This window comes from Amycolatopsis sp. NPDC058278 (assembly GCF_042881395.1).
Taxonomy (GTDB): domain Bacteria; phylum Actinomycetota; class Actinomycetes; order Mycobacteriales; family Pseudonocardiaceae; genus Amycolatopsis.
Genome location: NZ_JBHVXZ010000010.1, coordinates 56849 through 111365, shown reverse-complemented (window position 1 = coordinate 111365; position 54517 = coordinate 56849). Strand labels below are relative to the sequence as shown.

Genomic DNA, 54517 nt, shown 5'->3' with positions numbered 1-54517 from the left:
CCTCCCGGCGGCCAATGGTCACATCGACGCGACGTACCCGGCGAACTCCATCACGCTGCTGGTCCTGCCGGCGGCCGGGTGCTCGGCGAGCCTGCACGTCAACGGCGGCTGGGACACCGGCCACGTCGCGACGGTGACCGTCACCAACGACCGGCGCACGGCGATCACCGGCTGGCGGGTCAGCTGGACCTGGCCCGGCGGCCAGCAGGTCACCAACTCGTGGAACACCACCCTGAAGCAGAACGCCGCGAGCGTGGTCGCCACCGACGCCGGGTGGAACGGCCCGATCACCGCGGGCGGCAGCACCACCTTCGGATTCCAGGCCACCGGCGGGACACCGCCGCCGGCCCTGACCTGCACCCCCACCTGAGCAAACCCGGGCGGCGGCGCCGGGCCGGCAGCAGCGGCCCGGCGCCGGGCTCAGCCGGTGAATTCGCTGACGCCGAGGGCGAAGTCCCCGTGGCCGACCCCGTTGCCGGCGAGGCCCACCGTGACCACGCCCATTCCTTCCAGCCAGTGCGCCATTTTCAGGCCGCCGACGTCCAGCGGGCGCAACCCGAGGCTCTGGACGAAGGCCGCCACGTCCGCCTTGGCCCGCGCGTCGTCGCCGGCGATGAAGACGTCGGGCCGGCCTTTCTCCAGGACCCCGCGGAAGATGGTGTTGAACGCCTTGACCACGCCGGCGCCGGCCGGGGCCACCTTGGCGACTTCCTGCGCGATCGAGGTTTCCCCGCGGTGGGCCAGTCCGTCGAACGCGGCGTTGAAGGGGTTGCTGATGTCGACGACGACCTTGCCCGCGAGGGCGTCTCCGTACTCGGCGACGACCGGAACGACCCCGTCGTACAACAGGGCCGTGATGACGATGTCCCCGGCCGGAACGGCGCCCCACGTGCCCGCCGTCGTGCCGCCGCCCAGGGTCTTGGCCAGGTCGTCGGCCTTGGCCTGATCGCGGCCCATGACCTCGACGGTGTTGCCGCCCGCCACCGCGAGCGTGCCGATGGTGCGGGCCATGTTCCCCGTACCGATGAGGGTGATGCTGCTCATGAGATGTGCTCTCTTCCTGTTTCGAGGTGTCTTTCCGGCTCGTTCACGGCTTGCGGCCGGCCAGCCCGACGACGCGGTCCAGCAGGGGCGCGTCCGGCGGGACGGGCACCGCCGCGCCCCAGGAGGCCCGGACCGGCTCCGGCAGGGCCGGCAGGAACTCGGTCAGGTACTCCCAGACGGCCTGCAGGGTGGGTTCGGGCAGCTCGAAGGGCTGGCCGGTGGCCGTGGCCAGGTCCCAGCCGTGCACCACCACCTCGGTGAGCGCGATCCGGCCCCACGCCTCGTTGGTCAACTCGATCCCCACGTCGGTGGTGCCCCGCCAGGCGCTGGGCTCCTGCCACGCCGTGGCCAGCGCGCGCACGTGCCTGCCGATCAGCTCGCGGGACGAGTCGCCCGGTTCGTCGGCAGCCTCGCGGCAAGCCGGCGCGCCGAGCCGGAGGGCCGAGGTGTTCACGTGGCCAGTTGGTCATCGGTGATGCCGTTCAGCACATCGATCATGCACCGGCAGGCCGGCGTGTCGCGGTTCAGATGGCGGTGGTGCCGCCGTCGGCGACCAGTTCCAGGCCGTTGACGTAGCTGGAGTCGTCGGAGGCGAGGAACAGGGCGACGGTGGCGATTTCTTCGGGGCGGCCCATCTCTCCGCGGGGGATCAGGGATTCGAACGCGGACTTGGTGGCCTCGTCGAACAGTTCTTCCTGCTTGGCCGTGGCGACCTGGCCGGGGGTCAGGACGTTGACCCGGATCTTGCGGTCGCGCAGTTCGTTGAGCCAGACGCGGGCCCAGGCCTGCTGGACGGCCTTGCTCCCGGCGTAGAGGCTCCAGCCGGGGAAGGCACCGAGAGAGGCGTTGGATCCGGTCATGAAGACCGACGCGCCGTCGTTGAGCAGCGGCAGGGCCTTCTGCACGGTGAACAGGGTGCCGCGTGCGTTGAGCCAGAACGCGCGGTTGAACTGGTCCTCGGTGATCTCGCCGAGGACGGCCGGTTCGCCCATCCCGGCGCTGGCCCACACCACGTCGATCGAGCCCTTTTCCCGCTTGACGGTGTCGTACAAGCGGTCCAGGTCGGCCAGTTCGGCCGCGTCACCCTGGACGGCGGTGACGTTGCGGCCGATCAGCTCGACGGCGTCGTCCAGCGCGTCCTGCCGCCGGGCCTGGATGAAGACGTGCGCTCCTTCCTCGACGAAGCGCTGGGCACCGGCCAGTGCCATGCCGGTCGATCCGCCGGTGATCACCGCGACCTTGCCATCGAGCTTTCCCACGATCACTCCTCCTGGGGTTGGGGTGTTTCGGAACGGTCCGCGAGTTATGTACACCGACCTGTTTGCTTAACGTACCCGACGACCGAGCAGAGCGCAAAGCTATGTACACCGATACGTACCCAACGGGGCTACACTGCGGACATGACGGAGTTGGAGAAGGGCCCCCTGGGCCGGCGCCGCGGCCGGGGCGCACGCGAGCGCATCCTCAGCGCGTCCCGGCAGCTGTTCCGCGAACAGGGCATCAACCGCACCGGCATGGATCAGCTCTGCGCCGCGGCGCAGGTGTCCAAGCGCACGGCCTACCAGCACTTCCCCGGCAAGGACGAACTCGTCACCGAATACCTGCGCCGATTCGATCCCGACGTCATGCCCGGGGTGTTCGACCGCACCGACCTCACGCCCCGCGAACGGCTCCTCGCCGCCTTCGAGATGCCCGCGTCCACGCCCCTGTGCCCCTACATCGCGGCGGCCGTCGAACTCCACGACCCCCGGCACCCCGCGTCCCGGTACGCACGCGACTACAAGATCGCCATCGCCGCGCGGCTCACCGAAACCGCCCGCGAAGCCGGCGCCACCGACCCCGAGCAACTCGGCGAGCAACTGGCGCTGCTCATCGACGGCGCCTCGGCCCGCACCCGGGTCCTCGACAGCGATTCCTTCCCCACCGCCGCCGCCATCGCCGCGGTCCTCATCGACAACGCCATCCCGGCGGGAGGCGAATGACAGCCCGCGTTGGTTCGCCGGGCTGCGGCGTTCGAGGGTGAGGGCGTCCCGCCCGCTGCCGGACAGCCGCGTCAGCAGGCCGGCGACCAGGGCGATCCGGTCGGGAATGGTATCGACGAGCACGTGGTCGTGACGCGCGTGGGCGCCGGCGCCGCTGCCGCCGAGCCCGTCGAGCACCGGCACGCCGAGCGGGGCGAGGAAGTTCGCGTCGCTGCCGCCGCCGACCGGCTCGAGCGGACCGCGCAGTTCGCCGAGCACGCGGTCGATCCGATCGGCTGACGTTGCGCGCCGTGCCGCCTTCGATGGTGCCGACGTTGACGGTGGTTCCGGCGCCGGCATCCGCCGCCGCGGCGAGCCGCCCGACGAGTTCGGCGAGGGCGTGCACGGCGCCGGCTCCCTCGGCGAGCCGCCGGGAATTCACAAGATCAGGTGAACGCGCCAACCGGGAGGTAACGCGCACCGAACCCCCACGATGAGAGATGTGGATAGCCGCGCAGTCACGGGCTTGCGCCGCACGGCGCCCCGGCGGCCGGCGGAACGGGATCGAGCATGAGCACAGTCGTCAACCCGCACGAAGAGCCGGCCCGCGCCCAACCGGTGCAGACGTTCGTCGCAGCGGGAGAGCTGCTCGACACGACGGCGATCGACGACATCGCCGACCGGGTTCGCGGCACTCCCGCGGCGGCGATCACGGTCGACCTGTCGGCGGTCACCTACCTCAGCATGGAAGCCGCTGCGCGGCTGGTCGTCCTGGCTCGGTTGTGCGCCGAGGAAGGACGGTCGCTGCGGGTCGTGCCGTCCGGGCAGGCGCGGCGGAAGTTGGTCACGATGGGCCTGGACGCCGCACTCCCCCTCGCCCCTTGATCAGCGATCCCGCTCCCGGCGCCGGAGGATCGTGTCGTGGACGGTGCGGGCGACGAAGGCCTGGTACTCCTCGCGCGGCTTGCCGTCCACGCGCACATAACGCACGTAGGCCTCGACACTGGTGATGACGCAGAGCGCCTCGACGAGGTCGTCGAAGGGCACGTCGGTCCGCAGCCAGTCGCGTTCGCCGACCACCCGGAGCACCTTCTCGACCTGCCCTCGCATGGACACGAGCCGCTCGGCCAAGGTGTCCCGGACCTCGCCGTCGCCGTGAGCCGCGGCGGTCACCGCGGTCCAGACCCCGGCGACGGGCTCGTTGATCGCCAGCATCATCTCCCCGACGTAGGCCGCGAACGCTTCCGGGGCACGGAGTTCGAGCATGTTCTTGCCGCGCTCGGTGTCGAAGAAGTCGATCTCGCCTTCGACCCCGAAGGAGGCCACCGCGACCGCGGCCCACAGCAGTGCCGCCTTCGGCCCGTTGGCACGCACCGTCTCGACCGAGACCCCAGCCCGCTTCGCGATCCGCGCGAAGGTCGCGCCGTGGTACCCGCGCTCGCCGAACTCCTGGATGGCGGACTCGACCACCCGGCGCCTGGTCTCCGCGGCCTGGCGCTGCCGAAGCTCGGACCGGTAAGAGCGCGCGCCGCGGTCAGTGTCCGGCATATTGACTACGGTCCCATGCAGATGAATACTGCTTCATAGTCCCCAATTCTATCTCCCCGGCGACAGAGGGAGGGCGTCATGCCCTCGATCATGATCGCGACCATGCCCGTCCACGGGCACGTCACCCCGCTGCTCGCCGTCGCGCGGCACTTCGCCGGGCGAGGAGACCGGGTGCGCTTCCTCACCGGTTCCCGCTTCGCCGACGTCGTCACGGCGACCGGCGCCGAGCACCTGCCCTTGCCGGCCGAGGCCGACTTCGACGACCGGCAGGACTGGAACCAGACCTTCCCCGAGCGCGCCGCGCTCAGCGGCACCCGGGCGATCGCCCACGACCTCGAGCACGTCTTCGTCCGGCCCGGCCGCACGCAGCACGACGCCGTCATGGCCGCGCACGCCGCCGAACCGGCCGACGCACTCCTGGCCGACCCGGCCTTCGTCGGCGGCGCGTTCCTCCTCGGCCACCCGCTCGGCGTCCGGCCGCCGATCGTGATGTGCGGCATCTGCCCGCTGATGATCGCCAGCCGGGACACCGCCCCCTTCGGCACGGGGCTCACGCCGCTGCGCGGCCCGCTCGGCCGGCTGCGCAACACCGCGCTCGCCCTGCTCACCGCCAAGGTCCTCTTCCCGGCCGTCGAGCGGACCGCCGACCGGATGTTCCACCGGCTGCACGGCCGCCCGATCCCGTTCGCCGTCCTCGACTGGCCCCGCCACGCCGACGCGATCGTGCAGTTCACCGTGCCCGAGTTCGAGTACCCGCGCTCCGACGCCCCCGCCACCTTGCACTTCGCCGGGCCGATCTCGGCTTCCGGTTCGCGGGCCCCGCTTCCGCCGTGGTGGCCGGAACTCGACGGCTCCAGGCCCGTCGTCCACCTGACCCAGGGCACGATCGGCAACAGCGATTACGGTCAGCTCATCGCGCCGGCACTCGACGGCCTCGCCGACGAGGACGTGCTGATCGCCGTGGCCACCGGCGGGCGCCCGCTCGATTCCCTGCCGCCGCTGCCCGCGAACGCCCGGGCCGCCGAGTTCCTGCCGTATGACGAGCTGCTCCCGAAGACCGACGTCTACGTCACCAACGGCGGGTACGGCGGCGTGCAGTACGCGCTGCGCTACGGCGTGCCGATCGTGGCCACCGGCCGCCAGGAGGACAAACCCGAAGTCATCGCCCGGGTGGCCTGGACCGGCGTCGGACGCCGCATCAGAACCCGGACCCCGGCGCCGCCGGCCATCCGTCGCGCCGTCCGCGCCGTCCTCGACGACCACCGCTACCGCGACGCCGCACGCCGCATCGCCGGACGCATGGCCGGCACCCGCGGTGTCCGCGAGCTCGCCGAAATCGTCGACGCGCTGGTGGCCGAACGAACGGCGACTGAATGACACGACCGCCTGCCTCGGCTGGTGCGGCTCAGGCCACGACGGCGATGAGGGTCGCCAGGGCGGGTGCGCCCTGGCCGATCAAGCCCTTGATCCGCGCCCGGCGGGGGTCGAAGGCGATCAGGGCCGCGCTCGCCACGAGCATGGACGCGCCGGCGGCCAGGACGAGGGCCCGGCCGGCAGCAACGGCGCCCACGTGCACCGCGGCCAGGCCGGCGAGCACCTGCAGGGCCAGGAGAGCGTTGTAGCAGCCCTGGTGGAACGCCCAGGGGCGGACCGCGCCGAGGTCCGCCGCGCGCACCTCGAACATGGCGTGCACACGAGGGTGCTCGAAGCGGACGGATTCCATCGTGAAGATCCACAGGTGCGTGAGCGCCGCGACGAGCGCGAGTGCTTGCGCGGGGATGTTCATCGGGGTGGCGCCGGCCGCAGTGTCGTGTCCGGGCGTAGCGCGCCGGTCTCGTCCAGCTGGGCGAGCAGGGCCGGCACCCCGGCGGTGAGCATCCTGGCCCGGACCGAGCCGAGCAGCTTGGCCATGGCGAACCCGCCGATTCCGGTGAACCCGGTGTGGTGGTAGGTGAAGCGGGTTCCCCCGGGGGTCGGCTCCAGCCGGTACAGGACGTGACTGGGTGGCTCGCCCTCCGCACCGACCCAGGTGTAGCGCAGCAGTTCCCGCTCCCGGACCTCCAGCACTTCGCAGTCGACGATCCCCCGCCAGCCGGGCATCGGCTTGGCGACGAACCGGAACCGGTTGCCGGCCACGGGCCGGAAGCCGACGGCGTGCGCGCCTTTCCCGGTCGAGGTCCAGTACGGGATCAGGTCCGGGTCGGTCATCGCCCGCCAGACCTTCAGGGGCGAGTGCGGGTAGTCGCGGACGATGTGGATCTCGGACACGGTGGCCTCCTCAGCCAGTAGCTTCAGTAGCTATAAAATTACTGTAGCAGAACTTTTTGCGTCACTGAAGTAGGATGATCTCGTGACGACGACGGAACCCGGCCGGCCGGCCGGCGAAGGGTTGCGCGAGCGCAAGAAGCGCGCGATGCGCCAGCAGCTGTCCGACGCCGCCGCGCGGATGTTCGTCGAGCACGGCTTCGACGCCGTCCGGGTAGCCGACATCGGCGAGGCGTGCGGAGTGTCCGAGAAGACCGTCTTCAACTACTTCCCGAGCAAAGAAGCGCTGCTCCTGGACCGGCTGGAAGCGACAGCCGGCGCGTTGCGCACGCACCTGTCGGACCCGGCGCTCCCCCCGGTCACCGCGATGCTGACGGTGCTCGACCAAGAACTGCGTGGCCTCGTCGCGGGTCTTGCCGCCGACCCCGACCGCGCACTGGCGCAGTACCGGAAGTTCGGCGATCTGATCCGCGACACACCTTCGCTGCGGGCGTACCAGAGCGACACCGCCGACCGGTTCGTCGACATCGCCGCCGAAGTGCTCGCCGCCCGGACCGGACTGCGCCCCGACGACCCCGAACCCCAGATCGTCGCGGCCGCCCTCCTCGGTCTGTGGCGGGTCCAGTTCCGCGCCCTGCGAACCCACCTGCGACCCGGCCACCCCCTACCGGACGCGATCGACGCCGTGACCCGGGAGGTCCGCCGCGCCGCCCGGCTGGTCGAGCACGGACTGGCCGACTTCCCCGAGCCCGCGCCGAAGCACGACTGACGCCTCGAAGCACCGGCCGGGACGACAAGGCGGTGCGACGGCACGCCGCCTTCCGGTCATCCCGAGGGCGACGTCAACACCCGGGCCGCCTGGGCGGTGAGACGTCGAGTGCGCCGACCGCTTCCGCCAGTTCGCACCCGATCTCCAACTGGGCCCAAAGGGTGCGAAGTGCGGCGGGCAGGTCCGAGGGCGAGGCCGTGTGAGACCTCCTGGTCGCCATGTCGAGGTCACGCAATTCGGCGTCGCGCAGGTCGCCGAGCGGGCCGGGGTGGAGACCCGGAGCCGCCGAGGCGAGATTCCCGGCGACCGTGGTCGCCAGGGTCGCGCGTGCCTCCACGGCTTCCGCCTGCGCCAAGCCCAGCCGCCGCACCACGATCAACGCCAGCGGAACTCCGAACAACGCCGCCGTCAACGACGAGAACACGTTGGTGATGAACGGCTGCTCGCCCAGAACCCGGCCTGATCCCCCCACCACCCCAACCCGAGCAGCACGACGCCGACACCCCACAGCGCCGGCCATGACACGCGCAGCCCGTCAGGGGTTTCTCGCCACACCCGGCCGGAGGAGTGCTCGATGTCGGCGAACGACCCCGCCCGAGGAGACTCGCGATGAAGCTCGGTTTCGTGATTCCCATCGTCGGACCCGCCGTCAGCGGCGCCCCCGCCCTGAGCGCGTTCTGCCGCGGGCTCGAGGACCTCGGCTACGACACGCTGTGGGTCGGCGATCGCCTGATCACGCCGGTCGACGTGGACAGCAGCTACCTGGCCCACGGGCCGCAGATGACCCGCTCCCTCGATCCGGTCCTGCTGTGGACCGTCGCGGCCGCGGCCACCAGCCGGAACCGCCTGAACGCCAGCACGCTCAGCACGTTCTACTACGAGCCGCCGCACCTGGCCCGGCTGCTGACCACGCTCGACGTGCTCAGCGACGGCCGCCTCGGCGTGGGTGTGGGACTGGGGTGGATGAAGCAGGAGTACGACGTCGCCCGCAACGCCGACTGGCGCCGGCGCGGCAAGATGCTCGATGACACGCTGGCGTTCCTGCGCGCGTGGTGGACGACCGACCCCGTGTCGTGGGACAGCGAGTTCTTCACCCTGCCCCCGGTCCACGCCGGCCTGCGGCCGATCCAGCCGGGCGGCCCGCCCATCTGGATCGGCGGTGCCAGCGAGGCCGCGATGCGCCGGGTCGGCCGCAGCGGGGTCGGCTGGCTCGGGGTCGAGGGACCGGCACCCGCCGCGTCGGCCGGCAGCCGCGACGAGGGCGCCGACCACCTCTGGTCGATCGCCCGCCGAGCGGCGGAGGACGCCGGCCGCGACCCCGACGCACTGAAGACGGCCATGCGGATCAACCTCGAACCGGGCACTTCCGCCGGCTCACTCGCGGACAAGCTGCGGCGGTACGCCGAGTCCGGTGTCGACGAGGCGTACTTCGACCCCTTCGTGGTTTTCACCGGCCTTGACGAGATGCTCGACTTCGCCGGCCAGGTGATCGCGCGGACCGGCCGGGGGTGACCGGCGTCGACCGCGAGCCGCGCGACCGCACGGCCGATGTTGCCGCTTCCGATGAATCCCACTGTCGTCATGTCTTCCGCTTCCTCCAGCAGTGTCGGCCGGGCTCGTGGTGAACCGACCCTTCAGCCGGCCGGAAAGTAATGGCCGTTGTCCAGATCGGCGAACAGGCCGGGCTGAACGGGTTCCCAGCCGAGAGTCCGGCGGGTGATGAGGCCGGACACCGGGAGGTCGAGCGTGACCACGGCGGTGAGGAACCCGAAGTATCCCGGCAGCACCAGCTCGTCCGCGGGAATGCTCACGGCGGGCACGCCGAGACGGCGGCCGATGGCCTCCGCGATCTCGCGGAACGGAATGCCCTCGCCCTCGACCGCGTGCCAGGCCCGGCCGGCCGGGCCCTTTTCCAGCGCCAGGCGGAACACGGCGGCGGCATCGCGGGCGTGCACGGTGTTCCACCGGTTCGCGCCGTCCCCGGGGTAGCCGGCGAAGCCCTTCTCCTTCGCCACGGCGATCAACGTGGTGAGGAAGCCCGCATCGGTCGTGCTGTGCATGATGGTGGGCAGCCGCACGACCGAAGAGCGCACTCCCCGCTCGGCGAGGCCGGCCACGGCGGTTTCCACGACGTTGCGAGCCCGCAGGGTGCCCCGGTGCTCGTCGCCGGCGGGCAGCGCCGGGTCCTCCTCGGTGGCCGGCCGGTCCAGGTTCCGCCCGTTCCCGGGCGAGCCGATGCTCCCGGCCGCGACCAGCGGCTTCCCCGTTCCCGCGAGGGCGTCGCCGTAGGCGTGCACGATCGGGAGTTCCGCGGCGGCCACGGCGTCCATCCCGCCGGCCGGAAGCAGGTCCTGCCGGTGCGCGACGTGGATGACGCCGTCGGAATCGGCGGCCGCCTCCTTGAGCCCGTCGAGGTCCTCCAGGCTGCCGCGACGCACCTTCGCACCGAGTGCGGCCAACGCCGCCGCGGAGGCGTCCGACCGGGCCAGGCCGGTGACCTCGTGCCCGGCGGCGATGAGCTCGGGGACGAGGTGCGAGCCGGCGTGGCCGGTCCCGCCGGTGATGAAAACGCGCATGCTGCTGATGCTCCTTGTCAAACGGTTGTGCTGGTGCGGGACGCTCAGTCGAGGACGGTGACGCCGAGCGCGACGTCGAATCCCGCGCCGCTGCGGGCCAGGCCCATCAGCAGCAGGCCGGCACCCTCCAGCCAGTGCGCCATCGCCAGGCCACCGACGTCCAGCGGGCGCAGCCCGAGGCTCTCGATGAACGCCGACACGCTCGCCTTGGCGCCCGCGTCGTCGCCGGCGACGAGCACGTCCAGCGGGCCACCCCGGGTCAGGACGTGCCCGAAGACGGTGTTGAACGCCTTGACCACGTGCGCGCTCGCCGGGGCGGCCTTGGCGATCTCCTGCGCACCGGAACTGCCCTCGGCGGTGACCAAGACGGTGTCGTCGGGGCCGGCGAACGTGTTGGAGATGTCGATGATGACCTTGCCGGCCAGCGCGTCCCCGTACTGAGCGACGACCGGTACGCCGCCGGCGTGCGGCACGGCGAGGATGACGAGGTCGCCGGCGGGTGCGGTGCCGAACGTCCCGGCCGTGGCGCCGCCGCCGAGCGCGGCGGCCAGTTCGCCGGCCTTGGCCGCGTCACGGCCGATGACCTCGACGGTGTTGCCGCCCTCGACCGCGCGGGCCGCGATGGCCCGGGCCATGCCGCCGAGGCCGATGATGCTGATGCTGCTCATGGTGTGCTGCTTTCTGCAGATCGGACCGGACATTCGGTCCCGTCCTGGTGAATCGCCGAATGGTCGACGGCGTCCGACTTCCGAGGCTGCCACCGGCCCGAGTGCGCGTCCAAGACCTCTTTCAGCTGCTGCGATACCCTGAAGGCATCGCCGGACCGGGAGGTTCCATGGATCTCGACCTGCGCAAGCTGCGCTACTTCGTCGCCGTCGCCGACAAGCTCCACTTCGGCCGCGCCGCCGAGGAACTGCACATCGCCCAGCCGGTGCTCAGCCGGCAGATCCGCGCACTGGAACGGGATCTCGGCGCCGCGCTGCTGACCAGGGACAGCCACGGCGTCACGCTGACCGACGCCGGACGGCAACTGCTGGCCGACGCCGGCCCGCTGCTCGCCTCCGCCCATGCGGCCCGCCGCCGGGTGACCGTGGCCGCGCGAGGCAGCCGGCGGCTGATGGTCGGCTTCCGGGCGGGCATCCCGACCGCTCCGGCGGTGAACCTGTTCGCCGCTCGCCACCCGGACGTTCTCGTCGACGTGCAACGGATCGAAAGCGACGACCAGGCCAAGATGCTGCTCGACGGCCGCATCGACATCGGTTACGTGCGGCTGCCCATCGACGAAGCCGGTTTGCGCGTGGCCCCGCTCTACACCGAACCACGGGTGGCGGTTTTGCCCGCCGGTCACCGGCTGGCCGGCAAGGAGGAAGTCACCGAGGCCGATCTGGCCGGTGAGCCGCTGATCTGGCACGCCGATCCCAGCACCCAGCCCACCGGACGCCCGCACCCCAACGCCGGGTACCTGGCGCGCGGGGTGGACGAAACGCTCGAGCACGTCGCGGCCGGCCGGGGCATCTCGTTCCTGGCCCGTTCGGCGACCGTGTTCTATTCACACCCGGAAATCAGCTACGTACCCATCCCGGATCTGGCCCCCGAACAGGTGTGTCTCGCGGTGGCGGAATCGCGCGTCTCGACCATGGTCGACGATTTCTTCACGGCCGCTCAAACGGCGGCTGGAACCACCGCGGAATGCGGGAACTACGAGATGTGGCAGCGCGGGGGCAATTCCATCTCGTGAGCGGAATCCTCAGCGGCGGCGAGGCGCGGCTGAGCGCGGTGGGGTCGAGCGCATGTGGTCGCGCACCGGAGCGAGCAGGGCGGCGAGGGTCTTGACGTCGTCGTGGGAGAGCGGTTCGAACAGCAGGCCGCTGACCACCTCGATGTGCCCGGGCAGCACTTGCGCGAGCAGGGCGCGGCCGGCGTCGGTGATGGTGACCGTGACGCTCCGCTCGTCGTCCGGGGACGGGGTACGCACCACCAGGCCGGCTTTCTCGAGCAGGCCGGCCTGGTAGGTGAGGCCGCTGCGGCTGTAGACGACGCCGTCGGCGAGGTCGGTCATGCGGTGGCTGCCCGTCGGTGCGTCCCCGAGGCGGGCCAGCAGCTGGAACTGCACGTAACTGAGCTCACCGGCCTGGCGCAGCTGCTGCTCGACCGCGTGCCGCAGCAGGCTGGTCACCTCGATGAGGTCGAAGTAGGCGCCCAGCTGCACGGGGTCCAGCGACGGCGGCGAATCCGGCATGACTCCCAGCCTACTGCTTCGAACTCGAAGGTGTGCTGTGCCGTCCCGGCGAACAGGCCGCCGGGATCGTCCACAGTCTCTTCAAGGTTCAGATCGACTTGAGGACCCGGACACGGTCGGCGATGGCCCGCCGCGCGACGTCGGAGCCGAAGGCGATGGAGTCGAACTCGTGCGGGGCGCCGGGGTGCAGGTGGAATTCCACCTCCACCCCGGCTTGGCCGAGTTTGGTGGCGTAGGCGGTGTCTTCGTCGCGGAAGACGTCGAGCTGACCGACTTCGATGTACGCCGCCGGGAGACCGGTCGCGTCTTCGAGCCGGGCCGGGGCCGCGGTGGCGGGAACGTCGGGGCCGCCGGCGGTGTCGCCGAGCAGGGCGGGCCAGGCGGTGTGGCTGTCGTCGTAGGACCACAGCACGAAGGGCGCGATGTGCGGGTCGGGAGCGGGGATGCGGTCATCGAGCATCGGCATGAGCAGGATCTGGCGGGCGATCTTCGGGCCGCGGCGGTCGCGGGTGAGGATCGTCAGTGCGGCCGCCAGGCCGCCGCCGGCGCTGTCACCCATCACGCCGATCCGTTCGCGATCGACGCCCAGTTCGGCGGCGTGCTCGTGCAGCCAGCGCAGCGCGGCATAGGCGTCTTCGAGCGGCGTCGGGTAAGGATGTTCGGGGGCACGGCGGTACTCCACCGACAGCATCGGCACGCCGCTGGCCGAGACGTAGCGGCTGACCGGCCCGTCGAACAGGTCGATGTGGCCGAAGATGTACCCGCCACCGTGGAAGAACAGCACTGCCGGACCGGGTGCCGCTCCTTCTTTGGTGTACCAGCGCATCGTGATCTGCGCTCCGTCGTCCGCGGTCGCGGAGTACTCGCGCGCCTTGACGTCGGCCGGGATCGGCTGGGCCGTTCCCGCGGCGCCGATGATCGGCTCCCACAGGGCACGGCGGCCCGCGATGTCCCCCACCGCCGGTGGCGTCGCGCCGGCCATCGGGGCGAGCGCCTCGGCGATTTCAGGATCGAAGCTCAGAGACACGGTTTCTGCCTTCCGAATCAGGCGGTGGCCGGGACGACGACGACCTTGCCGTGCACGGCGCCTTCGGCGGCCCGGGCGTGCAGCGCCGGCAGCCCGTCCAGCGCGACCCGCTCGGCGACGTCGACGCGCAGCTCGCCGCGGTCGACCAGCGCGACCAGCTTCGCCAGCTGGTCGGCGTCGCTGCGGACGAACAGGTCGATGCCGCGCACGCCGCGCTCTTCGTCGGAGGGCGCGGGCATCCAGACCGTGGTGTTCACCAGGACCCCGCCGGGACGGACCAGGGTGACCAGCGCGGCCAGGCCCGCCGGGTCGACCGCGGCGAGGTTGAGCGCCAGGTCGACGGGTTCGGTCACGGCGTCGGTCACCGCGGTGGTGGTGTGGTCGACGATCTCGTCGGCACCGGCCGCCTTGACCGCGTCGCCGCTGCGCGGGCTGGCCGTGGCGATGACGTAGGCGCCGGCGTTCTTGGCCAGCTGCACGGCGTAGCCGCCGACCGCGCCACCGGCACCGTTGATCAGCACGCGCTGCCCGGCGGTCAGCTTCCCGTGGTCGAACAACGCTTGATAGGCGGTGAGACCCACCAGCGGCAATGCCGCGGCGTCGGCCAGCGGGACGCTCTTCGGGGCCGCCGCGAGGATTTCGACGGGGGCGAGGGCGTACTCCGCGGCGGCGCCGGGCTTGTCCATCGGCAGGAAGCCGACGACCTGGTCCCCGACCGCGAGACCGTCCAGTCCCTCGCCGAGCGCGTCGACCGTGCCGGCGACGTCGAGGCCGGGGGTGTGGGGCAGCTCGACCGGGATGGGGCCCTGCATGAAGCCGCCGCGGATGTTGCCGTCGACGGAGTTGAACGACGTCGCGGCCACCCGGACCAGAACCTGCCCGGCCGCGGGAACCGGCTGCGCCACGTCCTCGTAACGCAGGACGTCGGGGGCGCCGTACTCGTGGAAACGCACTGCCTTCATCGGAGTCTCGCTTTCGCTGGTAGTAAATCTGCTTCGAACTTGAAGCAACTATGGACACGGTACTGCTGCTTCGAATTCGAAGCAAGTGAGGTGGGTCACTGCGCCCGGGAAACCGGCACCGCGGCGAGCTCGGCGGCAGCCGCGGTGATCCACATGGAGCCAGGATCGTGGCCGCGGGCCCGGTCAGCCTGGGCCAACTTGGCCCACCCGGCAGTGGTTCTCTCGCTCAGCTCGGGCCGGGGGTAACTTGACGTGCCGGAAGCCCGGTGCCGGCCTCGAGGAACCGTGAACCGGGCACCGTGATCGCCGCCGGCAGCCGCCCCACGAACGGCGTGCTTCCGCCGGCGATCCGGATCCGGCGCCGCCCGCCGGCCGGGTGGCCGCCGAACCGCCGGGGTGCGTCGAGCATGCCCGCCGGCAGCCGAAGTCGTTCGTCGTCCGGCCTGCCCCGCTCTCCGCTCGCTTGCGGAGAGCGGGACGAGTGCGTGTTCTTCCACGGCAGCCGCTTCCGCCACCTCGGACGCGTCCCCGTCCCGGCCATTCCCTGCAGGCCAGCCGACAGCGCCAAGCAGGAATCGACGCTTCTTCTCAGGCCGACTCGTTACACCAGTCGGCTCACCCCGGAGATCCGGGCGGATGAAGCAGACTCGCAGTCGAGTGACGCCGGCAGCAGAGTGTTTCGCTACGGAAACGACGCCCGATTCCATATTCGGGAGAGTATTCGCCAAGAGCGGACAGACTCACGCCAGGGATCGGAAATAAATCACAGAATTACTCTCGAGCACCCCTTCTGCACGTTGATCGGAGTCGACATGCCTCAAAATCAAGATCGGGAATCCAGCCCCTCAACGAGAGCCAAGATCATCAGTCGAATCCTGCCCGCGAAACGACGCGGCCTGATCGGGCTGACCATGATCGGCGGGGTGAGTATCGCGATTCTGATCTGGGCCTGGCTCGGAAACCCAGCCAATAGCACGCTTCGCTACGAGGCAGCGAAGACGGCGATGCAGGCGATCTCGGTCGCACTCCTCGGCGGCCTGGCGGGACTGGCGACGTTTACTTTCCAGCAGGATCGCACGGAAGAGGCGCAACGACAAGCTCGACAACGGGACGTACGTCTCGAGCAGTGGCGCCGCGATGTCGAGAACTTACGCGACGAACGCGCCCGAAAAGACAGCCTACTTCAATCGCTACTACAAGAGACACTGACTGCATACAATGACATCAAGCGCATGCGCAGAACATTGGCAGCCGCAACGATCGATGGCGCAGGCGGTCATATTACATTGGATATATACGACCGACATATAGGAGATCTGATAGTTCAACAGCTTGAGTTCGAGAAATTCAAGCGGCGCTTGCCATCCATAACGGACGAACGTCTACGAAACCTCGCCCTCAACGACCACGAAAGCGCCACCCAAACAAGGGCGCCAGGCGAGCAGCTGGAGATGAGCTACAAAATAATCGAGAAATATCTCAACGAGGTCATCGATGAATACAAAGACAGGCGACACGTCGTGGTTCAAACAGGCCCAAATGGAGCATCGCTCGCGGAATTCGTCAAGCTGTCCGGCTTTATTCGAGACGACTTCGCCACTGAAGTTTCGAGTCAAATCGATGTGATCATCGAACTACTGCAGAAGGCCCTCCTGCAACCGCTCGTGCTGCCCGAGCCAGTTGAAAGTTGAACGGTCGATAGCCGCTGCCGGCATGTGCCGATTGCGGCCGATGGTCACCGAGCAGCGGTTCCGCCACGCCGCCGAAAGCGGCGGCCGACGACCAGCGAGGTCCAGGGCATGCCGCGGTTGCGCGGGCCCGGCCATGAGGCCGAACAACGGCTCGCCCGGGCGGAGCACCTCCCGGAGGACCGACCGCACCACTTCTGCCCGTTCGATCCCTTGTGGGATCCAACTCACAGCTCTAGCCTGAGGTGGGCTCACCTCACCGAGCAGCAGCCCGGAGGAAGTACCGCGATGCCGTGGTCACCGAATCACCCGGACTCCGTCGACGCCCTCTTCGAGCGCCGGAAGGCACCGGTGCTCGCCCTGGCCGATGATGCCAAGACGGTCGCCGAGGCGTGTCACGGACCGCTGGGAGCGTACCCGCAACAGCTCGGTTCAGCTATCACGTGACGAATTTATTACACCCGTTCGGAGCATTTGACACCGCCATGCCCCGCAGCAGACACAACCGTCATCGCGAGGCCTCCGGCACCTCGGTCACGACCAGCCGGAACCGGTGTCCCGCAGGGATCTCCGGCCAGATGTGTCCCGCCCGCCCGGGTGCCTGACAGTACTGTCCGAACCCTCGCCGGAAGTGGCCGGGAAATCGGCTCGCGCCCACCTGTTCGAAAACTACTCACGTTCATTTCGGGCCGGTTATGGGAATTGCCCGGAGTCGCACGGCACTTTTTGCACCGGATCAGGCCGGCCGCAGGAGCAGGCCGAGCCCGCCGAACACGACCACCGACCCGCAGCAGCGCACCCAGGTACGCCAGGAGAAACGGCGCAGCCGCAATGCTTCCCTTTTCGAGCCTGCGGTCAGGCCCTGGCCGCCAAGAGTTCGGCGAGGAGTTCACGCACCCGGCGGTCGATCTCGTCGCGGATCGGCCGCACGGCTTCGACGTCCTGGCCGGCGGGGTCCTCGAGCTGCCAGTCGAGGTACCGCTTGCCGGGGAAGATCGGGCAAGCGTCGCCGCAGCCCATCGTGATGACGACGTCGGAGGCCTCGACCGCGTCCGTCGTCAGCTTCTTCGGGACCTCGCGGGAGAGGTCGAGCCCGATCTCGGCCATCGCCTCGCGGACGGCGGGGTTGATGCTGCCGACCGGCGCGGAGCCGGCCGACCGGACCTCGACCGCACCGTGGCGTGGTGAGCCAGCAGAGCGGCGGCCATCTGCGACCGGCCCGCGTTGTGCACGCAGACGAAGAGGACTTCAGGCTTGCCGGTCATGGCTGCTTTCTCCGTCGACTGAGGTATGGGCAGGGATGGCGAGTCCGAAGTTGTTGCCCGCGGCGGTGAACGCGAGCGTCGACGGCCACAGCAGCTTGTCCATCGTGGACAGGCGCGGTGCCGTCCCGGTGCCGACGGCGGTCACGCCGTGACTGCTTCGCCGGTGGTGGTGAGCACCGCCGACAGTCGCGCCAACACCTCCGGGTGGACGCGGTAGTAGATCCAGGTTCCGCGCCGGTCGCCGGTGATCAGCCCGGACTCGCGCAGCACCTTGAGGTGGTGGGAGATGGTCGGGCCGGTCAGGTCGAAAGCGTCGGTCAGGTCGCACACACACGCCTCACCGCCCGCGTGGGACGCGATCAGCGACAGCAGCCGCAGCCGGACCGGGTCCGCCATCGCCTTGAACAGGTGCGATAGCTCGACCGCCTGGTCCTGCGTCAGCGGCTCCCGGGCCAAGGGCGCGCAGCAGGCGTCCATCGCGACGAGCGGCAGTTGCTTCGACATACCTCTATATTGACAGATTTCAATATAGACGGCAATCTAAGTTCAACTAGTTCGACAACCATCTATCCAAGGAGCGGCAAGGATGTCCAGAGTGCAACTGGCACTGCGGGTCGGCGACCTCGAAGGCTCGATCGACTTCTACTCGAAGCTGTTCGGCACCGAACCGGCCAAGCTCAGGCCGGGCTACGCGAACTTCGCGGTCGAGGAGCCGGCGCTGAAGCTGGTGCTGTTGGAGGGCGAGCCCGGCCAGGCGACGGCGCTGGACCACCTCGGCGTGGAGGTCGAGTCGACCGACCAGGTCAACGCGGCGACCCAGCGGCTCACCGGCGAAGGCCTCGAGACGCTCACCGAGGACGACACCACCTGCTGCTACGCGGTACAGGACAAGGTGTGGGTCCACGGGCCGGGCAAGGAGCCATGGGAGGTCTACACGGTGAAGGGCGACTCGACGACATACGGCAGCGACAGCGCGGCGCTGGTCACCCCCGCCACGTGCTGTACGCCGGACGCCGAAGCGAGCGAAGTCGCCAAGCCGGAGGGTTGCTGCAACTGAGGACGGACGCCGGTGCGCAATCGAGGGGCGCACCGGCTCCACTCCCCTAGATACCGACGCGCGTGCTGCGACGTTCGATCATGACGACGTCACGCCAGACACCGTGGTGCCGGCCGACGCGTTCGCGGACCCCGATCTCCCGGAACCCGGCCCGTCGGTGCAGTTCCCGGCTGGCGGCGTTCTCGGGGAACACGCCGCTCTGGATCGTCCAGATGCCCGCGTTCTCGGTCGAGGCGATCAACGCGGCCAGCAGCGCCTGCCCGACTCCGCGGCCCTGCACCTCGGGATCGACGTAGACGCTGTGCTCGACAACCCCTTCGTAGACACACCGCGACGACACAGCGGTGATCGCGCCCCAGCCGACGACCCGCCCAGCCGGATCGAGGGCGACCAGCCGGTGCTCGGGAAGACGGGCGGCATCCCACGTCTCCCAGTCGGGCGCGGTGGTCTCGAAGCTCGCCTGCCCGGTGTCGAGCCCGGCCTGGTAAATCTCCAGCACGCGGTCGGCGTGCTCGGCGGCCATCGCCACGACCTGGACCGGCTTGGTGGCGCGGATGATCGCGGAGTGGAGCTTGTCGCCGACTTCGTGGGTCAGCTCGATCCCGACGCCGACGAGGCCGGCTTCGCGCAGCAGCGTCCGGTAGCGCTCGGCAGTGAGCGCGCCGCCGAGACACTCGACCGCACCGGCGCGGGCGGCGCGTTCAGCGTCGGTGAGGGTGTCGTCGGCCAGGATGTCGGTGACGCCGAGGCGGCCGCCGGCACGCAGAACGCGGGCGATTTCACCGAAGACGGCGGGCTTGTCGGGCGAGAGCGCGATGACGCAGTTGGAGATGACGACGTCGACCGACGCATCCGGCAGCGGGATCTGCTCGATGGTGCCCTTGCGGAACTCGACGTTGGTGACGCCGGCCCGCTCGGCGTGCCGGCGAGCGAGGGTGAGCATGTCGTCGGTCATGTCCAGGCCGATCGCCCGCCCGGCCGGCCCGACGCGGCGAGCCGAGAGCAGCACGTCCAGCCCGCCACCGGAGCCGAGGTCGAGCACGGTTTCACCGGGCTTCAGCTCGGCGACGGCAAGCGGGTTCCCGCAGCCGAGACTGGTCGCCGTCACCTCGACCGGGAGCTCCGCGCCCGCGTAGTGGACGGCACCGAGCCGGTCGGCATCCTGATCGCCGGTGAGCAGGCCGGTTCCCTCGCCGGCCAGTGCTCGCCGGGCGGCGGTGGCGTAGCGATCGCGGACGGCGTCGCGGTCGGGGTTCATCGGACCTCCTCACCGGCCGTCTCGGCGAACGACCGGACACCACGGCCCATGACGACGTCCGCGGCGCTCGGGAAGCAGGACACGCAGTCTTCGTTGACGCGGTAGAGCCGAGCGGTCCCCCGCGGCTCGGCCAGCACGAACCCGGTGTCGGCGAGAACCTTGAGGTGTGCGGAGACGGTGGACTGGCCCACGCTGACCTGCTCGACGATCTCCCCCACCGTCATCGGCACGCCGGACTCGGCGAGCAGGTTGAGGATCTGCACCCGCGTCGGATCGGCGAGCGTGCGAAACCACCCGGCGTAGGTCTTGGCGGTATCGCGGTCCAGCACGGCGGCCTCCTCCATCGTCAATCGACGATGGACGATAGACGATGAACGCGGTTCAGGAAAGCGGCGCGCGGTCGTAGGACCGATCCGGCACGGGAAGTCCTTGCGGCTGCGCGAAAGCGCGCAGGAACGTGTCGACGATGACGTCCGCGGCCTGCGCGTCGCTCAGGCCGGGCAGTTCCGCCGTGGCCAGGTGCAGCAGCTGCCCGAGCACGTTGCCCGGCCAGCGGGCGGGCGATCCGGGGCGGAGAAAACCTTCGTCGGTGGCGCGCCGGAGGAACGATTCCACCTCGTCGACCGAACGCCGGCGCCGCGCCCAGAGTTCCGGGTCCAGGCGCATCTTGCCGACCTCGGCCGGCCAGGTGCGGTTCACCCCGACGATCTCCTCGACGAACCGGTGCAGGGCCACCGGCACCGGCGCTTCCCGGAGCCGGGCGACCTCGATCGCCGCCTCGATCGCGCCCAGCCGGGCCTGGTGAATCGCCGTCAGCAGCTCGTCGCGGCCCGCGAACCGGCGGTACACAGTCCGGCGGTCCACTCCGGCCGCCGCCGCGATCGCCCCGATGCTCGCGGTGGGGTCTTCGGCGAGCATGCAGGCGCCCGTCTTCAGCAGCAGTTCGATGTTGCGCGCGGCGTCGGCTCTCACCCGCTCAACCTACTCCGCACTGTGACACTTGGATCGATAACTGCGGCGACCGTTCACTGTTCGCCGAGGGGGAAGTCGGCCGAGCGGCTGACCTCGGCCCACCGCTCGGTTTCGGCCACCCGGTCCTCGCCGGCCTTCAGCGCGAGCGCGACGGCGTCGCTGCCGAGGAGAAGCCGCCGGGGCGGGTTGTCCGCGCCGACCACGTCGACGACGGCCTTCGCGCCGCGGACCGGATCGCCCGGCTGCCGGCCGTCGTGCTCGTCGCGGTAGCGGTGGATGGCACCGATCGTCTCCTCGTAGTCGGGACCCACGGCGTGCCGGGTCATCGAGGAGCCCTGCCAGTCGGTCCGGAACGCCCCGGGCTCGACGATGATCACCCGCACGCCGAAGGGTGCCACCTCGTTCGCGAGGACCTCGGAGAAGCCTTCGACCGCGAACTTCGCGGTCTGGTAGGCACCCAGCCCGGGTGTCCCGCCGACGCGCCCGCCGACGGAGGAGAACTGCACGAAGGTCCCGGAACGCTGCGCCCGGAAGACGGGCAGCGCGGCCCGCGTGACGTTCACGACGCCGAAGAGGTTGGTCTCGACCTGGGCGCGGAAGTCGTCCTCGGCCATCTCCTCGATCGGCGCGCTGTTCGCGTAGCCGGCGTTGTTGACGACCACGTCGAGGCGGCCGAAGGCGCCGGTGGCCTCCTTCACGGCGTCGACCGCCGCACCGGCGTCGGTGACGTCGAGAGCGAAGGGGCGGACCCGCTCGCCGTACCGGGTCACCAGGTCCTCGAGCTGCCCGGGCCGGCGTGCCGTGGCGAGGACGGAGTCGCCCGCTTCCAGCACGGCCTCGGTGAGACTGCGCCCGAACCCGCGGGACGCTCCGGTGATCAACCAGGTCCTACTCATGGCAGAGCTCCTTCTTTGTCTAATAGCCTCATCACTGTAGCGTTTAACCGCATGACGGACACATCTCATGTCAAGGTGTGACGGGTACGACATCGAAGACCGGTGACCGTCGGCAAACCCCGCCGATTAAGACAGGTGCTTTGATTAAGTCATCTGTCTTACCTAGGCTGCGGTGATGCCCGACGACAGAGCGCGCGTGAGTGGCGGCAATGACCCGGCGCCGGTCCTGGAGGGACTGCCGCCGTACCCGTTTCCGAATCCCACGGCGCTGGAGCCGCCGCCGGAGTGGGCGCGGCTGCGGTCGCAGTGCCCGGTGGCCCGCATCGAACTGGCCAGTGGCGACGAAGCCCTGCTGCCGACCCGCTACGACGACGTGCGGGCGATGCTGTCGGACCCGCGGTTCACCCGCCAGCTCGATGCCGACGACGCCTCCCGGGTCTCCGACAGCGACGACGGCGGCGTGTTCAGCCGCTCCTCGGCACCGACCGGCGGGGAGGCGGAGGAACCGGTCGCGTCGAGGCCGGCGCGCCCGCCGACATCGGCCCCGCGCTGGGGTTCCCGCTGCCGGTGTTCGTGATCTGCGACCTGCTCGGGGTGCCGCGGGACGACCGGGACCGGTTCGCGCGCTGGTCCGACACCATGCTCAACATGACCCGGTTCACCCAGGACGAAATCGACCGGCCGGGCCGCGAATTCTTCGGGTACATGACGGAACTGGTCGCCGCCAAGCGGTCCGCGCCCGGTGACGACCTGCTCAGCGACCTCGCCGCCGACATGAGCGCGACCGAGCTGATCATGACCGGGCAGGGCCTGCTCATCGCCGGCCACGAGACCACCGCCACCATGATCGGCAAGCTGGTCGCGATGCTGCTGGCGGACCGCGAGCACCGCTGGGAACGCCTGCTCGCCGACCCGTCGCTGGTGGCCTCCGCCGTCGAAGAGGCGCTGCGGTTCGACGCCAACCCCGGGTTCGGGATGCCGCGCTACCTCTCGGAAGAGACCGTGGTCGGGGGCACGACCTTGCCGCGCGGCACGACCGTGGTGTGCAGCATGGCCGCCGGCAACCGCGACCCCGATGCGTTCGACGGCGCCGGCGACATGGACATCGCCCGCCGGCCCAACCCGCACCTGGCCTTCGGTGCCGGACCGCATTCGTGCGTGGGCCAGCAGCTCGCGCGGGTCGAGCTGCAGACCGTGCTCGAGGTGCTGCTGCGCCGCCTCCCCACCCTGGAGCTCGTCGGGGACGCCGCGGACCTGCGCGCCCGGCAGGGACTGATCGTCGGCGGGATCGACCGGGTACCGGTGCGGTGGTGACCGTGCCGCGACCACAGCCCGGCGGGAGGTCGGCGGCGACCCGGGCCCGGCTGCTGGCGACGGCGGAGCGGCTGATCGCCGAGGACGGCGTCGCCCAGGTGTCGAGCCGGCGGCTCGGGCAGGAAGCCGGGCAGGCCAACAACTCCGCGGTCGCCTACCACGTCGGCACGATGGAAGAGGTGATCCTCGCCGTGCTGCGCGAGCACGGCGAGGCGATGGACCGCATCCGCGCCGCGATGGTGGACGCGGCCGAGGGCTCGACGCGGCTGCGCGACCACGTGGCCGCGCTGGTGCTGCCCACGACCCGGCACCTCGCGGAGCTGGGCGTGCCCAGCTACTACGCCCGCTTCGCCGCCCACGTCGTCAGCGACCCGGCCCTGCGCGCGCCGGCGCCGTCGGTCACGACGTCGACTCCCGTCATGCAGCGGGCACTGCGGGCCGTGGCCGCCCACGCCGGCGATGCGTCCGGCCCCCGCCATCCTCACCCGGTCGGCGATGGCCCGGCACGCGATCGTCCACACCTGCGCCGAACGAGAAGCCGAACTGGCCGAAGCCGGGAACCGTTCCGGCATCCCGGGCTGGGCCGAGACCGGCGAAATCCTGGTCGACGGCATCACCGTCCTGCTGGCCGCACCGGCACGGCGGCGCACTCCGGCCGGATGAGAGCCTTCGCGCACGCGGACGAGCCGGCGAACCCGGCCGGGCCACCGTGGTGGTCCGTCAGCGCAGCGTCGGCAATCCGGCGGCCAAGGCGGCAAGGGCCCGCTTCAGGGTCGGGGCGAACGGCACGCACGCCGCGGCCAGGTCGGGGTTCTGGGCGTAGACCTCGAGCAGCGTCGGCGGCGGGTTGGCGGCCGGGTACAGCATGCCCGCGAGTCCGCTGGCCGCCGCGACCAGCTCGAATCCTTCACCCTCGGTCAGGTCCGGGCGCGCCTGGGCGACCGCCGCGCCGAGTTCGGCGACGACGCCCAGCACCGCCCGCTTGAAGTCGCGGGCCGCCGGGACCGAGACGTTGTGCTCCAGCGACGTCGCCGCGTGGCCCAGCAGGTCGCAGAACAAGGTCCGTTCGGCGAGGGTTTCGGCCAGCACGTCGACGACGTCGTCCCCGGCCGCGAGCCGGCGGACGACCTCGTCCGCCCAGTCGCGCCAGCATCCGGCCGCGAGCTCCAGATAGATCTCCTCGCGGGTACCGAAGTAGCGGGTGACGTTGGACTTGGCCAGCCCCACGGCCGTGGCCACGCTGCTCAAGCTCACGTTGCGCACGCCGGATTCGAGGGCGAGCTCGCGGGCCGCCGCGAGGATGGCCGCGCGCCGCTGCTGCTTCTGCTCCGGCCTCCTGGCCCGCATGAACATCGACTGAGACATTTCTCAGCCATCATACGGTCCACTTAACAGAACAACGTCCTCTTGTTAAGAGTACGACGTTCTGTTATTTTGGCGGGCACCAGCGAAGGGGGAACGACGTGGTCGAGGTGCGGTTGCGGGTCAACGGGGTCGAGGAGCTGCTCGATCTCCCACCCCAGGTCAGCCTGCTGGACGCGCTGCGCGAGCGGCTGGGGCTGACCGGCACCAAGAAGGGCTGCGACCAGGGCGCCTGCGGCGCGTGCACAGTGCTCGCCGACGGCGAGCGGATCAACTCCTGCCTCGCGCTGGCCGTGCAGTACACCGACCGGGAAATCACCACCATCGAGGGCGTCGACGACCCGCTGCAGCGGGCTTTCGTCCGCAACGACGGCTTCCAGTGCGGTTACTGCACCTCCGGCCAGATCTGCTCGGCGATCGGGATGCTGGCCGAGCACGCCGACGGCGCGCCGAGCGCGGTCACCGAACACCTCGCCGGCCCCGCCGGCGAGCTGACGGACGCGGAGATCCGTGAGCGCATGAGCGGCAACCTGTGCCGCTGCGGCGCCTACAACGGGATCGTCCACGCCATCCAGGAGGTCGCGAGATGAGGTCGTTCGGCTACCTGAGCGCCCCGGACGTCGAGACGGCGGTCCGCGCGATCGCCACCGAGCCGAACGCGAAGTTCCTCGGCGGCGGGACGAACCTCGTCGACCTGATGCGGGAGGACATCGAGCAGCCGGACGTGGTCGTCGACATCACCCGGCTGCCGCTGACCGGGATCGAGGAGCTGCCCGGCGGCGGCCTGCGGATCGGCGCGCTCGTCCGCAACAGCGGGCTCGCGGCCCACCCGCTGGTCCGGACCCGCTACCCGGTACTGGCCCAGGCCGTCCTCAACGGCGCTTCGGCGCAGCTGCGGAACATGGCGACCGTCGGCGGCAACCTGCTGCAGCGCACCCGGTGCCTGTACTTCTACGACGGGGCGGCCGCGTGCAACAAGCGCACCCCGGGCAGCGGCTGCGCCGCGATCGGCGGCTTCGCCCGGAACGCCGGCGTCCTCGGGGTCAGCGACCACTGCATCGCCACGCACCCTTCCGACATGGGCGTCGCACTGGCCGCGCTCGACGCCGTCGTCGAAGTGGAGAGCACGCGCGGCACCCGCCGCCTCCCGCTGACCGAGTTCCACCGCCTGCCCGGCAGCACTCCGCAGGTCGAGACCGAGCTGGCCGCGGACGAGCTGATCACCGCCGTCGAGCTGCCTGCCCTGCCGATGGCCGCGCACTCCCGCTACCGCAAGGTGCGCGACCGCGCGTCCTACGCCTTCGCCCTGGTCTCGGTCGCGGCGGCGCTGGAGACCGAAGACGGCGTCGTGACCGGCGTCCGCCTGGCGCTCGGCGGCGTCTCCGCGAAACCGTGGCGGGCCCGCGAGGCCGAGCGGATCCTGCTCGGCGCACCGGCGACCGAAGAGTCCTTCCGCCGGGCGGCCGCGGCCGAGCTGGCACCCGCGGTGGGGCAACCGGACAACACCTTCAAGATCGAGCTGGCGCAGCGCACGATCGTCGCGACGCTGCGGCAGCTGCTCACCGACGGGAGCGCGGCATGACCAGGACCCTGCCCGCCACCGAGACCGGCGGCCCCGTCGTCGGCAAGCCGATCGACCGGGTCGACGGCAAAGCCAAGACCAGCGGCGCCGCCCGCTTCTCGGCCGAATACGACCTCCCCGACCTGGCGCACGCGGCGCTGGTGCACTCGACGATCAGTTGCGGCCGGATCACCGCGATCGGGACCGAGGCCGCGGCCGCGGTCCCCGGCGTCGTCGCGGTGCTCACCCACCTGAACGCGCCGCCGCTGAAGCCGGCGCCGAAGGTGAGCCCGCTGAACCTGAGCACGCTGGTCTCCGGCACTTCGGTCGACTACCTCAACACCGACGAGGTGCACTGGGACGGCCAGCCGGTTGCGGTCGTCGTCGCCGACACGCTCGACGCCGCTCGCGAAGCCGCCGGGCTGGTCACCGTGACCTACGAGACGTGGGCGTCCACTGTGGACTTCGCCGCCGAGGAGAAGAACGCCCGGCCGCAGAAGAGCAGCATGATCATGCCCGGCGGAGCGAAGAAGGGCGACGCCGAGGCCGCACTCGCCGTGGCACCGGTGTCGGTCGACCTGCGGTTCACCACGCCGACGCACCACCACAACGCGATCGAGCCGCACGCGACCACCGCGGCCTGGGACGGCGACCGGCTGACCGTCCACGACGGCACGCAGAGCATCGACTGGCTCCGCACGCACCTCGCCCTGCGGTTCGGTGTCCCGGCCGCGAACGTGCGGGTGATCGCCCCGTTCGTCGGCGGCGGCTTCGGCGGCAAAGTCATGGTCTGGCCCGGCACGATCCTCGCCGCGCTGGCGGCCCGCGCGACCGGGCGGCCGGTCCGGCTGATGCTCACCCGGGAAGGCGTCTACCGCACGGTCGGCGGGCGCACGCCGTCCACGCAGCGGGTCGCGCTCGGCGCCGGCACCGACGGCAGGCTGACCGCGCTCATCCACACCAGCGTGACGCGCACCGGCCGGGTCGGCGGCGGACCCGAGCAGGTGACGTCGCAGTCGAAACACCTGTACGCCGCCGAAAACATCCTGGTCCAGCAGAACCTGGTCGAGCTGGATCTGCTCTCGAACACCTCGATGCGCGCGCCGGGCGAGTCGATCGGGACCTACGCGCTGGAGGCGTCGATCGACGAGCTCGCCCACCGGCTCGGGATCGACCCGATCGAGCTGCGGATGCGGAACGAGCCGGCGACCAACCCCATCGACGGCAAGAAGTTCGCGCACCGGATGCTGCGCGAGGCCTACGCGCGGGGCGCCGAGCGGTTCGGCTGGGCCGACCGGACACCGGAACCGGGGTCGATGCGCGACGGGCGGTGGCTGGTCGGGATGGGTGTCGCGTCGGCGTACCACCCGGCCTGGCAGTTCGCCGCCAGCGTCACGGTCCGGCTTTCCGTCGACGGCACCGTCCTGGTGCGGTGCGGCTTCCACGAGATGGGCATGGGCGGCGCGACGGCGCAGGCGCAGATCGCCGCCGACGCGCTCGGGGTGCCGTTCGAAGCGGTGCGGGTCGAGTACGGCGACTCCACGCTGCCGGTGAGCCCGGGCGCCGGGGGGTCCATGCAGACGGCGAGCATCGCCAACAGCCTGCTGGCCGCGTGCGAGAAACTGAAGCGGGAGCTGGACACGCTGGCGAAACGCGCGGGCGCGGCCGGGGAAAGCCCCGCCGCGATCCTGGCCAAGGCCGGCGTGCCGTCGGTCGAAGCCGCCGTCGGCTCGGACACCCGGTTCGGCCGGGTGGCCGGGCAGCTGAAGTTCATGGCGAAGTTCCTGCGCGACCAGCGGCGCTGGATGAAGGCCGCCTGCGGGGCCCAGTTCTGCGAGGTCCGCGTCGATCCGGACACCGGCGAGGTGCGGGTGGCCCGCTGGGTCGGGGTGTTCGACGTCGGCCGGGTGATCAACGCGAAGACCGCGTCGAGCCAGCTGCGCGGCGGGATCGTGATGGGCATCGGCATGGCGCTGGCCGAAGAGACCCTGGTCGACCCCCGCACGGGACGGATCATGAACCCGAGCCTCGCCGAGTACCACGTCCCGGTGCACGCCGACATCCCGCCGATCGACGTCAGCTACCTCGACGACCCGGACCCGACGATGCCGCTCGGCCTGATCGGCGTGGGCGAAGTGGGCATCACGGGGGTCGCGGGCGCGATCGCGAACGCGGTCCACCACGCGACCGGCAAGCGGATCCACGACCTGCCCATCACCCTCGACAAGCTGTTGTGAGCCGGACCGGCCGTCATCGGAGGGGCTGCGGCGGCGCCATGACGGCGTCGTTCACGCTCTCCAGGCGGCGGCCGGTGGTGCGCGGGCCGAGGACCGCGATGTCCACCGCGACCACCACCAGCGCGCCCGCGACGACCAGGAACAGCGCCGTCGGGCCGTGCGAGTTCAGCAGCGGCACCAGCACGAACGGCATCGCGCCGCTGGCCAGCCGCGACAGCGAGTAGGTGCCGCTCGCCGCCGTCGAGCGCAGCGCCGTCGGGAAGATCTCGGCCTGGTAGATGTGGAAGGCGTTCGAGAACAGGTTGCTGGTCGCGGTGTAGAGGAAGCCGAACAGGAGGATCAGCGCCATCGAGCCCGCGAGGCCGAACGCGATGCCGAACACCGCCATCGCCAGCACCGAGCCGACCACCAGGTACTTCCGCTCGAGGCGTTCCACGATCGGCAGCGACAACGCCGAGCCGACCGGGTAGCCGAGGTAGGTCAGCGCGGCGAACAGCAGCGACTGCGAGAGGGCGTACCCCTTGGCGGCCAGCACCAGGGGCACGAGCGTGCCGAAGCCGTAGTACCCGAGGGTCTGCAGGATGTGGAAGACGACCATCATCCACGTCCGGCGCCGCTGCCCGGCGCCGAACAGCTCGCGCACCGGTGCGGCGGCGCGCTTGCGGGTCACCCCGCGCAGCGGGGCGGGGGTGTCGTGGGCGGCGCCGCGGGCCTCGGCTTCCATGCCGGCCACGAGGTGCTCGGCCTCTTCGGCGCGGCCGACGGACTCCAGCCACCGCGGTGACTCGGGCAGGCCGCGCCGCAGCAGGAACACCGCGCCGGCGCCGAGCGCACCGATCACGAACAGCCAGCGCCAGCCGGCGATCCCGAGGATCTCGTGCTCGGTCAGCCCGCGGGCGAGGAAGCCGACGACGGGGAAGCCGCAGAACGCGAGGGTGTAGGCCCAGGCGATGAACCGGCCGCGCTTGCGGGCCGGCAGCAGGTCGGTGAGGTAGGTGTCGGCCAGCGGGGGTTCCGCGCCCAGGCCGATGCCCGCGAAGAACCGCGTCACCAGCAGCATCAGTGCGCTGCCGCTGAACGCGCCGAGCAGCGAGAAGAGCGAGTAGAGCCCGAGGTTGAGCAGGAACGCGCCGCGGCGGCCGAACCGGTCGGCGAGCCGGCCGAGCAGCAGGGCGCCGAAGAACATGCCGACGAAGGTCGACGCGAGCAGCGGCGGCAGCTCCGCCTTGGTGAGCTCGAACTCCTCGACGAGCACCGAGCTGAGGACGCCGGTCAGGAAGATCTCGTAGAAGTCGAAGAACAGCCCGAGCCCGACGGCGACGGTGGCCCGCCGGTGCGTGCGGGTGATGGGCAGCCGGTCGAGCCGGCTCGCGATCGTGCCGGTGCCCGGCGCGGTGGCGTCGTCGGTGTTCGCCATCCGTCGTCTCCTTTGACTTCTCCACCATGTGATTGGCCAACCCATAATGTGACGGACAGCAGGCAGAGTCAAGGACATGCGGGATACGAGCCGCCTTGGTTGAGGGGCAACCGGGCACAGTCCGGCACGAATCGGGCACGCCGGCGCGCCCGGGCGGTCAGAGACCGGCGACCTGCTCGACACCCGGCCGGTACCCGAGCCGCTCCGAGGCCCGCCGCCCGGCTTCCACGACGATCGGCGCCAGCCGCGGCACGTCCGCCGGGGTCATCCGCTGCGTCGGTGCGCCGATCCCGATCGCCGCGCCGACCTCGCCGTTCAGCCCGAACACCGGAGCGCTGAGCGAGGCCGCCCCCAGGTCGCGTTCCTCGAAACTCGCGGCGTAGCCGGCCTCGCGGATCTGCCCGAGCTGCTCGGTGAGCAGCTCGAGGTCGACGACCGTGCGCGGGGTGAAGCGCGCGAGGCCGTGCCCGATGGCGTCCTTGATCGCGAGCTTGTCCCAGGCCAGGAACACCTTCCCGGCCGATCCCGCGTGCAGGGGCATCACCATGCCGACGACGAACAGCCGGACCACGGCATGGCGGGATTCGGCCAGGGAGATCACCGTCCGGTACGCGCCGTCGCGGACGTACAGGCAGGCCGTCTCGCCGGTTTCGTCGCGCAGCTGCTGCAGGACCGGCCGGGTCAGCCGGACCAGGTCGAGGCCGAACGTGCCCGGCGCCGCCCAGCGGACCAGGCCGAGGCCGACCCGGTAGGTGTCGTCGTAGCGATCGAGGAAGCCTTCGCGCACCAGGTTGTGCACCAGCCGCTGGCACGTGCTCGCCGGCAGCCCGGTGGACCGGGTGATCTGCTGCAGCGTCAGCTCGGGGTGGTCGATGGTGAACGACTCGAGAATCTGCTTGAACTTGCGCAGGACGAGCACCGGCGTCGTGCCGCTGCGTTCTTCCTCTGCCATCGCCCCGCCCGTGCCCGTGGTGTGCCGCACAGTCTATCCGCGCTGCTCCCGGTTGACTCGGCGACACTCACCCGTATTCTGAGTTTGCAACTCACATAGTGGTTGGGAGTCGGGCATGACTGAGCAAACCGGGCCGCTGGCCGGCATCCGGGTGGTCGAACTGGGGAACTTCATCGCCGCGCCCACCGCCGGCCGCCTGCTGGCCGACTTCGGTGCCGACGTCGTCAAGGTCGAGCGCCCGGGTATCGGCGACGAGCTGCGGCGCTGGCGGCTGCACGCCGGTGACACGTCGCTGCTGTTCCGCACCCTCGGCCGCAACAAGCGCTCGGTGACCGTCGACCTGCGCCGCCCCGAAGGCCAGGAAATCGTCCGCGCGCTGGCCACCCGCAGCGACGTCCTCCTGGAGAACTTCCGGCCCGGCACCCTCGAACGCTGGGGCCTCGGCCCCGGCGAGCTCCGCGCGCTCAACCCCCGGCTGGTCGTCGTCCGCGTCTCCGGGTACGGCCAGACCGGCCCCTACCGCGACCGGCCCGGTTTCGGCGGCGTCGCCGAAGCGATCGGCGGCCTGCGCGCGCTCACCGGCTACCCGGGTCAGGCCCCCACGCGTGCCGGAGTCAGCCTCGCCGACTCCGTAGCCGGGCTCTACGCGGTGATCGGCGCGCTGATGGGCCTGCTCCGGCGCGACCGCGAGCCGGGCGCGAACCCGGGTGAGGTGGTCGACGTCGCGCTGTACGAGGCCGTCTATTCGCTGATGGAGTCGCTGATCCCGGACTTCGAAGCCTTCGGCGTCGTGCGCGGCCCGGCCGGCTCCGCACTGCCCGGGGTGGCGCCGTCCAACACCTACCGCTGCGCCGACGGCAAGTACATCGTGATCAGCGGCAACGGCGACGCGATCTTCCGGCGGCTGATGCACGCCATCGGCCGCGCCGACCTCGCCGGCGACCCCCGCTTCGCGGACAACGCCGGCCGGGTGGCGCACGCCGGGCTGCTCGACGACGCGATCGGCGCGTGGGCGGCGACGCTGTCCCAGGAAGCCGCCGAAGCCGCACTGCTGGCCGCCGCCGTGCCCAGCGGGCCGATCCTCACCGCGGCCGACATCGCCGAGGACCCGCACTTCGCCGCTCGCGGCATGCACGAGCGGCACCGGGTGCGCGGCCACGACACCGAAATCACCTTCCCCGGCATCGTGCCGACCCTGACCGAACGTCCCGGCCGCACCCGCGCGCTCGGGCCGGAACTGGGCGAACACACCGAAGCCGTGCTCGCCGAGCTCGGCGTCACCGGCGAGGCGGTCGCCCGTCTGCGCGAGAACGGAGTGATCTGACCATGACCGAAGTCCTCATCACCGAGGTCGTGCTGCGTGACGGCCTGCAGGACGAGCCCATCGCCGTGCCGTCGCACGAGAAGGTCCGGCTCGCCCGCGGCCTGATCGACGCGGGCCTGCGCTCGCTGGAAGTCGGCTCGTTCGTCTCCGCCCGCCGGGTGCCGCAGATGGCCGACACCGGCGAAGTGCTGCGGACACTGCTTCCCGACGTCCCGGCGAGCCTGCACACCCTGGTGTTCACCGAACGCGGGGCGCAGCAGGCGATCGACGCCGGCGCGAAGTCGGTGCGCCTGGTGGTGTCGGCCAGCGACGGGCACAGCACGGCCAACGCCGGCGTGCCGACGGCCGCGGCGCTCGACCGGCTGGCCGGCTGCGCCGCCCTGCTCACCTCGGCGGGGGTCGCGATCGAGGCGGCCATCGCGACGGCGTTCGTCTGCCCGTTCGACGGCGACACCGACCCCGGCCGGACGGCCGACGTGGCCGCGCGCCTGGGCGAGCTGGGCGCGCGGGTCGTCCACCTCGCCGACACGATCGGCGCGGCCCGGCCGGGGCGGCTCCGCGCGACGGTGCACGCGGTGCGCGACGAACTGCCGGACGTCCCGCTCGGCCTGCACCTGCACAACACCTACGGCCGCGCGGCGGCGAACGCGTGGGAAGGGCTCTCGCTGGGCATCCGCCGGTTCGACTCCGCACTGGGCGGCCTCGGCGGCTGCCCGTTCGCCCCGGGCGCCTCGGGGAACGTCGCCACCGACGACCTGGTCGATTTCTTCCACGGCGAAGGCATCGCGACGGGAATCGACGTCGAGAAGCTGGCCGAGCTGCGGGACCAGGTGGGACTGGCGGTCGGCCACCGGCTCGGCTCGGCCCTGGCGGCGATCCCCGCGACGCCGGCCGCCCTCCGCTGACCGAGCGGGATCGATCGTCCTCGGTAGTGGATTGCTACGGTGAAACGGTGACGGCGACCCGGCTGGGCAAGGTGCAGCAGGTCGTCCTGCTGTGCGCCCTCGCCGTGTGCGTCCTCGCGATGCACCACGTCAGCCTGTCCCACGGCATGAGCGACGCCCCTTCGACCGCCACCGCGCACGTCGCGTCCGGCTTCGGGCCGGGGATGGCCGACTGCGCACCGGAATCCGGGGACCACGATCCCTGCATGCCGGACGGCCTGCACGACCTGCTCCACCTGTGCATGGCCGTGCTGTACGCGGCCGGGGCCCTCCTGCTCGCATTCCTGGGAATTTCGTGGCTGAACACCACCTTTTCCCGATTCGCCGGCCTTCGTGGCGTGGCGCGCCGCGGACGTCCGCCCGACCGAGGCGGCCGCGAAATCCTGACGTCCCTTTGTGTCTTGCGCACGTGATCGACCCGGCCCGGTAACCGGCCCCGTCGAAATCACCCCGGCAACACAGAGAAGGATTCGTCATGCGCAAAACCGTTCTCATCGGCGGCATCGCCGTCGCCTCCGCCGTGCTTCTCGGCGCCTGCAGCAGCAACGACTCGATGTCCGGGATGGACCCGAGCGCGCCGTCTTCCTCCGCGCAAGCGGCGGCCGACCACAACGCCGACGACGTGACCTTCGCCCAGCAGATGGTTCCGCACCACAGCCAGGCGCTGGAGATGGCGAGGCTGGTTCCGTCGCGGAGCACCAATCCGAAGGTGGCCGACCTCGCGAGCCGCATCGCGAAGGCGCAGGACCCGGAGATCCAGCAGATGCACGGCTGGCTGACGAGCTGGGGCGCCGGCATGCCGGGCATGCCCGGCATGATGTCCGACGACGACATGAAGAAGCTCGAAGCCGCCAAGGGCGCGGAGTTCGACAAGATGTGGCTGGACATGATGATCGAGCACCACCAGGGCGCGGTCGACCTGGCCAGGACCGAGCTGTCCAAGGGCGGCAACGCCGACGCGAAGGCGCTGGCCCGGAAGATCATCGACGCCCAGCAGGCGGAAATCACCGAGATGCGGGGCCTGCTCAGGCCGAGCTGATCACGGCTCGCCGGGGCGGTGCGCCACCGCCCCGGCGAGTGCCGGGCCCTTACCTGAGATCTCCGCGGAGCAGGGCTGTCAGGACCGGCTGGGTCCCCCCGCCGAGCGGGCGGTGAAGCCGCGCAGGCGCAGGCTGTTGCCGACCACGAACACCGAGCTGAACGCCATCGCCGCGCCCGCGATCATCGGGTTCAGCAACCCCGCCGCGGCCAGGGGCAGTGCCGCCAGGTTGTACGCGAACGCCCAGCACAGGTTGCCCTTGATCGTGCGCAGCGTCCGCCGCGACAGCCGGATGGCGTCGGCCACCGCGCGCAGGTCGCCGCGGACCAGGGTGATGTCGCTCGCCTCGATCGCGACGTCCGTGCCCGTGCCCATCGCCAGCCCCAGATCGGCCTGGGCCAGTGCCGGCGCGTCGTTGACGCCGTCGCCGACCATCGCGACGACCTTGCCCTCGTCCTGCAGCCGCTTGACGACGTCGAGCTTGTCCGCGGGCAGCACCTCGGCGATCACCTCGTCGATCCCGACCTCCGCCGCCACCGCCCGCGCGGCCGCCTTGTTGTCCCCGGTCAGCAGCACCGGGGTCAGGCCCAGCTCACGCAGCTGGACGATCGCCTCGGCCGAGGTCGGCTTGACCGTGTCGGCGACCACCAGGACGCCACGGGCCGCGCCGTCCCACGCCACCCCGACCGCGGTCTGCCCGCGCTCCTCGGCCGCCGCCTTCACCGCCGCGAGGTCGTCCGGCAGCGGCCGGCTCCAGTCCTCGAGCAACGCCGTGCGGCCGACCAGGACCGCGTGGCCGTCGACGACGCCCTGCACGCCGAGTCCTTCGACGTTCGCGAAGTCCTCGACCGCGGGCAGGTCACCGACGCGCTCCCGGGCGCCGCGGGCGATGGCCGTGGCGATCGGGTGTTCCGACGCGTCCTCCACGGCACCGGCCAGCCGCAGCAGCTCGGCCTCGTCGACGCCCTCGGCGGTGTGCACGCCGGTGAGCGTCATCCGGCCGGCGGTGACCGTGCCGGTCTTGTCGAGCACGACGGTGTCGACGCGGCGGGTCGACTCCAGCACCTCCGGGCCCTTGATCAGCACACCCAGCTGGGCACCGCGGCCGGTCCCGACGAGCAGCGCCGTCGGCGTGGCCAGGCCCAGCGCGCACGGGCAGGCGATGATCAGCACCGCGACCGCCGCGGTGAACGCCGCCGCCGGGCCGGCCTCGGTGCCGAGCCAGAACCCGAGCGTCGCGGCCGCCAGGCCGATGACGATCGGCACGAACACCCCGGACACCCGGTCGGCCAGCCGCTGGACCTCGGCCTTGCCGCTTTGGGCGTCCTCGACCAGCTTCGCCATCTGCGCCAGCTGCGTGTCCGCGCCGACGCGGGTGGCCCGCACGACCAGCCGGCCGCCGGCGTTGACCGTCGCCCCGGCCACGGCGTCGCCCTCGCCGACCTCCACCGGCACCGGCTCGCCGGTGAGCATCGACGCGTCGACCGCGGACCGGCCGTCTTCGACCACGCCGTCGGTGGCGATCTTCTCGCCCGGCCGCACGACGAACCGGTCCCCCACCGCCAGCTCCGACGTCGGGATGCGGACCTCGGCGCCGTCCCGCAGCACGGCGACTTCCTTCGCGCCCAGCTCCAGCAACGCCCGCAGCGCCGCCCCGGCGCGGCGCTTGGACCGCGCCTCGAAGTAGCGGCCCGCGAGGATGAACGTCGTGACACCGGCGGCAACTTCGAGGTAGATGTTGCCCGCGCCGTCGGACGGGGCGATCGTCAGCTCGAACGGGTGCACCATCCCCGGCGTCCCCGCGGTGCCGAACAGCAACGCCCACAACGACCACGCGAACGCGGCGAGCACGCCCATCGACACGAGCGTGTCCATCGTGGCCGCGCCGTGGCGCAGGTTCGTCCACGCCGCCCGGTGGAACGGCCACGCGCCCCACGTCACGACCGGCGCGGCCAGCGTCAGCGAAATCCACTGCCAGTACGTGAACTGCAGCGCGGGCACCATCGCCAGCAGGATCACCGGCACCGCGAGCACCGCAGCGGTGATCAGCCGCTGCCGCAACGGCCGCGCCGGATCTTCCTCGTCCACTTCGGACTCGTGCTTCTCGGGCCGGGGCAGTGTCGCGCTGTACCCGGCGGCTTCGACGGTGGCCACCAGCGCGGCCGGGTCGACGCCTCCGGGTGCGTTCACGCGGGCTTTCTCGGTGGCGTAGTTGACCGAAGCGGTGACGCCGTCGAGCTTGTTGAGCTTGCGCTCGATGCGGTTGGCGCAGGACGCGCAGGTCATGCCACCGATCGCGAGTTCGATCTCGGTCATGATCGGCTCTCCTTCCGCGGTCAGTGGCCGGTGCTCAAAGTGAACTCGGCGGTGCGCACGACGCCGCCGTGCTTGAAGTCGAGGAACAGCCGGTAGGTGCCCGCGCCGGGGACCTCGGCGGCGAACCCGATCTGCGGTCCGGCGGCCGTCTCGCCGTCGCCGGGTTCGCCCTCGGGGTGGACGTGCAGATAGGCGAGGTCGCCTTCGCGCAGCGCGACCAGGTGCCCGTAGGCGCCCAGGTAGGGCTGCAGGTCGGTGACCGGAACGCCGTCACGGCTGACCTTCAGCGTCAGCGGCGAGGTCTTCCCCGCGGTCAGGTCGCCGGCGACCTCGACGCTGTAGCCGTCGACCTGCGCCGTACGGCTGGGCAGGTGGGTCACGGGCTGGTAGTTCCCGGCGACCGAGAGGTCGGCGCCCAGGGTCATCGGTTTCCCACCGGTGGGCGCGAAGTCGGCGAACGCCCGGTACGAGCCCGCGGCGGGCAGGGTCAGCGGGACGCTCCAGGTGCCGTCCGGCGCCAGTTCCGGGTGGACGTGCCGGAACCCGGCGGTGTCCCGGCGGACCACGATGAGGTGCAGTTCCTTCTCGTGCTCGACGTCGTAGGCCGTGACGGGCTTGCCGTCCGGGCCGCTGATCGTGAACGAAAATCGCCCGGCCTGCAGGGCCGGGTCGGCGAGGGTGAAGGTGTAGCCGTCCTTGCTGGAGGCGAGCCCGCCCGGCAGAGCGTCCGCGGCCGCCGTCTCCACGTGGTTCGGCATGGCGCCCTCGTGGGGCTCGCTGTGACCGGCTTCGCCGGGCGCGGCCGAGACCGGGCCGGCCGTCTTCCCGACGATGAATCCACCGGCCGCGAGCAGGGCGAGCGCTCCGCCGAACACGGCCAGCCGTGCGGTGGTGTTCATGGCAGTTTCCTCGGTTTCGGGTCGCCGGTTCAACCGGCGACCTTCGGGGTGCGACGTCGCCGCCTTCCGCCTTCAAGGTACCCCTAGGGGGTACCCGTATCAAGAGACCTGCGTCTCAGCGGCGGCGACAACAGCACCCGCTAGACCGCCGCACAGTCGAACAGCGTCATGCCGCTCGGCGTCCGGAGCGGCACCGGCGCGCAGTGGCTTCGGGCCCACTCCGCGCGCTCCCCGAGCACCCCCGGCAGCCCGGGCACCGCGGTCAGGTACAGGAACCGCAGCTGTCCGCCACGGATCAGGCCGGCGAGTTCGGCCGGCTCGGGATAGGGCGAGAAGCCGGTGAACCCACCCATCGGGAGCACGCTGTACCCGGCGGCGAGGTAGGGCGACGCGGTGCTCGCGTCCCCGGTCGCGAACAGGAACCGCTCCCCCGCCCGCCTGGCTCGCAGGTACTGGAGCAGGGCCGGGTCGACGGCGGAGCCGGGCAGGGGCGCGTCGATGGCGGGGACCGGCCCGGTCGGCGGTACGCCGAGGATGCGGGCCAGGGTGACGCGAGGATCCGCGACCCCGAAGACCGCGACGGCCGTCTGCGGTCCGGCGACCGGGTTGGCGGTGTGCATCGAGTTCGCGGCCACGGCCGGGGTGATCGCGATCCAGGCGACCGGCGCCGCCAGCAGCACCACCGCACCCAGCGCGGCGACCGCACGACGAGGCCCGCGCAGCGCCATCCCGAGGACGACGACGGACGCGACCGCCACCAGCCAGCCCGGTCCGCCCGCGCGGGTCATGACCACGGCGGCGCCCACGACGGAAAGCACCCCGCCGATCGGCAGCACCCACCGGAGGCCGCTGCGGTCCCGCCACCACGACCAGGCCACCGGGACACCGGCACCGACGACCGCGGCCAAGGCCGGCGCGAGCAGCGTCGCGTAGTACGGGTGGATGCCCGGCAGGAAGCTCAGCACCAGCGCGCCCGTCAGCAGCCAGCCGCCCCAGAGGGTCCACAGAGGATCGCGGCGGTGCGGCCACCAGGCGGCGGCCAGCAGCACCAGCGCCAGCGGAAGCAGCCAGCCGATCTGCCCGCCGAGCTGGTCGTCCAGCAGCCGCAGCGGCCCGGGCGGGCCGCCGTAGGGCGCCGCAGTCGACGACAACGGCGAACCGCCACCGGCCAGGCTCCGGCCGAGGCCGTTGTAGCCGAAGACCATTTCCCACCACGAGTCGCCCCGGCTGCCGTCGACGTGCGGGCGTTCGCCGCGGGGCACGAAGCCGACCGCCACAAGCCAGACCAGCGACACCACGAGCGCCGTCCCGCTCAGCGCCACCGCGCGCCGCAGCCGTGGTCCAGGACCCACCGAGCAAGCCGCGATCAGGGCCGGCAGGACGATCCAGGCTTCGGCCATTTTGATCTGGAACCCCACGCCGACCAGGGCTCCGGCGGCGACCACCCAGGGCCACCGGACGTCTTCGAGGGCGCGGGTCAGCGCGTAGGCGGCCGCGACCAGGCACAGCACGAGCTGCGGGTCGACGAGGTTGACCCGCGCCGTCGCGAACGCCACCGGCGATGCCAGGAGCACGGCCGCGGCGATCAGCCCGGCGCGGGTCCCGGCCCAGCGGCGGACCGCCGCGAACAGCAGCGGCACGGTGGCCGTCGCGGCGAGCGCGCCCGGCAGCAGCAGGACCCAGGAGTGGAACCCGAACACCCGCACGAACAACGCCTGGATCCACAGGCCGCCCGGCAGCTTGTCCACGGTCATGCTCGCCGCCGGATCGACGGCGCCGAAGACGAACGCGGACCAGCTCGTGCTCATGCCGCGCACCGCCGCGCTGTAGTAGTAATGCGTCCCGCCCCGGAACAGCCCCCAGCCGTGAAGACAGCCCGCCACCAGGGTCAGCACGACCAGCGGCCGTCGCATCGCAGCCCTCCTCCGCTACAGTTTGTAGTACTACACGAAGTAGTACTACAGCGGCCGGGACCTGTCTACTACGCTGTGTCATAGAAGCTGTGTCGTGCCGAACGGAGGGCCGATGGGAAAGCTCGGCGAGCTGGAGCGCGCCGTGATGGACGCGTTGTGGGCGCGCACCAGCCCGGTCAGCGTGCGCGCGGTCCACGAGGCGCTCGCCGATCGCGGCCTCGCCTACACGACGGTGATGACGGTGCTGTCCCGCCTGGCGGACAAGGGTTTCGTGCTCAGGGAACGCGACGGCCGCGCCTGGTTGTACGCCCCCGCGGCGAGCCGCGACCAGTACGTCGCCGAGCTGATGTTCGAGGCGCTCGGCGAGACCGGCGACCGCGGCGGCGCGCTGACGCACTTCGCCCAGGCGGTGAGCGCCGACGAGGCCGACGTCCTGCGCAAGGCGCTCACCCGCAAGCGCCGGACATGATCTACGTCCTGCACCACCTCGCCGCGCTGGTCCTCGCCGCGCTCGCGGCGGGCTACCTGCGCCGGGCGCGGTGGCCGGTTCTGCGTCCGCGGCTGGCGGTGGCGCTGTGGCAGGCGGTCGCCCTGACGATCGTCGTCGCGTCCGTCAGCGGGCTGCTCGCGCTGGGGCTGATGCCGCTGCGCCAAGGCATCGTGCCCGGCCTGTTCTCCTTCGCCGCCGATCCCCGCGATCCGCTCGGCGCACTCGCGATCGCCACCGGACTGGCGCTGGCAGCCGCGCTCACCGGACAGCAGCTGTGGTGCGCGGTCCGGGTCGCCCGGCAACGAGCCCGGCACCGGAACCTCCTCGCGCTGCTCGCCGAGCCGCGCGGCGGCACCCTGGTCCTGGACCATCCCCTGCCGGTCGCCTACTGCGTCCCCGGCCGGACGGCCGAGATCGTGCTCAGCACCGGCGCACGCAGCCTGCTGACCGACGGCGAACTGGCCGCCGTCCTGGCCCACGAGCACGCCCACCTGCGCGAACGTCACGCGCTCGCGCTCGCCCCGTTCGCCGCGCTGGCGCGGCTGTTCCCCGGCTGCCGCCGGCTGAGCGCGGACATCCACCTCCTGCTGGAAATGCGGGCCGACGACCGGGCCGCCCGCCGGCACGGCCGCGACACCGTGGCCGCGGCACTGGAAAAGTTCCGCGCGCACGGCGCGGCCGCGGCACCGCCCGGCGCCCTCGGCGCGGCAGCGGCCACGACGTATCGGATCGACCGGCTCCGCCGACCTCCGGTCAGCGGTCCGCGCGTACTGCCCTGGCTGGTCACCGCCGCCGTCCTGACCCTGCTGGCGACGCCGCTCAGCCTGCTGCTCACCCCGCGCTGAGCGTCATTTCGTCGCGGCGACGCAGCCCAGCCGCCCCTGCGCCGAGCCCGGCTCCGCTCAGCGCAACGCGTCGGCGACATCTCCGGCCGTCAGCCGCCGGGGACCGACGTAGTAGAGGATCGCACCCGCCGGCAGTTCGCTGCCCCACTCCGGGTTCACGACCAGCGCGTCACCGGTCCGCACGGCGAGGATCGTGGCGCCGTAGGCCCGGCCCAGCGCGATGCCGCACCGTTCCACGGACAGCCCACCCGACGACGCCGGCACGGCCACGGAATACGTGCTCGCCCCACCCGCGGTCATCAGCTCGGTGTAGACCTCCGCGATGCCGGGAGAAGTGATCTCTTCGGTGACCATCCACGGCGTGTGCCAGGGGACGCACCTGATCCGCGGGTCCACGTAGCGCACGAGGTCGGCCTTCTCCATGTCCCGCAAGGTGACCACGATGTGCGCTGCCGGGGCGGCGTGGCCGACCATCACCGCGACCGCCAACGCCTCGTTGTCGTCCCCGACGTCGACGAGCACGGCCGCCGCCCGGGCCAGGCCGGCGCGAGCCAGGACGTCCGCAGCGGTCAGCTCGCCCCGGACGAAGTCCACCGGCTGCGCGGGCACGGGGTGGACCGGCACTTCGTCCCCGGCGCACAGGACGAGCGCGTTCACGTCGTCGGCGAGCAGCTGCGCCACGATCCGCTCGGTGCGCCCGGCGGTGTAGCCGACCAGGACGGTGTGCCCGGTTTTCGTCACTGTGTCCGCGCCCTGCATGCGTCGTCCCTTCGCCTGCTCCAGCATCGAAGCGAGCCTGGTGAACACCGAAGTGAGCGTGGCGATCCCGCCCACGATGACATAGCCACCGACGAAGTGCCCGGCCATGGTCCCGGGCGAAAAGTCGCCGTACCCGACGGTCGCGGCCGTCACCACGAAGTACCACCAGTAGTTGCCCGGCTCGACCAGCTCACTGCCCGCGGGTTCGGCCCACACCATGAGCGGCCAGCTCGTCACGAACACGAAGACCACGACGACGGCCGGCAGCAGCCAACCGCGGCCGAGCACCCAGCGGGCCAGCAGCCGCGAAAGGAAGAACGACAACCCGCCTCCCTTCACACGCTGCGACCACGCATTCACCCGACGCGAGTCGTCCGGTGCCCGGATTCGGGTCAGCGGAACATATCCGCACATCGGACACAACCGTCTTTATCGGACCGTGACAGCCTGGCCAGGTCAAGAAGCCGTACAAAGTGGACTCCTTCCGTCCGAAAAGCGGAAATCCCCGCTTGGGCGGAAACAGCGCTGCGACCAGCACGGTGACGATGGCTCCCTTCTTTTGCGAACGGGCGGGACGCTCCTCGTTTGCTCGCTCGCTTCGGCGCCGGCGGACCGGCCGGTTGATTCGGCCGGAAGCCGGACAAGAGGACACCGGCGTCCATTGAGGACATTCCGGTGCGCTGCCGGAGTAGAGCGACCGTCGCCTCAACGGCGCGGGCAAGACGACCACCATCCGGATGCTGCTCGGCCTCGTCCGCCCCACCCGCGGCCAGGTGCGGCTGTTCGGGGAACAGGCCAGGCCCGGCCGCAACGCCGTCTGGGCCCAGGTCGGCTACCTCGTCGAAACGCCCTCCGCCTGCCCGGAACTCACCGTCACCGAAAACCGGCCCGAGCTGCTGATCCTCGACGAACCCGCCAACGGGCTCGACCCCGCCGGCGTCGCCGAGGTCCGGAACCTGCTGCACGAGCTCGCCCGCCACGACGGGGTGACGATCCTGCCGTCCAGCCACATCCTCACCGAAGTCGCCCGCCTGGCCGGCCGGGTCGGCGTGCTCGACCACGGACGGCTGGTCAGGGGAGGCGGCACTGCCGACCTGACCGCGCAGGCCCGTCTGCGGCTGCGCGTCGCGGTGCGAGACCGCGGTCGTGCTGCGGCCGCGTTGCGGGCGGCCGGGTATCCCGCCGAGGACGACGGAGACGACGGGCTCGTCCTCACCGGCAACCACGCGATCCAGCACCCCGACGCCATCGCCACCCGGCTCGTCACCGCGGGTTGCCCACCCACGCTCCCGCTTGCCGTGGGTGACCGTGCTCGCGTTCACCGTCGCGGCCGGGTTCGGTGGCCTGGTCATGTTCATCCTCCAGGACATCAGCCGCGCCCACACCCTCGGCCTGCTGGGCACCAAGGCGGCACTCACCGGCGGCAGCGCCGACTGGCCCGCCTACTCCGCCCTGCTCGCCCAGACCATCACCGTGGGCGGCTCCGTCCTGTTCGGGGTCATCGCTGTCGAATTTCGTGAAAGCACACGGGAACGGTGACAAATTTCCGACTGCAACTGAACGACAAGTACCGGGTCCGGGGCAGGCCGATTCGCGGACGACGAGCTCGGCCGGCAGGTCCGGCGCCCGGTTGACCACGCGGCCCGGCCGGCGGACGGCGACGTGTACCGCCTCCTGGGACGCCGGGCTGACCGAGACTTGGAAAACGCATTCCTCAGGCAGGTGCCCGCGTCACGCACCGCGTCAAGAGCGGTCAGCCGGCCGCCGGGGCTCGTTCCCGGGTGCTGTCCCGGACGACCAGGCGGCCTTCGACGATCACGTGGGTGACCGCACCGAGGTCGCCGAGCGCGAGCCGGATCGCCTCGGCTCCGGCGTACGCGAGCGGCAACGCCACCGTGGTGAGCTCAGGGAGCGATCCCCACACCGTCGATCCGGCTCCACGTCCGCTCCTGCGCCGCGGTCATGGCCGGCCAGCCCGCACCACCGGGCCGGGGCCGAACTCGGCTGCAGTAAGCCGAAGGACGGTATCCGGGGTCGTAGAAGCACCCGCCCTCGTAGGTGCGGTCGAAAGCCCCGCAGGACTCCGCGATCGAGCTCGGGGCCGGCTTCCGGCCGGTCCGTACCCAGTCGTCGAGGGCGGCGATGGATGTGGCGTACTCCGAGACGCTCAACCCGTCGTGCCCGGCTTCCCGGGTGAAGGTCTGGACGAGGTGGCTGTCCCGGCCGGCACCGTGGAGCGTGGCGCGGTAGGCCGCCTCGTGCTCCACGAAGACCGACGGGTCGTCGATCGCGTGCAGGGTGAGGACCGGGAGGGAGACCTGGCCGGTGAGGTCGCTGTCGTAGGACAAGTCACGGCGTGCGGTGGGGTCGGCCGCGAATCGCGCGACTCCGGCGTTGAGGGCGCTGTCGTCGTGTGAGCCCGTGTACCGCACGCCCTGGGTGGCGAACGGGTTGCGGCCGCCGAGCCGGTTCACGGCGATGTCCTGGAACAGGAAGGTCGCGTACTGCAGGTGCGTCGGCAGCGAGCGTTCCGGGATGCCCGTGACGGCGGTGATGTCGTCCAGGTTGCGCTGCTGCGACGGCGTCCGGTTCGCCGAGCCGATGCCGGTGCACTCCTCCAGGCGGGCGAGCACGTCGTCCGGGGTCAGCGTGGAGTCCGCGGGCAGCCCCTGCCACAGCGGGTACTGCGGCTCCGTCGGGCGCGGGAGGTTGCGGCAGTAGTACTGGTAGACCACCCGCAGGTCCACGCGGTGGTCGTAACCGCGGGAGCCACCGGCCAGCAGGCCGCTCGTCAGCAGCACTCCGTCGTAGGCGCCGCGCTCCCGGCCGTAGGTCTCGGCGATCTTGGCGGCGACGTTGCCGCCGAAGGACTGGCCGTGGACGTACGTGCGGTCGGGCCGGCCGAACCGCTCGACGAACAAGCGCCGCACGGTGTCGGTGTCGGCGGCGGCCATCCTGACCCCGTAGCCGCCGCGGCGGTACGACGATGCGGCCCAGGCGTAGCCCTCCTGGACCATCACCGCCCACTCCGCCAGGTCCTTGGTGGTGTCGGAGGGATCGATGGACGCGGTGGGTCCGCCGTGGGCGTGGACGACGAGCGCGCGGTTCCAGCGCTTCGGGACGGCCATCGTGTAGTAGGCGCCATTGGCGTCCTGGCCGGTGTAGCAGGTGGCCTTCCCGGCCAGGGTGGGCGGGCAGGCGGTCGGCGGCGTCGCGCTCGCCTGGCTCGGGACCGCGGTCCCGAGCGTGCCCAGGACGGCCAGCAACGCGCCGAACACTGCCCCACGGCGGATGACTTCGGGCAAGGAACTCCCTTTCCGGGTTGTCGGGCTCATCCGGCCAGCAGGCCGGTGAAGAAGTCGACGATCGGGGGCTGCGTCCCCGCGGCGCTGTGGCCGACCCCGGGGACCACGACCTTCCGGATCGTGGTGCCGTGCCCGGTCAGGCTCGCGGCCAGCCGGTCGAGCTCCTCCGGCCGGCTGCGGCCGGGGTCGCCCATGGCGGCCAGGTCGGCCCGCCCGTCGTCCTCGGCGCCGACGACGAGCAGCACCGGCACCCTGGCGACCGCGACCGGGTCCACCGTGATCCCGAACCGCCGCTGGGTGTCCCCGATGCCTTCCGGCCAGGCGAGCGTGTCGTCGAGCGGGGTCACCCGGCCCGGCGCGCTGACCGCGACGGTGGAGACCCGGTCCGGGTGCAGGTAGAGGAACCGGTGGGCGAACTGGCCACCACCGGAGTGCCCGGACAGCAGCACCTTGTCCACCCGCGCGTTCCACCGGACCCGGACCTGCTCGAGGATCTCCAGCAGCACCAGGTCGAACCGGATGCCGTGGGCGTCGAGGGTCTTGTAGTTGTCGACGTCGTCGGGGTCGTCGATGCCCACCGGGAACAGCGGCGCCACGACGATGAGGTCGTGCCGGTCGGCGAAGGGGATGAGGCCCTCGCGCAACGCCCCGACGTTGCGCCCGGTGCCGTGCACGGCCACCAGCACCGACATCCGGGCCTCGGGTGTCCAGCTCCTCGGGACGTAGGCGCAGAAGCTGCAGCGTGGTTCGGTCGGCGCGGCGAAGAACGGGGTGCGGCCGGTCAGCAGCCGGCGGCCGGGGTGGGCGGCGGGCAGGTCTTCGACACGGATCACGAGCTCTCCCGGGGAGTTCGGTCGTCGTCGACGACCAGGGCCTGCATGAGGGTGGTGACGGCCGGCGCCCGGTCGACGTGCCAGATCTCGTCGAGCATCCGGCGCCACCGGGCTTCCGTCGTCAGCGGTTCGACCAGGGCCGCGAACTTCTTCTCGAGCTGCTCGTCGGTCATCGGCGTCCCGTGTCCGCCGGGGGCGTTGCGGACCTCGCGGACGAGCTCGGCGCCGGAGGTGAGGCCGATGGTGACCCGGTTGGGGATGCGGGTCGGCAGCATCGCCGTGAGTGCGGGGTCTTCGCGCACCTCGACGCGGGCCATCAGCGCCCCGACCACGGGATCCGTGAGCGCGTGCGGATCGTACGAAGAGGCCGTCAGCTCCCCGTCGACGAGCACGCGGGCGACCGTGTACGGCAGGCTGTGGTCGGCAGTCTCCCGAGTCGCGGGGCGCCACTTCTCCGGGTCCTTGCCCAGGATCGTCCAGCCGATGTGCGTGGTGTCGACGGCGATGCGGTCGACCTCGCGCAGATCGGTGATCTGTTCGCGCAGGGCGAGCGCCGCCCACACCGCGGTCTGCATCTCACCGTTGGTCGGCAGCATCTTGGTGAGCGTCCGCGATACCGCGTACGGGCTTTCGGGGCTGCGCGGGAACTCGAGCGGCTCCAGGGCGAAGGAACCGCTCACCTGCCGCATGAACCCCATCTCGCCCTCGAAGATCGGCGCGGGCCCGGTGAACCCTTCCCGCGCGAGCCAGGCGGAAAAGACGCCGTTGCGGGCGGCGTTCGGCGCGGAGGAACCCTTCCACGACGACAGTTCGCCCGCCCGGACCTGGCGCAGGGCGATGTGCCCGTTCACGGCGATGTTCACGGCCTGGGTGAGCTGCCGGGCGTCGAGTCCCATGAGCTTGCCCGCGGCGAGCCCGAGGTAGCCGTCGTTGAAGTCCAGGTGGCGCACCATCGTCCCGTTCACGAACGCGGCGACGTCCGCTGTGGCGCGGTCCCGGGTGCCCAGAACCGTCGACGGGCCGGCCGGAAGGGCACGGGCGAGCCGTCGCGCCGCCCGGGCGAGCCGTCGCGCCGCCCGGGCGGGCCCGGCGCCGAACGCGCCGAGCCCGCAGCCCAGGGTATCGACCAGCCGTTGCCGGACGGTGTGGATCGCGTGCTCGCCGAGGTCTTCGAAGCGCAGCGCGGCCGCCCAGGAACCGAGGTCGCCGGCGATCACGACGGCCGCTCGATCGGCAGGCGCGCGAGCGGGACGTGGTGCTGCCCCGCGTGGATGTCCCGGTCCCGGAGCGAGCCCTGGCTGACCGGGCGGGGGAAGGAGATCTTCACGACGTTGAGCGACGGCATCCGGAACAGCCGGACGGTGCTTTCCTCGACGCGGTAGAGCCGCGCGATCACGCCCTCGTTCAGGAACGACTCGTCCGCGGCGATCCGGTAGCCCTCGGCGTCGCGCATGAAGAGCTCCATGGTGACCCAGAACGGGCCGGCGTTCTTGGAACGGACCTCGTGCGCCAGGTCCGCGAGAGTCGTGTCAGGCATGGGTCTTCTCCCCCAGTTCGGTCCGGAACAGGTCGGCGGGATCGGCGCAGTCCACGACGTGGTTCAGCACGAACTCGTACGCCGCGCCGCGCTCGATCTCCGCGGGCGAGAACGGGAACGCGAGGCTCGGCAGGTAGTCCATGCCCGGCGTCGGCAGGTGCAGCATCAGCGGGTTGGCGACCTTGGCCACCGCCGTCGCGGTCGCCTGGTCCGGCGCGTTGACGAGCAGCATGACGCCGACCTCGCGCGGTGGCCCGCTTTCGGGCTCGAGGCCGTCCAGCACCGCGTTGTGGCCGTAGAGGCGGAGGTCGAAGGCGTACTCGTGGTCCGCCAGTTCCAGCGTTTGCCGCACCCGCTGGGTGATCATCGTGCGCATCAGCCGGGCCCAGGCGTCGATGTCCGCGAGGATGAGCGGATCCCGGATCGCCGAGAACGACATGGTTTCGCAGCCGGTGATCCGGGCGCCTTCCAGCTTGATCGTGTACTGGTCGGCGACGTGGAACTCCGAGCCCTCGACGCGGACGATCCGGTCGTCGACCGCGGTGTAGCGCGCGTTCCGGACGTCGAGGGTGCCGGCGGGCTCCCGCATTTCGAACGGGTTCGCGGACTCGTAAAGCATGTGGGCGGCCACCGAAATCGGCGTGCACGACACCTCGGGGTCGAGCGGCTCGATGGTGAAGCCGCCGGCGTCGATGGTGGCGAGGACCCCGCCCGCGCGCGGGTTGCCGGTGCACTGACCGCCGCACTCGACGATCTTGGCCGCGTGCCACGTGGGCCCGGCGGGCATTCCCTTCATGAGCGGGTAGGCGGCCGCGACCGCGGTGTCGGTGGCGCGGCCGGCGAGCACGACCTGGGCGCCGGCGCGCAACGCCTCGACGATCGGTTCGTGCCCCATCGCGCCGACGATGTGGGTGCAGCTCTCCAGGGTCTCGGCCGTGAGTTCCCCCAGCGGGGCCAACGGGTGGATGCGGCCGGCGTCGAGGTGTTCTTTGAGGTCGGCCGCGTTCTGCTCGCTGTAGATCCGCGCGACCTTCAGGTCCAGGCCTTCCTCGGCCAGCACGTCGGCGGCGATCCCGGCGACCCAGTCGACGCCGCGGTCGGTCCCGCTCGTGCCGCAGGAACCCACGATCACCGGAATCCCCGCCCCCGCGGCGGCCGTGAACAGGCTGCGCAAGTCGCGCGCCACCGCCTTCGCCGTCGTCTTGGGCGAGGAGGACCCGAGGTAGTAGGGGCCGGAGTCGGTGGACCCGGCGTCGATGCTGATGACGTCGGCGCCCAGCGCGATGCCACGCTCGATCGTCGCGTGGTCCCAGCCGGCGCCGAGCATGCCGCTCGGCGTCAGGATGCGCACGGTGTTCATGTTCCTCGTTTCTCTTCGTCGACCACGAATTGCGCCCGTCCCGCGAGGGCCGCCACCAGTTCTTCGGCGCCGCGCAGGCCCGCGGCCCGCCGGGCTTCGGCGGTCTGCCCGGCCAAGTGGGAGTAGACGACGATGCCGTCCACGCCACGCAGCGGGCTGCCGGCCGGGAGCGGCTCGTCGACGACGACGTCCAGCGCGGCACCCGCGATCTGTCCACTCCGGACGGCCGCGACGAGCGCGTCCTCGTCGACGATGGCGCCGCGTGCCGTGTTGACCAGCAGTGCCGTCGGCTTCATCTGCTTGAACGCCAGTGCGTCCAGCAACCCCCGCGTCCGTTCGGTGAGGGCGGTGTGCACCGAGACGTAATCCGAAGTGGACAGAAGCTCGGGCAGGCCGGTGAACCGGACCGCGGGATCACGCAGCTCCGCCGGGACGTTCGTGGTGCAGACCACGCTCATGCCGAACGCGCGGGCCAAGGGCACCACGGCCCGCGCCGCGGCCCCGTAACCGATGAGCCCGAGCGTCGCACCGCGCAGTTCGTGTCCGTCCTCGCGGGGCCAGTTTCCCCGCGCGACCCCGGAAGCGGACTGCACGAGCCGCCGGGCCCCCGCGAGCAGCAGGCCGAGGGTGTACTCGGCGACCGCATTGGCGTTCACCCCGGGCAGATTGCTCACGGAGATCCCGAGCCGGGCCGCGGCGGCGACGTCGATCGAGTCGTACCCCACGCCGGTGCGCACGATGACGCGCAACTGCGCGGCCTGGGCGAGCACGTCCGCCGTCAGCGGTTCGTTGGCCACCAGCGCCGCGTCGATCCCGGCGAGAGCGGCCGCGAGCTGCGCGGGATCGCGACGGCCGGTCATGGGCAGGTGCACGGTCTCGAGGCCGGAACCAAGCAGGAACCGGTCGACGTCGTCGCCGGGACGCAGGTAGTCCGTGGTGATCAGCACGCGGTCTTTCACAGCGCCCGCCCCGCGGTCGACCGGCACTGCAAGGCACTCACGCGCGCGACCGCCAGCACGGCGAGCAGCGCGATGACCGCGACGTGGAGGAGCAGCAGCGGCCAGCCGGTCAGGTCGACCAGGCCGCCGACCACGGCCGGGCCGAGGAAGCCGCCACTGACCCAGCCGACGGTGTAGAGCCCGGTGTAGGTCCCGACCACCTGATCGGACGGGGCGAGGTTCCACAGCACGACGACCGCGTTGACCAGGAATGCGGACGCCCCCGCGGACGCCACGCAGAGACCGATGACGGCACCGGTGGGTGTCCGCACCACGGTGCCGAGCACCATGCCGGCCGCGAAGACCGTCATCCCGACCGCCATCACCCGCAGCCGGCCGAAGCGTTCGGCGAGCCTCGCCACCGGGTAGGCCGCCACGATGAAGGCCACCCCGCTGGGCAGGGTGAGCCCGCCCGCTTCGCCGCGGGACATGCCCAGCGCTTCCATGCCGTAGGGCGTGATGAGCGCCCGCGAGGCGGCCCACGCGCCGCCGAACAGCAGGATGGACGCGATGAGCAGCAACCGGCTGCGGTCCGCGTCCCGCACGATGTCGAGCACGGTGTCCCGGACCCGCGCGGCGGGTGCGGCCGCGCCGTCCTGGTCGCGTTCCCCGTCGACGGCGGTCCGGTAGGCCGGTGACCGGCTGTCGCGGACGTTCGCGGCCAGCACGGCCAAGGACACCACCATCAGGATCGCGGGGATCGCGAACGACAGCTTCGGGTGCGTGTCGATCAGGAAGATGCTGATCAGGGCGGCGACCATCACCGTGAGGCTGGCCGCGATCTTGACGACCGCGTTCGCCCGGCTCCGCCGCTCGGGCGGGACGAAGTCCGGGAGCAGGGACTCGGCGATCGGCTTGAACGAGTTCGCGACGAGCGCGTAGCCGAACATGACCGCGATCAGCAGCGGCAACGAGGCCGCGACGTGCGGGATGACGAGGAACAGCAGGGCGGCCACGGGCATTCCGACGAGGAGGTAGGGCATGCGCCGGCCCCACGAGGTGCGCGTGCGGTCCGAGCGGTTGCCCATCCACGGCTGGATGAAGATGCCGAGCACGTTGTCCATCCCCATCAGGAGACCGATCAGCGCGGCGCTGCCGATGTGTTCGCGGAGAAGCGGCGGAACCTGCGAGTCGTAGAGGTTCCACGTCGACTCCTGCGCGAAGACCGCCAGGGCCACGAAGAACGTCACCCGCCCCGTCCGCACGCGCTGTGTGCTCGACGTCGTCGTCATGCTGCTAAGCTACTTTTGCTATAGCAAGAACGTCAAGTGTTTCTTATTGACATTGCCATGGCAGATAGAGTGACGCCATGGCGAGTGAGATGTTGAAGGGCCTGACGGCCGACACGCTGGCCGACCGCGCGTACCGCGCCATCCGCGACGCGATCACGACCGGCGAGCTGCGGCCGGGGCAGAAGGTCACCGAACGCGGCCTCGCCGACCGGCTGTCGGTGAGCCCGACGCCGGTGCGGGAGGCCATCCGGCGCCTCGAGCAGGACGGTCTCCTCGAACGGACCGGACCGCGGACGGTCCAGGTCACCGCCTTCGGCGACGCCGCGATCCAGGACCTCGCCGAGGTGGAGGTGGCCCTGCGCGGAATGGTGGCCCGCTTCGCCGCGCGGCACGCGTCCCCGGCCCAGCTGGACCACCTCGACGTCGTCCTCGACGAAGCCGACGACTTGCTGATCGTCATCAAGCAGCGGCAGCAGGCCGGCCACGACATCGCCCGGCACCTCGACCGGCTCCTCGACGCCATGCAGCGCTTCAACGAGGTCGTCGAGGCGTGCGCCCACAACCCGGTTCTGGTGCGCCTGCTCGGCCAGACGCGGGTGTTCTCCTGGCCGGAACGGCGGACCCGGCTGATCGAACGCATCGCCGAGAACGACAAGTTCGGCCTGGACCGCTACGGAAGCCATCGGGCCCTCGTCCGGGCGTTGCGCGTCGGGGACTCCGCGGCGGCGGAGGCGCTCGTCATCGAGGACGCTCGCGGCGGGCTGGGCGACCTCCTCGCCGCGCCCATGACGCCCGCCGCAGCCCCGTCCTGAGTTATGGCCCGATGTCGACGAGAAGGGTCAGGTCCCGGTCGACCCGGATCCGGCACTCCGGGCCGAACCCGCACGAAGACTCGCGCTCCTCGAAGACCGCCGGGCCCGCGATCTCCGTTCCCGGCCGCAGCCGGTAGCGGTCCCACACCGTCGCCTCGAGCCGGCCGTACCCGGGGAACCAGACGTCGCGGACACCGCGCTGCGGCTCGCCGGGGAGGGGCTCACACCCCAGCGGGATGTCGTGGCCGGGCAGGTGGGCCGAGAGCCGCCAGTTCACGACTTCCGCGGGCCCGTCGAGGGACCTGCCGAACGTCGCCCGGTACGCCTCCTCGAAGGCGTCCTGGAGCCGGCCGGCGACCACGGGCCCGAGATCCGCGTCGGGGAGGTCGACCTCGATCTCGGATCCCTGGCCCAGGTAGCGCAGGTCGGCCGAGCGGCGCAGCCGCACCACGTCCGTGCCGTCCGGGGCCAGAACCGCGGTCGCGCGGGCGGTCATCTCGGCGTACAGAGCCGCGACGCGCTCCCAGTCGACCTCGGTCAGCGCCGAAGGCAGGCTGCGCGCCAGGTCCACCGTGGCCGGAGCGACCAGGAACCCGTAGGCGGACATGACACCCGCCCGCATCGGCACGACGACCCGGCTGATCTTCAGCTGCTTCGCCAGGCCGTAGGCGTGCACGGGACCCGCGCCGCCGAACGCCACGAGCGCGAAGCCGGCGGGATCCCGGCCGTGTTCGGACAGGTGCATCCGGGCCGCGGCCGCCATGCCCGCCGTGGCCACCTCGACAATGCCCGAGGCGGCGCCGACGGTGTCGAGGCCGAGCGGCTCGGCCACCTCGCGGTCCAGTGCCTTGCGGACCTCGGCAGTCCGCAGCCGCATCTCCCCGCCGAGGAAGGCGGCCGGGTCGAGGTGGCCGAGCACGAGATCCGCGTCCGTGACGGTCGGCCGCTCCCCGCCCCGCCCGTAGGCGACGGGCCCCGGGACGGATCCGGCGCTGCGCGGCCCGACCTTCAGCAGCCCCAGCGGGTCGGGCGCGGCGATCGACCCGCCACCGGAGCCGATCTCGATCATGTCGACCACCGTCAACCGGACCGGCAGCCCCGAGCCCGGCTTGAACTTGTCGACGCGGCCGGCCTCGAAGTCGTGCCGGCGACGGGCACCGCCGCCGCTCACGATCGCGATCTTGGCCGTGGTGCCGCCCATGTCGAACGAGAGGACGTCCGGCTCGCCCAGCCGGCGCGCCACGGCGGCCGCGGCGATCGTTCCCGCCGCGGGGCCGGATTCGAGCAGCCGGAAGGGAAACTCCTTCGCGTCGGCCAGGGTCGTCACCCCGCCCCCGGAGAGCATGACGCGCAGGGGCGCGTCGATGCCCAAGGCGAGCAGGTCGTCGCGCAGGCCGTCCAGGTAGCGCGTCATCGACGGCTGCACGTAGGCGTTGAGACAGGCCGTGCTCGCTCGCTCGTACTCGCCGATGATCGGGGCGACCGCGCTGGAGAGGGTGACCGGCAGCCGCGGGTGGGCGCGCGCGAGCAGCTCCCGCACCCGCCGTTCGTGCCGGTCGTCGCGGTGGGCGTGCAGCAGGGTCACCGCCACCGCCTCGACGCCCTGTTCCAGCAGGTACGCGGTCTGCGCCAGCACGTCGTCCTCGGCCAGCGGCTCGAGCTCGGTGCCGTCGGCGGCCAAGCGGCCCCGGACGCCCCGGCACAGGTGCCGGGGCACCAGCGGGCGTGCCGGCCGCGCGAGCAGGTCGGTCGTGTCTAACCGGATCTCGCGCGCCATCTCGAGGACGTCCCGGAACCCGTTCGTGGTGAGCAGCCCCACGACGGCGCCGGTGCGTTCGAGCAGCGTGTTGGTCACCAGCGTCGTGCCGTGCACGACACCGGCGACGTCACCCGCCGGCGTATCGGTCTCCGCCAGCAGCCGCGCGACGCCCGCGGTGATGGCCTCCTGCGGGGCGTGCGGAGTCGTGGGCAGCTTGCCGGGCCAGGTCAGGTCGCGTGCCGGGTCGTGCAGCAGCAGGTCGGTGAACGTGCCACCGACGTCGACGCCGATCCGGACCGTGCGGCTCATCGGACGTACCCCCCGAGCTCGTCGGCCAGTTCCAGGTCGGGCTCCCGGTCCTCCGGCGCGCCGAACCCGCCCCCGCCGGGGAAGGAGATGACGACGGACGCACCGGGCGCCAGCTGGGAAATCGACTTCAGCGGCACGGTTTCCCCGGTGTCCAGCACCGCCCGCGCCGTGGCCCCCGGCTCCCCGCCGGCGAGCCCGAGTGCCGGATGCCGTTCGCGGTCGCCGAGCACCACCAGCTGGACCGGGCGGCGGGTCGGGTTGTGCACCTCGACGTCCTGCCCCAGCCCGCCGCGGCGGCGTCCGCGACCGCCGGAGCCCGGCCGGAGCTCCTTGCGCGCGAACCGCAGCGGGGACGCGACCTCGAAGGCCTCGACGCTGCCGCTGCCGGAGTTGGTGGGGAAAGCGGTCGTGGACAAGCCGTCCTTCTCCTGCGACGCGCCCATTCCCGCGTTGGCGAAGAGCATCTGGGCGAAGGGGCGGCCGGAGTCGTCGACGCCGGAGAACCGGACGCGGAGCGCGGGCGCTCCCCCGCTGTCGGCGATGACCCGGCCGGGCAGCACCGGCGCGAGCGCCCGGTAGATCGCGCACGACAGCAGGTGCCCGGTGAGATGCCGGGCGACGACGGGCGCGGGGAACGCCGGATTGACGATCGTCCCCGCCGGCGCGGTCACGCCGATCGCGCGGTAGGAACCCCAGTTGGTCCGGGTGGCCGGGTCGAGGATGATCTTCAGCGGGTACACCGAGTAGGCGCGCGTGTAGTTCAGGGTCGAGTTGACCGGGAACGGCACCTGCGCCGAGCTTCCGGTGTAGTCGATCCCGATCTGCTCACCGTCCACCGTGACCGCGCACTCGATGTGCGTCGGGTGCCCCTCGACGCCGTCGGCGTCGACGCTCGCCCGGTAGACGCCGTCCGGCAGCTCGCGGACGGCGGCCCGCATGGCGGCGTCGGTCAGCGCGTGCACCTCCGCGGCGAACTTCTCGAAGTCCGGCTCGCCGAAGTCGTCCAGGAACTCCTGCGCGCGCCGCCGGCACACCTCGTGGGCGGCGGCCTGCGCCTCCAGATCACCCCACAACGGACGGGGAAGCCGGACGTTGGCCAGCAGGAGGTCCTTGACGCCCTGCTCGACCCGGCCGGCCCGGTACAACCGCAGCGGCGGGATCAGCAGGCCCTCCGAGATCAGGTCGGTGGCGCCCAGTGCCGGGGTGCCGCCGATGTCGGGTGAGTGCGCGGCCGTCCCGGCGAAGGCGACGAGGGCGCCCCCGTGGAAGACCGGGGTGATCATGGCGATGTCCGGCAGGTGCCCGGTGGCGATCCACGGGTCGTTCGTGATCACGCAGTCGCCGTCCTGCCAGTCCCCGGCCGGGAACCGCTCCAGGACGAGCGCGGTCAGCGAGCTCATCAGGGCCGCGAAACCGGGGATACCGGCTCGCGACTCCGCCATGGTGCGTCCCCGGCGGTCCATCAGGACGACG

59 protein-coding genes and 4 pseudogenes (2 of these 63 cut by a window edge) are annotated in these 54517 nt (G+C 71.5%); 24 read left to right on the top strand and 39 right to left on the bottom strand.

Annotated features, from left to right (window positions below; genetic code table 11):
* Nucleotides 1-370 carry the final stretch of a glycoside hydrolase family 44 protein gene (locus tag ACFVYA_RS07615; RefSeq protein ID WP_387043446.1) on the top strand. Its footprint begins 1559 nt before the window's first position, so the window shows 370 of its 1929 coding nt (coding positions 1560-1929); the start codon falls outside the window, past its left edge; it ends in the stop codon at nt 368-370.
* 50 nt (nt 371-420) lie between these two features.
* Here the strand turns inward: ACFVYA_RS07615 and ACFVYA_RS07610 are convergent, their stop codons facing one another.
* From ACFVYA_RS07610 to ACFVYA_RS07600, 3 genes are all read right to left on the bottom strand, one after another.
* The gene (locus ACFVYA_RS07610; RefSeq protein ID WP_387043444.1) at nt 421-1044 is read right to left on the bottom strand and encodes an NADPH-dependent F420 reductase; all 624 of its coding nucleotides are present in this window, start codon (nt 1042-1044) and stop codon (nt 421-423) included.
* Between the two features lie 43 nt (nt 1045-1087).
* Nucleotides 1088-1498, bottom strand: a complete 411-nt coding sequence (locus ACFVYA_RS07605; protein ID WP_387043442.1) for a TIGR03086 family metal-binding protein — start codon at nt 1496-1498, stop codon at nt 1088-1090.
* 70 nt (nt 1499-1568) lie between these two features.
* The gene (locus ACFVYA_RS07600) at nt 1569-2303 is read right to left on the bottom strand and encodes an SDR family NAD(P)-dependent oxidoreductase (RefSeq protein WP_387043440.1); all 735 of its coding nucleotides are present in this window, start codon (nt 2301-2303) and stop codon (nt 1569-1571) included.
* Nucleotides 2304-2444: 141 nt separating this feature from the next.
* On the opposite strand from ACFVYA_RS07600, the gene ACFVYA_RS07595 reads away from it, so the two are divergent.
* The gene (locus tag ACFVYA_RS07595) at nt 2445-3026 is read left to right on the top strand and encodes a TetR/AcrR family transcriptional regulator (protein ID WP_387043438.1); all 582 of its coding nucleotides are present in this window, start codon (nt 2445-2447) and stop codon (nt 3024-3026) included.
* 9 nt (nt 3027-3035) lie between these two features.
* Complete coding sequence (locus ACFVYA_RS07590) at nt 3036-3305, top strand: hypothetical protein (RefSeq protein ID WP_387043495.1); 270 nt, start codon at nt 3036-3038, stop codon at nt 3303-3305.
* Nucleotides 3306-3360: 55 nt separating this feature from the next.
* On the opposite strand, the pseudogene ACFVYA_RS07585 reads toward ACFVYA_RS07590, so the two are convergent.
* Nucleotides 3361-3411: pseudogene (locus tag ACFVYA_RS07585) on the bottom strand (hypothetical protein); the annotation flags it as partial.
* Nucleotides 3412-3575: 164 nt separating this feature from the next.
* On the opposite strand from ACFVYA_RS07585, the gene ACFVYA_RS07580 reads away from it, so the two are divergent.
* The gene (locus ACFVYA_RS07580; RefSeq protein WP_387043436.1) at nt 3576-3890 is read left to right on the top strand and encodes an STAS domain-containing protein; all 315 of its coding nucleotides are present in this window, start codon (nt 3576-3578) and stop codon (nt 3888-3890) included.
* Here ACFVYA_RS07580 and ACFVYA_RS07575 read toward each other — a convergent pair whose 3' ends face one another.
* A complete protein-coding gene (locus ACFVYA_RS07575; protein WP_285992564.1) occupies nt 3891-4553 on the bottom strand; it encodes a TetR/AcrR family transcriptional regulator in 663 nt (220 codons plus the stop codon).
* Between the two features lie 78 nt (nt 4554-4631).
* On the opposite strand from ACFVYA_RS07575, the gene ACFVYA_RS07570 reads away from it, so the two are divergent.
* On the top strand, nt 4632-5930 hold the full coding sequence (locus tag ACFVYA_RS07570) for a glycosyltransferase (RefSeq protein WP_387043433.1): 1299 nt from the start codon (nt 4632-4634) through the stop codon (nt 5928-5930).
* Between the two features lie 28 nt (nt 5931-5958).
* On the opposite strand, the gene ACFVYA_RS07565 is transcribed toward ACFVYA_RS07570, so the two are convergent.
* The gene (locus ACFVYA_RS07565) at nt 5959-6339 is read right to left on the bottom strand and encodes a DUF1304 domain-containing protein (protein ID WP_387043431.1); all 381 of its coding nucleotides are present in this window, start codon (nt 6337-6339) and stop codon (nt 5959-5961) included.
* Complete coding sequence (locus tag ACFVYA_RS07560; protein WP_387043429.1) at nt 6336-6821, bottom strand: SRPBCC domain-containing protein; 486 nt, start codon at nt 6819-6821, stop codon at nt 6336-6338. The genes ACFVYA_RS07565 and ACFVYA_RS07560 overlap by 4 nt, the downstream gene beginning before the upstream one ends.
* Before the next feature lie 145 nt (nt 6822-6966).
* On the opposite strand from ACFVYA_RS07560, the gene ACFVYA_RS07555 reads away from it, so the two are divergent.
* A complete protein-coding gene (locus ACFVYA_RS07555; protein WP_387043491.1) occupies nt 6967-7587 on the top strand; it encodes a TetR family transcriptional regulator in 621 nt (206 codons plus the stop codon).
* A gap of 73 nt (nt 7588-7660) precedes the next feature.
* Here ACFVYA_RS07555 and ACFVYA_RS07550 read toward each other — a convergent pair whose 3' ends face one another.
* Complete coding sequence (locus ACFVYA_RS07550; RefSeq protein WP_387043427.1) at nt 7661-8059, bottom strand: hypothetical protein; 399 nt, start codon at nt 8057-8059, stop codon at nt 7661-7663.
* A gap of 137 nt (nt 8060-8196) precedes the next feature.
* Between ACFVYA_RS07550 and ACFVYA_RS07545 the strand changes: the two genes are divergently transcribed.
* A complete protein-coding gene (locus ACFVYA_RS07545; RefSeq protein ID WP_387043425.1) occupies nt 8197-9099 on the top strand; it encodes a TIGR03619 family F420-dependent LLM class oxidoreductase in 903 nt (300 codons plus the stop codon).
* Nucleotides 9100-9221: 122 nt separating this feature from the next.
* Here the strand turns inward: ACFVYA_RS07545 and ACFVYA_RS07540 are convergent, their stop codons facing one another.
* Both ACFVYA_RS07540 and ACFVYA_RS07535 read right to left on the bottom strand, forming a co-directional pair.
* Complete coding sequence (locus tag ACFVYA_RS07540; protein WP_387043423.1) at nt 9222-10163, bottom strand: SDR family oxidoreductase; 942 nt, start codon at nt 10161-10163, stop codon at nt 9222-9224.
* Nucleotides 10164-10207: 44 nt separating this feature from the next.
* Entirely contained in the window at nt 10208-10831 is a 624-nt protein-coding gene (locus ACFVYA_RS07535; protein WP_285992570.1) for an NADPH-dependent F420 reductase, read from the bottom strand.
* 167 nt (nt 10832-10998) lie between these two features.
* On the opposite strand from ACFVYA_RS07535, the gene ACFVYA_RS07530 reads away from it, so the two are divergent.
* Nucleotides 10999-11901: a LysR family transcriptional regulator gene (locus ACFVYA_RS07530; RefSeq protein WP_387043421.1), complete on the top strand. Its 903-nt coding sequence runs from the start codon at nt 10999-11001 to the stop codon at nt 11899-11901.
* Between the two features lie 9 nt (nt 11902-11910).
* Here the strand turns inward: ACFVYA_RS07530 and ACFVYA_RS07525 are convergent, their stop codons facing one another.
* The 4 genes from ACFVYA_RS07525 to ACFVYA_RS07510 form a co-directional block, all read right to left on the bottom strand.
* Nucleotides 11911-12402, bottom strand: coding sequence for a MarR family winged helix-turn-helix transcriptional regulator (locus ACFVYA_RS07525; protein WP_387043419.1), 492 nt, complete (start codon nt 12400-12402; stop codon nt 11911-11913).
* An 88-nt stretch (nt 12403-12490) separates the two neighbouring features.
* The gene (locus tag ACFVYA_RS07520; RefSeq protein ID WP_387043417.1) at nt 12491-13429 is read right to left on the bottom strand and encodes an alpha/beta hydrolase; all 939 of its coding nucleotides are present in this window, start codon (nt 13427-13429) and stop codon (nt 12491-12493) included.
* A gap of 17 nt (nt 13430-13446) precedes the next feature.
* Nucleotides 13447-14391 carry an NADP-dependent oxidoreductase gene (locus tag ACFVYA_RS07515; protein ID WP_387043415.1) on the bottom strand — a complete coding sequence of 315 codons (945 nt, stop codon included), beginning with the start codon at nt 14389-14391 and terminating at the stop codon, nt 13447-13449.
* A 226-nt stretch (nt 14392-14617) separates the two neighbouring features.
* A complete protein-coding gene (locus ACFVYA_RS07510; protein WP_387043413.1) occupies nt 14618-14800 on the bottom strand; it encodes a hypothetical protein in 183 nt (60 codons plus the stop codon).
* A gap of 76 nt (nt 14801-14876) precedes the next feature.
* Here ACFVYA_RS07510 and ACFVYA_RS07505 point away from each other — a divergent pair, with 76 nt between their 5' ends.
* Nucleotides 14877-16082, top strand: coding sequence for a hypothetical protein (locus tag ACFVYA_RS07505; RefSeq protein ID WP_387043411.1), 1206 nt, complete (start codon nt 14877-14879; stop codon nt 16080-16082).
* Nucleotides 16083-16934: 852 nt separating this feature from the next.
* Here the strand turns inward: ACFVYA_RS07505 and ACFVYA_RS07500 are convergent.
* From ACFVYA_RS07500 to ACFVYA_RS07490, 3 genes and pseudogenes are all read right to left on the bottom strand, one after another.
* Nucleotides 16935-17344 (bottom strand): annotated as a pseudogene (locus ACFVYA_RS07500) (arsenate reductase ArsC).
* Nucleotides 17328-17489 carry a hypothetical protein gene (locus tag ACFVYA_RS07495; protein WP_387043409.1) on the bottom strand — a complete coding sequence of 54 codons (162 nt, stop codon included), beginning with the start codon at nt 17487-17489 and terminating at the stop codon, nt 17328-17330. Before ACFVYA_RS07495 ends, ACFVYA_RS07500 begins: the two are co-directional and overlap by 17 nt.
* Nucleotides 17486-17848, bottom strand: a complete 363-nt coding sequence (locus tag ACFVYA_RS07490; protein WP_285992580.1) for a metalloregulator ArsR/SmtB family transcription factor — start codon at nt 17846-17848, stop codon at nt 17486-17488. The genes ACFVYA_RS07495 and ACFVYA_RS07490 overlap by 4 nt, the downstream gene beginning before the upstream one ends.
* Nucleotides 17849-17930: 82 nt before the next feature.
* On the opposite strand from ACFVYA_RS07490, the gene ACFVYA_RS07485 reads away from it, so the two are divergent.
* Nucleotides 17931-18401 carry an ArsI/CadI family heavy metal resistance metalloenzyme gene (locus ACFVYA_RS07485; protein WP_387043407.1) on the top strand — a complete coding sequence of 157 codons (471 nt, stop codon included), beginning with the start codon at nt 17931-17933 and terminating at the stop codon, nt 18399-18401.
* A 46-nt stretch (nt 18402-18447) separates the two neighbouring features.
* Here ACFVYA_RS07485 and ACFVYA_RS07480 read toward each other — a convergent pair whose 3' ends face one another.
* Genes ACFVYA_RS07480 through ACFVYA_RS07465 form a run of 4 tightly spaced genes read right to left on the bottom strand, consistent with a single transcriptional unit; the run spans nt 18448 to nt 21527 of the window.
* Complete coding sequence (locus ACFVYA_RS07480) at nt 18448-19659, bottom strand: GNAT family N-acetyltransferase (protein WP_387043405.1); 1212 nt, start codon at nt 19657-19659, stop codon at nt 18448-18450.
* Nucleotides 19656-19988: a helix-turn-helix transcriptional regulator gene (locus tag ACFVYA_RS07475; protein ID WP_285992583.1), complete on the bottom strand. Its 333-nt coding sequence runs from the start codon at nt 19986-19988 to the stop codon at nt 19656-19658. The genes ACFVYA_RS07480 and ACFVYA_RS07475 overlap by 4 nt, the downstream gene beginning before the upstream one ends.
* 52 nt (nt 19989-20040) lie before the next feature.
* Nucleotides 20041-20631 (bottom strand): TetR/AcrR family transcriptional regulator, encoded by a 591-nt coding sequence (locus ACFVYA_RS07470; RefSeq protein ID WP_387043403.1) that lies wholly within the window; start codon nt 20629-20631, stop codon nt 20041-20043.
* A 53-nt stretch (nt 20632-20684) separates the two neighbouring features.
* Entirely contained in the window at nt 20685-21527 is an 843-nt protein-coding gene (locus ACFVYA_RS07465; protein WP_387043401.1) for an oxidoreductase, read from the bottom strand.
* 175 nt (nt 21528-21702) lie between these two features.
* Here ACFVYA_RS07465 and ACFVYA_RS07460 point away from each other — a divergent pair.
* A pseudogene (locus ACFVYA_RS07460) lies at nt 21703-22841 on the top strand (cytochrome P450).
* A gap of 154 nt (nt 22842-22995) precedes the next feature.
* Here ACFVYA_RS07460 and ACFVYA_RS07455 read toward each other — a convergent pair.
* Nucleotides 22996-23142 carry a hypothetical protein gene (locus ACFVYA_RS07455; protein ID WP_387043399.1) on the bottom strand — a complete coding sequence of 49 codons (147 nt, stop codon included), beginning with the start codon at nt 23140-23142 and terminating at the stop codon, nt 22996-22998.
* 158 nt (nt 23143-23300) lie between these two features.
* Here ACFVYA_RS07455 and ACFVYA_RS07450 point away from each other — a divergent pair, with 158 nt between their 5' ends.
* Nucleotides 23301-23504, top strand: a complete 204-nt coding sequence (locus ACFVYA_RS07450; protein ID WP_387043397.1) for a hypothetical protein — start codon at nt 23301-23303, stop codon at nt 23502-23504.
* Between the two features lie 57 nt (nt 23505-23561).
* On the opposite strand, the gene ACFVYA_RS07445 is transcribed toward ACFVYA_RS07450, so the two are convergent.
* Nucleotides 23562-24206: a TetR family transcriptional regulator gene (locus tag ACFVYA_RS07445; protein WP_387043395.1), complete on the bottom strand. Its 645-nt coding sequence runs from the start codon at nt 24204-24206 to the stop codon at nt 23562-23564.
* A 98-nt stretch (nt 24207-24304) separates the two neighbouring features.
* Between ACFVYA_RS07445 and ACFVYA_RS07440 the strand changes: the two genes are divergently transcribed.
* Genes ACFVYA_RS07440 through ACFVYA_RS07430 form a run of 3 tightly spaced genes read left to right on the top strand, consistent with a single transcriptional unit; the run spans nt 24305 to nt 28001 of the window.
* Nucleotides 24305-24793, top strand: coding sequence for a 2Fe-2S iron-sulfur cluster-binding protein (locus tag ACFVYA_RS07440; protein WP_387043393.1), 489 nt, complete (start codon nt 24305-24307; stop codon nt 24791-24793).
* Complete coding sequence (locus ACFVYA_RS07435) at nt 24790-25785, top strand: FAD binding domain-containing protein (RefSeq protein ID WP_387043391.1); 996 nt, start codon at nt 24790-24792, stop codon at nt 25783-25785. Before ACFVYA_RS07440 ends, ACFVYA_RS07435 begins: the two co-directional genes overlap by 4 nt.
* Entirely contained in the window at nt 25782-28001 is a 2220-nt protein-coding gene (locus ACFVYA_RS07430) for a xanthine dehydrogenase family protein molybdopterin-binding subunit (RefSeq protein WP_387043389.1), read from the top strand. The genes ACFVYA_RS07435 and ACFVYA_RS07430 overlap by 4 nt, the downstream gene beginning before the upstream one ends.
* Nucleotides 28002-28014: 13 nt before the next feature.
* On the opposite strand, the gene ACFVYA_RS07425 is transcribed toward ACFVYA_RS07430, so the two are convergent.
* Nucleotides 28015-29418 carry an MFS transporter gene (locus ACFVYA_RS07425; protein ID WP_387043387.1) on the bottom strand — a complete coding sequence of 468 codons (1404 nt, stop codon included), beginning with the start codon at nt 29416-29418 and terminating at the stop codon, nt 28015-28017.
* A gap of 157 nt (nt 29419-29575) precedes the next feature.
* Entirely contained in the window at nt 29576-30370 is a 795-nt protein-coding gene (locus tag ACFVYA_RS07420) for an IclR family transcriptional regulator (RefSeq protein ID WP_387043385.1), read from the bottom strand.
* A gap of 115 nt (nt 30371-30485) precedes the next feature.
* Here ACFVYA_RS07420 and ACFVYA_RS07415 point away from each other — a divergent pair, with 115 nt between their 5' ends.
* The 4 genes from ACFVYA_RS07415 (at nt 30486) to ACFVYA_RS07400 (ending at nt 33677) form a co-directional block, all read left to right on the top strand.
* On the top strand, nt 30486-31694 hold the full coding sequence (locus ACFVYA_RS07415) for a CaiB/BaiF CoA transferase family protein (protein ID WP_387043383.1): 1209 nt from the start codon (nt 30486-30488) through the stop codon (nt 31692-31694).
* Nucleotides 31695-31696: 2 nt separating this feature from the next.
* Complete coding sequence (locus ACFVYA_RS07410; RefSeq protein WP_387043381.1) at nt 31697-32599, top strand: hydroxymethylglutaryl-CoA lyase; 903 nt, start codon at nt 31697-31699, stop codon at nt 32597-32599.
* A 47-nt stretch (nt 32600-32646) separates the two neighbouring features.
* Nucleotides 32647-33051 (top strand): hypothetical protein, encoded by a 405-nt coding sequence (locus tag ACFVYA_RS07405; RefSeq protein ID WP_387043379.1) that lies wholly within the window; start codon nt 32647-32649, stop codon nt 33049-33051.
* Between the two features lie 62 nt (nt 33052-33113).
* Nucleotides 33114-33677 carry a DUF305 domain-containing protein gene (locus ACFVYA_RS07400; protein ID WP_387043377.1) on the top strand — a complete coding sequence of 188 codons (564 nt, stop codon included), beginning with the start codon at nt 33114-33116 and terminating at the stop codon, nt 33675-33677.
* A gap of 78 nt (nt 33678-33755) precedes the next feature.
* Here the strand turns inward: ACFVYA_RS07400 and ACFVYA_RS07395 are convergent, their stop codons facing one another.
* The 3 genes from ACFVYA_RS07395 to ACFVYA_RS07385 all read right to left on the bottom strand — a co-directional run bounded on the left by ACFVYA_RS07395 (nt 33756) and on the right by ACFVYA_RS07385 (nt 38805).
* Complete coding sequence (locus tag ACFVYA_RS07395) at nt 33756-35993, bottom strand: heavy metal translocating P-type ATPase (RefSeq protein ID WP_387043375.1); 2238 nt, start codon at nt 35991-35993, stop codon at nt 33756-33758.
* 20 nt (nt 35994-36013) lie between these two features.
* A complete protein-coding gene (locus ACFVYA_RS07390) occupies nt 36014-36892 on the bottom strand; it encodes a hypothetical protein (RefSeq protein WP_387043373.1) in 879 nt (292 codons plus the stop codon).
* Between the two features lie 140 nt (nt 36893-37032).
* Complete coding sequence (locus tag ACFVYA_RS07385; RefSeq protein WP_387043372.1) at nt 37033-38805, bottom strand: ArnT family glycosyltransferase; 1773 nt, start codon at nt 38803-38805, stop codon at nt 37033-37035.
* Between the two features lie 112 nt (nt 38806-38917).
* Here ACFVYA_RS07385 and ACFVYA_RS07380 point away from each other — a divergent pair, with 112 nt between their 5' ends.
* A complete protein-coding gene (locus ACFVYA_RS07380) occupies nt 38918-39274 on the top strand; it encodes a BlaI/MecI/CopY family transcriptional regulator (RefSeq protein WP_387043370.1) in 357 nt (118 codons plus the stop codon).
* Nucleotides 39271-40140 carry a M56 family metallopeptidase gene (locus tag ACFVYA_RS07375; protein ID WP_387043368.1) on the top strand — a complete coding sequence of 290 codons (870 nt, stop codon included), beginning with the start codon at nt 39271-39273 and terminating at the stop codon, nt 40138-40140. Before ACFVYA_RS07380 ends, ACFVYA_RS07375 begins: the two co-directional genes overlap by 4 nt.
* Nucleotides 40141-40197: 57 nt before the next feature.
* On the opposite strand, the gene ACFVYA_RS07370 is transcribed toward ACFVYA_RS07375, so the two are convergent.
* The gene (locus tag ACFVYA_RS07370) at nt 40198-41223 is read right to left on the bottom strand and encodes a potassium channel family protein (protein ID WP_387043367.1); all 1026 of its coding nucleotides are present in this window, start codon (nt 41221-41223) and stop codon (nt 40198-40200) included.
* Nucleotides 41224-41636: 413 nt separating this feature from the next.
* Here ACFVYA_RS07370 and ACFVYA_RS07365 point away from each other — a divergent pair.
* Nucleotides 41637-41819, top strand: a pseudogene (locus ACFVYA_RS07365) (hypothetical protein); the annotation flags it as partial.
* Between the two features lie 382 nt (nt 41820-42201).
* The gene (locus tag ACFVYA_RS07360) at nt 42202-42438 is read left to right on the top strand and encodes a hypothetical protein (protein WP_387043493.1); all 237 of its coding nucleotides are present in this window, start codon (nt 42202-42204) and stop codon (nt 42436-42438) included.
* A 214-nt stretch (nt 42439-42652) separates the two neighbouring features.
* On the opposite strand, the gene ACFVYA_RS07355 is transcribed toward ACFVYA_RS07360, so the two are convergent.
* The 8 genes from ACFVYA_RS07355 to ACFVYA_RS07320 are packed head-to-tail and all read right to left on the bottom strand — an operon-like array spanning nt 42653 to nt 50164.
* Complete coding sequence (locus ACFVYA_RS07355; RefSeq protein ID WP_387043365.1) at nt 42653-42793, bottom strand: hypothetical protein; 141 nt, start codon at nt 42791-42793, stop codon at nt 42653-42655.
* 10 nt (nt 42794-42803) lie between these two features.
* On the bottom strand, nt 42804-44204 hold the full coding sequence (locus ACFVYA_RS07350; RefSeq protein WP_387043363.1) for an alpha/beta hydrolase family protein: 1401 nt from the start codon (nt 44202-44204) through the stop codon (nt 42804-42806).
* 26 nt (nt 44205-44230) lie between these two features.
* Entirely contained in the window at nt 44231-45037 is an 807-nt protein-coding gene (locus ACFVYA_RS07345) for an alpha/beta hydrolase (RefSeq protein WP_387043361.1), read from the bottom strand.
* Nucleotides 45034-46254 (bottom strand): MmgE/PrpD family protein, encoded by a 1221-nt coding sequence (locus tag ACFVYA_RS07340; protein WP_387043359.1) that lies wholly within the window; start codon nt 46252-46254, stop codon nt 45034-45036. Before ACFVYA_RS07340 ends, ACFVYA_RS07345 begins: the two co-directional genes overlap by 4 nt.
* Nucleotides 46251-46574: a DUF4387 domain-containing protein gene (locus ACFVYA_RS07335; RefSeq protein WP_387043358.1), complete on the bottom strand. Its 324-nt coding sequence runs from the start codon at nt 46572-46574 to the stop codon at nt 46251-46253. Before ACFVYA_RS07335 ends, ACFVYA_RS07340 begins: the two co-directional genes overlap by 4 nt.
* Nucleotides 46567-47934 (bottom strand): acyclic terpene utilization AtuA family protein, encoded by a 1368-nt coding sequence (locus ACFVYA_RS07330; protein WP_387043356.1) that lies wholly within the window; start codon nt 47932-47934, stop codon nt 46567-46569. The genes ACFVYA_RS07335 and ACFVYA_RS07330 overlap by 8 nt, the downstream gene beginning before the upstream one ends.
* The gene (locus ACFVYA_RS07325; RefSeq protein ID WP_387043354.1) at nt 47931-48881 is read right to left on the bottom strand and encodes an NAD(P)-dependent oxidoreductase; all 951 of its coding nucleotides are present in this window, start codon (nt 48879-48881) and stop codon (nt 47931-47933) included. Before ACFVYA_RS07325 ends, ACFVYA_RS07330 begins: the two co-directional genes overlap by 4 nt.
* Before the next feature lie 8 nt (nt 48882-48889).
* On the bottom strand, nt 48890-50164 hold the full coding sequence (locus ACFVYA_RS07320; protein ID WP_387043352.1) for an MFS transporter: 1275 nt from the start codon (nt 50162-50164) through the stop codon (nt 48890-48892).
* Between the two features lie 77 nt (nt 50165-50241).
* Between ACFVYA_RS07320 and ACFVYA_RS07315 the strand changes: the two genes are divergently transcribed.
* The gene (locus tag ACFVYA_RS07315) at nt 50242-50976 is read left to right on the top strand and encodes a GntR family transcriptional regulator (protein WP_387043350.1); all 735 of its coding nucleotides are present in this window, start codon (nt 50242-50244) and stop codon (nt 50974-50976) included.
* 1 nt (nt 50977) lies between these two features.
* Here the strand turns inward: ACFVYA_RS07315 and ACFVYA_RS07310 are convergent, their stop codons facing one another.
* Both ACFVYA_RS07310 and ACFVYA_RS07305 read right to left on the bottom strand, forming a co-directional pair.
* Nucleotides 50978-53044 (bottom strand): hydantoinase/oxoprolinase family protein, encoded by a 2067-nt coding sequence (locus ACFVYA_RS07310; RefSeq protein WP_387043348.1) that lies wholly within the window; start codon nt 53042-53044, stop codon nt 50978-50980.
* Nucleotides 53041-54517, bottom strand: the 3' portion of a protein-coding gene (locus ACFVYA_RS07305) for a hydantoinase B/oxoprolinase family protein (RefSeq protein WP_387043346.1). 128 nt of this gene lie beyond the right edge of the window; the window shows 1477 of its 1605 coding nt (coding positions 129-1605); the start codon falls outside the window, past its right edge — the gene reads right to left on this strand; the stop codon is at nt 53041-53043. The genes ACFVYA_RS07310 and ACFVYA_RS07305 overlap by 4 nt, the downstream gene beginning before the upstream one ends.

Bases quoted from the DNA above. Each gene is read 5' to 3' on its own strand.
- ACFVYA_RS07310 (WP_387043348.1), bottom strand. From the start codon at position 53,044: ATGAGCCGCACGGTCCGGATCGGCGTCGACGTCGGTGGCACGTTCACC.
- ACFVYA_RS07525 (WP_387043419.1), bottom strand. From the start codon at position 12,402: ATGCCGGATTCGCCGCCGTCGCTGGACCCCGTGCAGCTGGGCGCCTAC.
- ACFVYA_RS07480 (WP_387043405.1), bottom strand. From the start codon at position 19,659: ATGAACCCCGACCGCGACGCCGTCCGCGATCGCTACGCCACCGCCGCC.
- ACFVYA_RS07545 (WP_387043425.1), top strand. From the start codon at position 8,197: ATGAAGCTCGGTTTCGTGATTCCCATCGTCGGACCCGCCGTCAGCGGC.
- ACFVYA_RS07315 (WP_387043350.1), top strand. From the start codon at position 50,242: ATGGCGAGTGAGATGTTGAAGGGCCTGACGGCCGACACGCTGGCCGAC.
- ACFVYA_RS07395 (WP_387043375.1), bottom strand. From the start codon at position 35,993: ATGACCGAGATCGAACTCGCGATCGGTGGCATGACCTGCGCGTCCTGC.
- ACFVYA_RS07415 (WP_387043383.1), top strand. From the start codon at position 30,486: ATGACTGAGCAAACCGGGCCGCTGGCCGGCATCCGGGTGGTCGAACTG.
- ACFVYA_RS07535 (WP_285992570.1), bottom strand. From the start codon at position 10,831: ATGAGCAGCATCAGCATCATCGGCCTCGGCGGCATGGCCCGGGCCATC.
- ACFVYA_RS07380 (WP_387043370.1), top strand. From the start codon at position 38,918: ATGGGAAAGCTCGGCGAGCTGGAGCGCGCCGTGATGGACGCGTTGTGG.
- ACFVYA_RS07420 (WP_387043385.1), bottom strand. From the start codon at position 30,370: ATGGCAGAGGAAGAACGCAGCGGCACGACGCCGGTGCTCGTCCTGCGC.
- ACFVYA_RS07385 (WP_387043372.1), bottom strand. From the start codon at position 38,805: ATGCGACGGCCGCTGGTCGTGCTGACCCTGGTGGCGGGCTGTCTTCAC.
- ACFVYA_RS07375 (WP_387043368.1), top strand. From the start codon at position 39,271: ATGATCTACGTCCTGCACCACCTCGCCGCGCTGGTCCTCGCCGCGCTC.
- ACFVYA_RS07540 (WP_387043423.1), bottom strand. From the start codon at position 10,163: ATGCGCGTTTTCATCACCGGCGGGACCGGCCACGCCGGCTCGCACCTC.
- ACFVYA_RS07435 (WP_387043391.1), top strand. From the start codon at position 24,790: ATGAGGTCGTTCGGCTACCTGAGCGCCCCGGACGTCGAGACGGCGGTC.
- ACFVYA_RS07450 (WP_387043397.1), top strand. From the start codon at position 23,301: ATGCGTCCGGCCCCCGCCATCCTCACCCGGTCGGCGATGGCCCGGCAC.
- ACFVYA_RS07530 (WP_387043421.1), top strand. From the start codon at position 10,999: ATGGATCTCGACCTGCGCAAGCTGCGCTACTTCGTCGCCGTCGCCGAC.
- ACFVYA_RS07515 (WP_387043415.1), bottom strand. From the start codon at position 14,391: ATGAAGGCAGTGCGTTTCCACGAGTACGGCGCCCCCGACGTCCTGCGT.
- ACFVYA_RS07330 (WP_387043356.1), bottom strand. From the start codon at position 47,934: ATGAACACCGTGCGCATCCTGACGCCGAGCGGCATGCTCGGCGCCGGC.
- ACFVYA_RS07565 (WP_387043431.1), bottom strand. From the start codon at position 6,339: ATGAACATCCCCGCGCAAGCACTCGCGCTCGTCGCGGCGCTCACGCAC.
- ACFVYA_RS07335 (WP_387043358.1), bottom strand. From the start codon at position 46,574: ATGCCTGACACGACTCTCGCGGACCTGGCGCACGAGGTCCGTTCCAAG.
- ACFVYA_RS07465 (WP_387043401.1), bottom strand. From the start codon at position 21,527: ATGAGTAGGACCTGGTTGATCACCGGAGCGTCCCGCGGGTTCGGGCGC.
- ACFVYA_RS07430 (WP_387043389.1), top strand. From the start codon at position 25,782: ATGACCAGGACCCTGCCCGCCACCGAGACCGGCGGCCCCGTCGTCGGC.
- ACFVYA_RS07510 (WP_387043413.1), bottom strand. From the start codon at position 14,800: ATGCTCGACGCACCCCGGCGGTTCGGCGGCCACCCGGCCGGCGGGCGG.
- ACFVYA_RS07320 (WP_387043352.1), bottom strand. From the start codon at position 50,164: ATGACGACGACGTCGAGCACACAGCGCGTGCGGACGGGGCGGGTGACG.
- ACFVYA_RS07410 (WP_387043381.1), top strand. From the start codon at position 31,697: ATGACCGAAGTCCTCATCACCGAGGTCGTGCTGCGTGACGGCCTGCAG.
- ACFVYA_RS07570 (WP_387043433.1), top strand. From the start codon at position 4,632: ATGCCCTCGATCATGATCGCGACCATGCCCGTCCACGGGCACGTCACC.
- ACFVYA_RS07555 (WP_387043491.1), top strand. From the start codon at position 6,967: ATGCGCCAGCAGCTGTCCGACGCCGCCGCGCGGATGTTCGTCGAGCAC.
- ACFVYA_RS07610 (WP_387043444.1), bottom strand. From the start codon at position 1,044: ATGAGCAGCATCACCCTCATCGGTACGGGGAACATGGCCCGCACCATC.
- ACFVYA_RS07575 (WP_285992564.1), bottom strand. From the start codon at position 4,553: ATGCCGGACACTGACCGCGGCGCGCGCTCTTACCGGTCCGAGCTTCGG.
- ACFVYA_RS07390 (WP_387043373.1), bottom strand. From the start codon at position 36,892: ATGAACACCACCGCACGGCTGGCCGTGTTCGGCGGAGCGCTCGCCCTG.
- ACFVYA_RS07485 (WP_387043407.1), top strand. From the start codon at position 17,931: ATGTCCAGAGTGCAACTGGCACTGCGGGTCGGCGACCTCGAAGGCTCG.
- ACFVYA_RS07595 (WP_387043438.1), top strand. From the start codon at position 2,445: ATGACGGAGTTGGAGAAGGGCCCCCTGGGCCGGCGCCGCGGCCGGGGC.
- ACFVYA_RS07445 (WP_387043395.1), bottom strand. From the start codon at position 24,206: ATGTCTCAGTCGATGTTCATGCGGGCCAGGAGGCCGGAGCAGAAGCAG.
- ACFVYA_RS07400 (WP_387043377.1), top strand. From the start codon at position 33,114: ATGCGCAAAACCGTTCTCATCGGCGGCATCGCCGTCGCCTCCGCCGTG.
- ACFVYA_RS07580 (WP_387043436.1), top strand. From the start codon at position 3,576: ATGAGCACAGTCGTCAACCCGCACGAAGAGCCGGCCCGCGCCCAACCG.
- ACFVYA_RS07425 (WP_387043387.1), bottom strand. From the start codon at position 29,418: ATGGCGAACACCGACGACGCCACCGCGCCGGGCACCGGCACGATCGCG.
- ACFVYA_RS07490 (WP_285992580.1), bottom strand. From the start codon at position 17,848: ATGTCGAAGCAACTGCCGCTCGTCGCGATGGACGCCTGCTGCGCGCCC.